At 49.2% G+C, this 57,671-nt stretch carries 49 protein-coding genes, 1 pseudogene and 3 other annotated features (1 of these 53 running past the window's edge); of the genes and pseudogenes, 10 read left to right on the top strand and 40 right to left on the bottom strand.

Annotation, left to right across the window (positions count from 1 at the left end; all coding sequences use genetic code 11):
- From G598_RS0108375 to argC, 8 genes are all read right to left on the bottom strand, one after another.
- Window positions 1–3,256: the 5' portion of an AAA domain-containing protein gene (locus G598_RS0108375; protein WP_080656988.1), read on the bottom strand. It extends 1,760 nt beyond the left edge of the window; the window shows 3,256 of its 5,016 coding nt (coding positions 1–3,256); its start codon is at window positions 3,254–3,256; the stop codon falls past the left edge of the window.
- Window positions 3,257–3,678: 422 nt separating this feature from the next.
- Window positions 3,679–5,097, bottom strand: a complete 1,419-nt coding sequence (gene argH, locus G598_RS0108370; RefSeq protein ID WP_026766589.1) for an argininosuccinate lyase — start codon at window positions 5,095–5,097, stop codon at window positions 3,679–3,681.
- Complete coding sequence (locus G598_RS0108365; protein WP_026766588.1) at window positions 5,094–6,308, bottom strand: argininosuccinate synthase; 1,215 nt, start codon at window positions 6,306–6,308, stop codon at window positions 5,094–5,096. The genes argH and G598_RS0108365 overlap by 4 nt, the downstream gene beginning before the upstream one ends.
- Before the next feature lie 38 nt (window positions 6,309–6,346).
- Entirely contained in the window at window positions 6,347–7,276 is a 930-nt protein-coding gene (gene argF / locus G598_RS0108360) for an ornithine carbamoyltransferase (RefSeq protein WP_026766587.1), read from the bottom strand.
- 11 nt (window positions 7,277–7,287) lie between these two features.
- Window positions 7,288–8,490 carry an acetylornithine transaminase gene (locus tag G598_RS0108355; protein ID WP_026766586.1) on the bottom strand — a complete coding sequence of 401 codons (1,203 nt, stop codon included), beginning with the start codon at window positions 8,488–8,490 and terminating at the stop codon, window positions 7,288–7,290.
- 171 nt (window positions 8,491–8,661) lie between these two features.
- The gene (gene argB / locus G598_RS0108350; RefSeq protein WP_026766585.1) at window positions 8,662–9,546 is read right to left on the bottom strand and encodes an acetylglutamate kinase; all 885 of its coding nucleotides are present in this window, start codon (window positions 9,544–9,546) and stop codon (window positions 8,662–8,664) included.
- 12 nt (window positions 9,547–9,558) lie between these two features.
- The gene (argJ, locus tag G598_RS0108345) at window positions 9,559–10,770 is read right to left on the bottom strand and encodes a bifunctional glutamate N-acetyltransferase/amino-acid acetyltransferase ArgJ (protein ID WP_026766584.1); all 1,212 of its coding nucleotides are present in this window, start codon (window positions 10,768–10,770) and stop codon (window positions 9,559–9,561) included.
- Window positions 10,771–10,805: 35 nt separating this feature from the next.
- Window positions 10,806–11,840 (bottom strand): N-acetyl-gamma-glutamyl-phosphate reductase, encoded by a 1,035-nt coding sequence (gene argC / locus G598_RS0108340; protein WP_026766583.1) that lies wholly within the window; start codon window positions 11,838–11,840, stop codon window positions 10,806–10,808.
- Window positions 11,841–12,026: 186 nt separating this feature from the next.
- Between argC and G598_RS17465 the strand changes: the two genes are divergently transcribed.
- Window positions 12,027–12,869, top strand: coding sequence for a transglycosylase domain-containing protein (locus G598_RS17465; protein WP_037363663.1), 843 nt, complete (start codon window positions 12,027–12,029; stop codon window positions 12,867–12,869).
- A gap of 55 nt (window positions 12,870–12,924) precedes the next feature.
- Here the strand turns inward: G598_RS17465 and G598_RS0108330 are convergent, their stop codons facing one another.
- The 4 genes from G598_RS0108330 to G598_RS0108315 form a co-directional block, all read right to left on the bottom strand.
- Window positions 12,925–13,491, bottom strand: coding sequence for a hypothetical protein (locus tag G598_RS0108330; protein WP_026766582.1), 567 nt, complete (start codon window positions 13,489–13,491; stop codon window positions 12,925–12,927).
- Between the two features lie 105 nt (window positions 13,492–13,596).
- A complete protein-coding gene (locus G598_RS0108325; protein ID WP_026766581.1) occupies window positions 13,597–14,475 on the bottom strand; it encodes a diacylglycerol/lipid kinase family protein in 879 nt (292 codons plus the stop codon).
- Window positions 14,476–14,478: 3 nt separating this feature from the next.
- On the bottom strand, window positions 14,479–16,155 hold the full coding sequence (locus G598_RS0108320) for a putative polysaccharide biosynthesis protein (RefSeq protein WP_026766580.1): 1,677 nt from the start codon (window positions 16,153–16,155) through the stop codon (window positions 14,479–14,481).
- A gap of 133 nt (window positions 16,156–16,288) precedes the next feature.
- Complete coding sequence (locus tag G598_RS0108315; protein ID WP_026766579.1) at window positions 16,289–16,549, bottom strand: hypothetical protein; 261 nt, start codon at window positions 16,547–16,549, stop codon at window positions 16,289–16,291.
- A 190-nt stretch (window positions 16,550–16,739) separates the two neighbouring features.
- Between G598_RS0108315 and G598_RS0108310 the strand changes: the two genes are divergently transcribed.
- A complete protein-coding gene (locus tag G598_RS0108310; RefSeq protein ID WP_026766578.1) occupies window positions 16,740–17,129 on the top strand; it encodes a hypothetical protein in 390 nt (129 codons plus the stop codon).
- A gap of 14 nt (window positions 17,130–17,143) precedes the next feature.
- Here the strand turns inward: G598_RS0108310 and G598_RS0108305 are convergent, their stop codons facing one another.
- From G598_RS0108305 to smc, 6 genes are all read right to left on the bottom strand, one after another.
- The gene (locus G598_RS0108305) at window positions 17,144–17,515 is read right to left on the bottom strand and encodes a VOC family protein (protein WP_473243926.1); all 372 of its coding nucleotides are present in this window, start codon (window positions 17,513–17,515) and stop codon (window positions 17,144–17,146) included.
- Window positions 17,516–17,532: 17 nt separating this feature from the next.
- On the bottom strand, window positions 17,533–18,531 hold the full coding sequence (locus tag G598_RS0108300; RefSeq protein ID WP_026766576.1) for a Gfo/Idh/MocA family protein: 999 nt from the start codon (window positions 18,529–18,531) through the stop codon (window positions 17,533–17,535).
- 194 nt (window positions 18,532–18,725) lie between these two features.
- On the bottom strand, window positions 18,726–19,568 hold the full coding sequence (locus G598_RS0108295) for a metal ABC transporter permease (RefSeq protein WP_026766575.1): 843 nt from the start codon (window positions 19,566–19,568) through the stop codon (window positions 18,726–18,728).
- Window positions 19,568–20,368, bottom strand: a complete 801-nt coding sequence (locus G598_RS0108290; protein WP_026766574.1) for a metal ABC transporter ATP-binding protein — start codon at window positions 20,366–20,368, stop codon at window positions 19,568–19,570. Before G598_RS0108290 ends, G598_RS0108295 begins: the two co-directional genes overlap by 1 nt.
- A gap of 27 nt (window positions 20,369–20,395) precedes the next feature.
- Complete coding sequence (gene ftsY / locus G598_RS0108285; RefSeq protein ID WP_026766573.1) at window positions 20,396–21,313, bottom strand: signal recognition particle-docking protein FtsY; 918 nt, start codon at window positions 21,311–21,313, stop codon at window positions 20,396–20,398.
- Between the two features lie 6 nt (window positions 21,314–21,319).
- Window positions 21,320–24,868: a chromosome segregation protein SMC gene (gene smc, locus G598_RS0108280; RefSeq protein WP_026766572.1), complete on the bottom strand. Its 3,549-nt coding sequence runs from the start codon at window positions 24,866–24,868 to the stop codon at window positions 21,320–21,322.
- A 125-nt stretch (window positions 24,869–24,993) separates the two neighbouring features.
- Here smc and G598_RS0108275 point away from each other — a divergent pair, with 125 nt between their 5' ends.
- Entirely contained in the window at window positions 24,994–25,614 is a 621-nt protein-coding gene (locus G598_RS0108275; RefSeq protein ID WP_026766571.1) for a flavin reductase, read from the top strand.
- Between the two features lie 463 nt (window positions 25,615–26,077).
- Here the strand turns inward: G598_RS0108275 and thrS are convergent, their stop codons facing one another.
- From thrS to G598_RS0108235, 7 genes are all read right to left on the bottom strand, one after another.
- Window positions 26,078–27,997 (bottom strand): threonine--tRNA ligase, encoded by a 1,920-nt coding sequence (thrS, locus tag G598_RS0108265; RefSeq protein WP_026766570.1) that lies wholly within the window; start codon window positions 27,995–27,997, stop codon window positions 26,078–26,080.
- A gap of 37 nt (window positions 27,998–28,034) precedes the next feature.
- Window positions 28,035–28,262: a binding site (T-box leader), on the bottom strand.
- Window positions 28,263–28,311: 49 nt separating this feature from the next.
- Complete coding sequence (locus G598_RS0108260) at window positions 28,312–29,208, bottom strand: prephenate dehydrogenase (RefSeq protein ID WP_026766569.1); 897 nt, start codon at window positions 29,206–29,208, stop codon at window positions 28,312–28,314.
- A 1-nt stretch (window position 29,209) separates the two neighbouring features.
- The gene (gene aroF / locus G598_RS0108255; RefSeq protein WP_026766568.1) at window positions 29,210–30,223 is read right to left on the bottom strand and encodes a 3-deoxy-7-phosphoheptulonate synthase; all 1,014 of its coding nucleotides are present in this window, start codon (window positions 30,221–30,223) and stop codon (window positions 29,210–29,212) included.
- Between the two features lie 60 nt (window positions 30,224–30,283).
- Window positions 30,284–30,527, bottom strand: a binding site (T-box leader).
- 93 nt (window positions 30,528–30,620) lie between these two features.
- On the bottom strand, window positions 30,621–31,073 hold the full coding sequence (locus tag G598_RS0108250; RefSeq protein ID WP_026766567.1) for an N-acetyltransferase: 453 nt from the start codon (window positions 31,071–31,073) through the stop codon (window positions 30,621–30,623).
- Window positions 31,074–31,094: 21 nt separating this feature from the next.
- Window positions 31,095–31,733, bottom strand: a complete 639-nt coding sequence (gene nth / locus G598_RS0108245; RefSeq protein WP_026766566.1) for an endonuclease III — start codon at window positions 31,731–31,733, stop codon at window positions 31,095–31,097.
- 48 nt (window positions 31,734–31,781) lie between these two features.
- Window positions 31,782–33,143, bottom strand: a complete 1,362-nt coding sequence (locus G598_RS0108240; RefSeq protein WP_026766565.1) for a PFL family protein — start codon at window positions 33,141–33,143, stop codon at window positions 31,782–31,784.
- Between the two features lie 30 nt (window positions 33,144–33,173).
- Entirely contained in the window at window positions 33,174–33,443 is a 270-nt protein-coding gene (locus tag G598_RS0108235) for an ACT domain-containing protein (RefSeq protein ID WP_014424149.1), read from the bottom strand.
- 429 nt (window positions 33,444–33,872) lie between these two features.
- On the opposite strand from G598_RS0108235, the gene G598_RS0108230 reads away from it, so the two are divergent.
- A complete protein-coding gene (locus G598_RS0108230) occupies window positions 33,873–35,261 on the top strand; it encodes a pyruvate carboxylase subunit B (RefSeq protein ID WP_026766564.1) in 1,389 nt (462 codons plus the stop codon).
- Window positions 35,262–35,414: 153 nt separating this feature from the next.
- On the top strand, window positions 35,415–36,650 hold the full coding sequence (locus tag G598_RS0108225; RefSeq protein WP_026766563.1) for an LL-diaminopimelate aminotransferase: 1,236 nt from the start codon (window positions 35,415–35,417) through the stop codon (window positions 36,648–36,650).
- Window positions 36,651–36,712: 62 nt separating this feature from the next.
- Here G598_RS0108225 and G598_RS0108220 read toward each other — a convergent pair whose 3' ends face one another.
- The 4 genes from G598_RS0108220 to pheS all read right to left on the bottom strand — a co-directional run bounded on the left by G598_RS0108220 (window position 36,713) and on the right by pheS (window position 42,282).
- A complete protein-coding gene (locus tag G598_RS0108220) occupies window positions 36,713–38,431 on the bottom strand; it encodes a methyl-accepting chemotaxis protein (RefSeq protein WP_026766562.1) in 1,719 nt (572 codons plus the stop codon).
- Window positions 38,432–38,537: 106 nt separating this feature from the next.
- The gene (locus tag G598_RS0108215) at window positions 38,538–38,801 is read right to left on the bottom strand and encodes a cell division protein ZapA (protein WP_026766561.1); all 264 of its coding nucleotides are present in this window, start codon (window positions 38,799–38,801) and stop codon (window positions 38,538–38,540) included.
- A 9-nt stretch (window positions 38,802–38,810) separates the two neighbouring features.
- A complete protein-coding gene (gene pheT / locus G598_RS0108210) occupies window positions 38,811–41,240 on the bottom strand; it encodes a phenylalanine--tRNA ligase subunit beta (protein WP_026766560.1) in 2,430 nt (809 codons plus the stop codon).
- A gap of 16 nt (window positions 41,241–41,256) precedes the next feature.
- The gene (gene pheS, locus G598_RS0108205; RefSeq protein ID WP_026766559.1) at window positions 41,257–42,282 is read right to left on the bottom strand and encodes a phenylalanine--tRNA ligase subunit alpha; all 1,026 of its coding nucleotides are present in this window, start codon (window positions 42,280–42,282) and stop codon (window positions 41,257–41,259) included.
- 63 nt (window positions 42,283–42,345) lie between these two features.
- Window positions 42,346–42,538, bottom strand: a binding site (T-box leader).
- 116 nt (window positions 42,539–42,654) lie between these two features.
- Between pheS and G598_RS0108200 the strand changes: the two genes are divergently transcribed.
- Entirely contained in the window at window positions 42,655–43,206 is a 552-nt protein-coding gene (locus G598_RS0108200) for a PadR family transcriptional regulator (protein WP_026766558.1), read from the top strand.
- A 7-nt stretch (window positions 43,207–43,213) separates the two neighbouring features.
- On the opposite strand, the gene G598_RS17460 is transcribed toward G598_RS0108200, so the two are convergent.
- On the bottom strand, window positions 43,214–43,603 hold the full coding sequence (locus G598_RS17460) for a cytochrome c3 family protein (protein ID WP_157833301.1): 390 nt from the start codon (window positions 43,601–43,603) through the stop codon (window positions 43,214–43,216).
- Here G598_RS17460 and G598_RS17455 point away from each other — a divergent pair.
- Window positions 43,581–44,519 carry an FAD-dependent oxidoreductase gene (locus G598_RS17455; RefSeq protein WP_051180090.1) on the top strand — a complete coding sequence of 313 codons (939 nt, stop codon included), beginning with the start codon at window positions 43,581–43,583 and terminating at the stop codon, window positions 44,517–44,519. The two genes, G598_RS17460 and G598_RS17455, sit on opposite strands and share 23 nt — an antisense overlap.
- A 49-nt stretch (window positions 44,520–44,568) precedes the next feature.
- Here the strand turns inward: G598_RS17455 and G598_RS0108185 are convergent, their stop codons facing one another.
- Entirely contained in the window at window positions 44,569–45,840 is a 1,272-nt protein-coding gene (locus G598_RS0108185) for a PucR family transcriptional regulator (RefSeq protein WP_026766557.1), read from the bottom strand.
- 214 nt (window positions 45,841–46,054) lie between these two features.
- Between G598_RS0108185 and G598_RS0108180 the strand changes: the two genes are divergently transcribed.
- The gene (locus G598_RS0108180) at window positions 46,055–48,004 is read left to right on the top strand and encodes a peptidase U32 family protein (protein ID WP_026766556.1); all 1,950 of its coding nucleotides are present in this window, start codon (window positions 46,055–46,057) and stop codon (window positions 48,002–48,004) included.
- 27 nt (window positions 48,005–48,031) lie between these two features.
- Window positions 48,032–49,330: an aspartate aminotransferase family protein gene (locus G598_RS0108175; protein WP_026766555.1), complete on the top strand. Its 1,299-nt coding sequence runs from the start codon at window positions 48,032–48,034 to the stop codon at window positions 49,328–49,330.
- A 132-nt stretch (window positions 49,331–49,462) separates the two neighbouring features.
- Here the strand turns inward: G598_RS0108175 and G598_RS0108170 are convergent, their stop codons facing one another.
- Window positions 49,463–49,729: a hypothetical protein gene (locus G598_RS0108170; RefSeq protein WP_051180088.1), complete on the bottom strand. Its 267-nt coding sequence runs from the start codon at window positions 49,727–49,729 to the stop codon at window positions 49,463–49,465.
- Window positions 49,730–49,795: 66 nt separating this feature from the next.
- The gene (locus G598_RS17450; RefSeq protein ID WP_051180086.1) at window positions 49,796–50,506 is read right to left on the bottom strand and encodes a hypothetical protein; all 711 of its coding nucleotides are present in this window, start codon (window positions 50,504–50,506) and stop codon (window positions 49,796–49,798) included.
- A 231-nt stretch (window positions 50,507–50,737) separates the two neighbouring features.
- Here G598_RS17450 and G598_RS0108160 point away from each other — a divergent pair, with 231 nt between their 5' ends.
- Window positions 50,738–50,944, top strand: coding sequence for a hypothetical protein (locus G598_RS0108160; protein ID WP_026766553.1), 207 nt, complete (start codon window positions 50,738–50,740; stop codon window positions 50,942–50,944).
- A 52-nt stretch (window positions 50,945–50,996) separates the two neighbouring features.
- Here G598_RS0108160 and G598_RS0108155 read toward each other — a convergent pair whose 3' ends face one another.
- The 7 genes and pseudogenes from G598_RS0108155 to G598_RS17445 all read right to left on the bottom strand — a co-directional run.
- Window positions 50,997–52,883 (bottom strand): type I glutamate--ammonia ligase, encoded by a 1,887-nt coding sequence (locus tag G598_RS0108155; RefSeq protein WP_026766552.1) that lies wholly within the window; start codon window positions 52,881–52,883, stop codon window positions 50,997–50,999.
- A 172-nt stretch (window positions 52,884–53,055) separates the two neighbouring features.
- The gene (locus G598_RS0108150) at window positions 53,056–54,186 is read right to left on the bottom strand and encodes a sodium ion-translocating decarboxylase subunit beta (protein ID WP_026766551.1); all 1,131 of its coding nucleotides are present in this window, start codon (window positions 54,184–54,186) and stop codon (window positions 53,056–53,058) included.
- Between the two features lie 21 nt (window positions 54,187–54,207).
- On the bottom strand, window positions 54,208–54,558 hold the full coding sequence (locus G598_RS0108145) for an OadG family protein (protein ID WP_026766550.1): 351 nt from the start codon (window positions 54,556–54,558) through the stop codon (window positions 54,208–54,210).
- A gap of 209 nt (window positions 54,559–54,767) precedes the next feature.
- Window positions 54,768–55,544, bottom strand: coding sequence for a sirohydrochlorin cobaltochelatase (locus G598_RS0108140; protein WP_026766549.1), 777 nt, complete (start codon window positions 55,542–55,544; stop codon window positions 54,768–54,770).
- A 1-nt stretch (window position 55,545) separates the two neighbouring features.
- Window positions 55,546–56,895, bottom strand: coding sequence for a phosphoglucosamine mutase (gene glmM / locus G598_RS0108135; RefSeq protein WP_026766548.1), 1,350 nt, complete (start codon window positions 56,893–56,895; stop codon window positions 55,546–55,548).
- 165 nt (window positions 56,896–57,060) lie between these two features.
- Complete coding sequence (locus G598_RS0108130) at window positions 57,061–57,330, bottom strand: hypothetical protein (protein ID WP_026766547.1); 270 nt, start codon at window positions 57,328–57,330, stop codon at window positions 57,061–57,063.
- Between the two features lie 77 nt (window positions 57,331–57,407).
- Window positions 57,408–57,671 (bottom strand): annotated as a pseudogene (locus G598_RS17445) (hypothetical protein); the annotation flags it as partial.

Below are 57,671 nucleotides of genomic sequence, written 5' to 3'. Positions count from 1 at the left end.
CTGCCTCTTGACATTTCTCCATCTTCTTTCTGGCTTCAACCTTAAACATAGGTGCTCTTTTTCCTTTTCCCTTGCCAATTCTTTTCACAGCCAAACACCATCCCTGTAGTGCCTGCTGCATATCCATATCTGCCTCTGTCTTCCGTAGCAAATGATACCAACCGGATTTCTCCGCATACTTAGCTGTAATTTCCCGATATGCTTTGCTCAATCTTCTGCTCTCTGCCTGATATTCACTAAGCGGAGTTGACGTAAGGTCTTCAATCAGCATAGATAACTGCCGCCACTTCCACGCCTCCATGATATCACTACGAACCACATCACTGCCATGTATCCCTTCATGTTTACTGATCGCTTCCGCCCAATCCGGCGCATAAGGTTGCAAGCGTTTGAGATACTCATTTCGCTTAAACATTACATTGTATTTGTCATAAACAGCTACCAACCGTCCCAGTGAGTCACAATAAAGTTCAGTATTCTTTGTCGCTACTGCACGATATATATCCTGCAGGATATTACTATTCACCCGTTTATCCTTAACAAGAATTTGTGAAAGCTTTTCCAACTGCTCCCGATAACTAGTTAGATTCAGGATATCCATGCACACATCACAACATAATGGAATAGACTCATGAATAGCTGTTAAGCGTTTACTAAGTGCCGTTTGTGCAGAATCCAACGCCGTAATACCACACACCTCAGCCTCAGGAAGGCCTGCACTCTTCAACAAATTACTAAAATCCATATAATCCGTAGCAGTCCAATTCAAAAATTTGCCTACAGAATGCGTATATTGGACAGCTGCTCGTTCCGGCTGCGGCCCTAGTGACTGAAATTCCGATACACCATGCGGCACCAGCAGTTCATTCCAAAAATTATTACATTTCCTACGCGCCTGTTGAAGTTCAATCGTCAGAATAGCCACCTCACAATCTTTACTGCAAGATGGTACGTTTCCAGACACCCGGACAGATTTCAAAGCTTTATCACAAGCCTTATGGAAAACAGAAAACATAAATGGCAATTTACCTTTATCCAGATATCCTTTAGCTTCCTTTAATGGTGCCAGTAAATCATCCACCAATATCCCTTCGGCAAAAGTAACCTCCATGCCCAGACCTATATCGGCCATTTTGGCACTCAAATCATTCGTAATTTCAACCTGTTCGATAAGACGTTCCCAGCGGGTTCTATACCCGCCTCCAGTCTCGCCATCGACCACAACGGCCTGCTGCCAAGGCAAAATTTCACCATATTTACTGCAATACTCTTTTAATGCTTTGATTGGCTCTTTTGCTGGATAACCAATTATAAATTCCCGACCAAACAACCTAAACTTGATGGTCTGACTTTCCGTGGACGCATCCACAGAAAGAAAACCTGCCTCACTAACAGAATTGATATGATGTTCCACCTCAGAATAATGCCGGCATAATTCTTCAAAATCAGTTACCCCTAGCAATTCATTCGGCGCAGGGAGGTCATAACTTAACTCAGCAGCATCCATATCCGTTATTATTTTATTGCTACGGTACAGCTCGACCAGTTCATCAAAAGTCAAAGGCAGCACAGCCTCCGCCTTAACTGTGCCAGGAATATAATCTAACTTTTCTTGATTGAAGGCAACATATTTAGCTGCATCTGTCGGTGTCAGACTTTCCCCTTGATATATAATCGATTCACATTCCTTTTGAATGCACATGAAAATTTTTTTCCTGACCTTTGCCAGACCAGCAATAATGCTTTTACGCTCTTCACCGATAGTTTCCATTTCTTTCTTCAGACTATTTGCGGAATGATGCGACATAAAGCTGGTAATGCCTTCAACAGACCTCTCCATATCCTTATTAGAGTCGTCCAGCAACGACACACAAAGGCTTTGCAGTCCTGGTGCTATTTTATCTTTTAGGACATCCAATGCTTTTGTTGTGTGACTGGTAACAAGGACACTTTTCCCCTGTGCAATAAAATGTCCTAACAAATTAGCAATAGTATGCGTCTTACCCGTACCAGGAGGCCCTTGAACCAGCACAGCATTATATTTCTCTATGCGATGCGCTATTTCCAACTGTTCACGATTAGCTTCCTTGCTCAGAAGAATATCTACACTCTCACCGCCAACCATGGCCAACTGTTCTTCAATGGAATATTCTCTATCAGCAGGTGAAACATCTGCTTTTCCTCCACTGACTAAATCTATCAGCGTTTTCGGGATTTCCATTCCCGCCCCAATCGCTTCATTGATTTTTTCTATGGCTCTTATCGTACCATCCTGCCGCTTACGAAGGATAAAACACGGATTATTATAAAGCAAAAAGCGGTTATTATGCTTCCAACCATCTGGTTCTCCATTATTTGAATAAACACTATCTGACGACAATTGACGAATTAAAACTTTTAGAAATTCGGGGGTATCATTTCTATCCAGCGGATGATAATCTTTTTCCACCAATTCATCCTGTAATGCATTGATTGTCTGCAGATTAACACCATTCAATATCTTTAATACATCAGAGTAAATCTCAGGCTCAGCATCAGTATCAAGAATATACATTGTGTTACTGACAGCATCAAAGTCCAACTTTACCCTACGTGTCAATATTGGATGACAAACAGATGTATTCCTTGCATCACAAAAAATACCATTTCCAACAACGACCTCCTCTGTTTCACTATCCCGTTTCAACGCATAGTATTCACTATATATTTTATCAAAAACATCACGATTCCCAGCAATTCTTTTTTGATTTTCCCTCCATTGTTCACGAAGGACAGACCAACGCTTCGATTCACAAACTCTGTTCGTATTCTCATCAAAAGATATTACTTTTTCAACTTCCTCCGCGGTATCAGGATCAATTTCCATAACAACTTTTTCATCATAATACTCTAGGTCGCAACGAAAATCATTCCAACCATCTTTCAACCAATCTAGTAGAATATTCTCAGGCGCCGGACACGGTTCAAAATCTTCCTTATGCACCTTAAGCAGTACATTATCCTGCTCATCATCCACTGACACATTCTCATCATCCGAAGTTCTATCTTGATAAAACAGCTTGATATTCTCCGGGTCATTTGGCAAATCAGAACACCATAGATGCCACCGATAATCTTTAACATTAAGAATCGTTTTCTGTTTCAGTTTATTCAATTCTTGAATAAACTGAAACAAAGATGATACACGATTATAAATTATAGACTGCGATTCTGTTTTATGATTTATTCTTTCATCATGCATTTTTATCACCGACATTTCTTTATAAGCTAATCCATAAATTGCTTATAATCATACACACGTTAAAATTAGCTCTCCACTGCATTTTCTTCATGGAGATTATTCGATACCACTCATGGAAAAACCTGCTACATTATTCGATAATTTCATATTATCACAACGTGTCGCCCGTCGGCGGTAGATAACAAGTTCATTGTGTTATTTCCGAAACGTATTCAGCTGGGGATTTACAGGAAAAATTCTTTACAGTTCCTATATTATGGAGTTGACATGTCATATTGTTTTCAATCCATTCTTTCAGTATCCGCTACGTGTATTTGTCAAGCTTCTTGAACTCCATGTACAAACCGAAAAACAGCCTTACAGAAAATCTTTCTTCTGCAAGGCTGTTTCGTTATGTTTGACAAGTCAATTTGACTTGTCAAATTTATGTTGACATGTCAGATTTGTTGACTCGTCAATGTCGTATTGGTCTTTTTTTCAGCGTCGATAAGTTCCTGTGCGGCGGTCAGCTGCAGTTTGACCTGCTCTGTTGACGTACCGCCCAAGGAAATGCGCTGGTTGACGCAGGTTTCCGGCTTCAAAGCCTCGGCGATGTCGGCCTCAAAGAGCGGCGAGAGTTCCTGCAATTCCGGCAGGGTCATATCGGCAAGATATTTGCCCTCGGCAATGCATTTGTGCACGGCCGTACCGGATACCGCATGTGCCTGACGGAAGGGCATGCCCTTCTTTACCAGGTAGTCGGCCAGGTCGGTTGCATTGGAGAAGTCCTCCTCCACCGCCTTGCGCATAACATCTTTCTTGACCTTCATGCCACGGATAAGCTGGGCATAGACACCCAGGCTGAATTTCACCGTGTCGATAGAGTCAAAGATACCTTCCTTATCCTCTTGCAAATCCTTGTTATAGGCCAACGGCAAACCTTTGACCGTGGTCAGCATAGCCATCAGGTGGCCGATTACCCGGCCCGTCTTGCCGCGCACGAGTTCGGAAACATCCGGATTCTTCTTCTGCGGCATCATGGACGAGCCCGTGCAATGGGCATCATCAAGTTCCACAAAGGAGAACTCACGGCTGCACCAGAGGATGGTTTCTTCCGACAAGCGGGAAAGATGTACCATCAAAATGCTGGCTGCCGACAGAAATTCCATGATGTAGTCACGGTCGCTGACCGCATCCAAACTATTGCTGTAAATCTGCTCGAAGTTCAGCTGCTTGGCCACAAGTTCCCGGTCAATCGGGAAGGTGGTTCCGGCAAGCGCGCCAGCGCCTAACGGCATGATATCCGCCCGCTGGTAGACGCCGCTGAACCGGGCATAATCACGGGAAAGCATACCGAAGTAAGCCATCAGGTGATGCGCAAAGAGAATCGGCTGTGCCCGCTGCAGATGCGTGTAACCAGGCATAATCACATCCTGATTTTTCTTCGCTGTTTCGAGCAGGGCTTCCTGCAAATTGATGATTTCTTTCTGCACGGCCACCACTTCCCGGCGGATGTACATGTGAGTATCGAGTGCCACCTGGTCATTGCGGCTGCGGGCGGTATGGAGCCGCCCGCCAGCTTCGCCAATGGCCTCGGTCAGCCGCTTTTCGATATTCATGTGGATATCTTCCAAATCCACCGAGAAGTCAAACTCCCCGGCTTCAATCTGCGCTTCGATATCCTTTAAGCCCTGCAGAATGGCACCGCAGTCATCATCGGAGATAATGCCGCATTTGGCCAGCATGATGGCATGGGCAATGGAACCGGCAATATCTTCGTGATACATGCGTTTGTCAAAGTTTATGGAGGCCTGGAATTCGTTGACCATTTCATCTACGGTCTTGGTGAAACGACCTCCCCACATGGCCTCACTCATTTACCCGTCTTCTCCTGCATCAGGGCACGAACTTTAAGCGGCAGGCCGAACAGGTTGATAAAGCCCGTAGCATCAGCCTGATTGTACACATCATCATGTTCGAAGGTTACAAATTCCTGGCTGTAGAGGGAATACGGAGACGTGGAACCAGCGGAAATGATATTGCCCTTGTAGAGTTTGAGCTTAACCTGACCGGTAACCGTCTGCTGTGTGCTGTTTACGAAAGCATCCAGTGCTTCACGCAGCTGGCAGAACCACATGCCATCATAGACGAGTTCAGCATAGCGGATGCCAACCTGCTGTTTGTAATGGTAGGTGCTGCGGTCAAGGCAGAGATATTCCAGTTCACGATGTGCATAATAGAGCAGTGCTCCGCCCGGATTCTCATACACGCCACGGGACTTCATGCCCACCAGACGGTTTTCGCAGATATCCACGATGCCCACACCATTGCGCGCACCGATTTCGTTGAGTTCGGTCAGCAGTTCTACAGCGCCGAGTTTCTTGCCGTTAACAGCAACCGGTTCGCCCTTTTCAAAGTCAATGGTCACATATTCCGGTTCGTCCGGAGCATCCTGCGGAGCCTTGGAAATCAGGAACATGCTGTCTTTCGGTTCATTGGCCGGGTCTTCAAGGTCAGCACCTTCATGGGACAGATGCCAGATGTTTCTATCCATGGAATAGGTCTTGTTATCCGTAGCAATGGGGATATCATGCTTCTTGGCATATTCGATTTCGGCAGAACGGGAATCGAGGTCCCATTCACGCCACGGAGCAATCAGCGTGATGTTCGGAGCCAGAGCCTTAACGGTCAGCTCAAAACGCACCTGGTCATTGCCCTTGCCGGTAGCGCCGTGAGCAATAGCATCCGCGCCTTCCTGCTTAGCGATTTCCACCAGCTTCTTGGCAATAATCGGACGGGCAAAGGACGTACCGAGCAGGTACTTATCTTCGTAAACAGCACCGGCTTTGAGCGTCGGCCATACATATTCCTTGAGGAATTCTTCCTTGAGGTCAGCGATATATACCTTGGAAGCACCGGATTTCAGCGCTTTGTCATGCACGGCATCCAGTTCATCGCCCTGCCCTACATCAGCGCAGCAGGCGATAACTTCGCAGCCATCATAATTTTCCTTGAGCCAGGGAATAATAACGGATGTATCGAGACCACCGGAGTAAGCCAGAACTACTTTTTTAATCTGTTTAGCCATAATAGAACTTCCTTTCCACTTCTAAATCTATACTCGCCTTAACCCATTGTCAGCGCCATAATGGCCTTTTGGGTATGGAGGCGGTTTTCTGCTTCATCAAAAATCACATGGGCATTGGCCTCTAAGACTTCCTCGGTGATTTCTTCACCGCGGTAAGCCGGCAGGCAGTGCATTACGATAGCCCGCTTGTCCGCATGAGCCATAAGTTCCTTGTTGACCTGATAGGGAGCGAAGATTTTCTTGCGCGCATCGTGTTCATCTTCCTGTCCCATGCTGGCCCAGGTATCCGTAACCACGATATCAGCGCCCTTGACCGCTTCTACCGGGTCGGTTACGAGCTCAATGCTGGCGCCCGTGAGTTTGGCATCTTCTTTTGCCTGCTTGGTCACCGTGGCATCCGGCTTATAATCTGCCGGTGTAGCAGCCACAAAGGTCATACCGGCCTTGGCACAGCCATACATGTAGGAGTTGGTCATATTGTTGCCGTCGCCCACATAAGCCATTTTGAGGCCCTTGAGGTTCTTGCCCTTATGCTCCTGAATGGTTAAGAGGTCAGTGAGCACCTGACAGGGATGGAGCAAATCCGTCAGCGCATTGATAACCGGAATATCGGCGTATTTGGCCAGTTCCTCCACGCGGTCATGGCCGTAGGTACGAATCATAATGCCATCCAGATAACGGGACAGCACGCGTGCCGTATCCTTAATGGGTTCGCCGCGGCCCAGCTGCAAATCGCGGTTCGAGAGGAACAGCGCCTGCCCGCCGAGCTGGTACATGCCAACTTCAAACGAAACTCTGGTTCGCGTGGAAGACTTTTCAAAAATCATGCCCAGGGTCTTGCCCTTTAAGAGATGATGTTCGATTCCCGCCTTCTGCTTGGCCTTGAGTTCATGGGCCAGTGCCAGAATCTCCTGTACTTCATCCACGGATAAATCGTGGATGGACAACATATCGCGTCCTTTTAACATCCAAAGCCCCCTTATTCGGCGTATTTGCCGATAACTTCGTCCATTACGGCAAATGCTTCATCAATCTGTGCTGTGGTGATGATGAGCGGCGGGATAAAGCGCAATACCTTGCCCGCCGTGCAGTTGATAATCAGCCCCTTGGCCAGACAGTCATTGACGATATCCCGGCCATGTTCGGCACCGGCAAGTTCAGCGCCGAGAATCAGACCCTCACCACGCACATCTACAATAAATTTTGGATATTTTTTCGCTAATTCCTGCAATTTATCCTTAAAATATTTGCCTACAGCCTGAATATTTTTCAAAAATTCATCTTTTGGTACCGTATCGAGTACCACATTGGCTGCCGCACAGGCCAGCGGATTGCCGCCAAAGGTCGTGCCATGGTCGCCAGGCTTAAAGGCTGCCGCTACCTTGTCGGTGACGATAAAGGCGCCGATGGGCACACCGCCCGCCAAACCTTTGGCCAGTGTTACGATATCCGGTTTGATGCCGTAATTCTCATAGGCGAAGAACTTGCCGCTGCGGCCGATACCTGCCTGTATTTCATCGAGAATCAGCAGGGCACCATGCTTATCGCAAAGGTCTCTAACCTGTTTGAGGTAATCGCCATCCGGTGTATGGACACCGCCCTCACCCTGAATGGTTTCGAGCATCACCGCCGCCGTCTTGTCGCTGATTTTGCTTTCCAGTTCGGCGATATCGTTGTAATGCACATAGGTGAAACCTGCGGGCAATGGCCCCAAACCTTCATGGTAATGCGTCTGTCCCGTAGCCGTCAGCGTAGCCAATGTACGGCCATGGAAGCTGTCCCAGGCGGATATGATTTCCGTCTTTTCGGGATTGATGCTGTATCCATACTTGCGGGCAATCTTGATGGCCCCTTCATTGGCTTCCGCGCCGGAGTTGGCGAAGAATGCCTTATCCAGACCGCTGAGCTTGACCAGTTTGGCCGCCGCATCAGCCTGTGGCTTGGTGTAGTAGAGATTGGAGCAGTGAATGAGTTTTCCTGCCTGCTCCGTCACCGCCTGTACCAAGGCCTTGTTGTTATGCCCCAGTACATTTACCGCAATGCCACCCAAGAAATCCAGATATTTCTTGCCGTTTATATCCCAAACCTCGGCGCCTTCGCCGTGGTCAAGGACGATTTTATAGCGGTTAAAAACCGGCAGATAGCTTTGCTGGTCCTCCGCAAAAATTTCCTGTTCCTGCATATTGTGCCCCCTTCGGAACTGTTACAAAATAAATCAGTCATATAGCTTGCCCAAATTTCCATAGGCGTTGTTGTCGTCGGTCGCCATAGCCCCCGCTATGACTCCCTCCTCCGCCTAGCCTATGAAAATTTGTTCTGCGCTCTATTGACAGATTTATTTCTGCACAGTTCCTTACCGCACCACCTGGGTGCCAATGCCCCGGGAGGTAAAGATTTCCAAGATAATGGAGTGTGCGAGCCGCCCGTCAATGATATGGGTCTTGCCTGCGCCCTGCTCCAAAGCCGTCAGGCAGGCTTCCACTTTGGGAATCATGCCGCCAGCGATAATGCCTTCTTTGATGTACTGCCTGGCCTCGGGCAGATGCAAGGTGGAGATGAAACTTGACTTGTCATTGAAGTCCTTGTAAATCCCCTCGATATCCGTCAAAAGCAGCAGTTTTTCTGCCTGCAAGGCACCGGCAATCTCTGCCGCCACATAATCGGCGTTGATATTGTAGCTCTCGCCGTTATCGCCTACACCAATGGGCGCGATAATGGGCACATAGCCCTGTTGCAGCAGGTCTTCGAGAATACCTGTGTCCACCTGCTCCACTTCGCCGACATAGCCGATATCCACCTTTTTGGTGTCCTCGCCTTCGTAAACCGTGGCCAGTTTCTTGCGGGCTTTGATCAGCCCAGCATCTTTACCGCTGAGCCCCACAGCCCTTACGCCGCGGCGGTTCAGGAGATTGACAATCTCGGAATTGACCTTGCCGTCGAGCACCATTTCCGCAATCTCAATGGTTTCTTCATCGGTGACTCTAAGCCCTGCCACAAAATCTGATTCCTTGCCGACCTTTTTGAGGAAGCCCGTGATATCCGGACCGCCGCCATGAACGATGACAGGACGGATACCAACGTATTTCATCAGGGCGATATCCTGCATAACTTTTTCTTTGAGATCATCGTTAATCATGGCATTGCCGCCGTATTTGATGACGATGGTCTTGCCATAGAACTGCTGGATATAGGGCAGGGCCTCCACCAAAATGGCGGCTTTATCTTCTGCTGTAAACATCAGCCTGCCTCCTTAGGTGTGGTATTCCCCGTTAATCTTCACATATTCATAGGAGAAGTCACAGCTCCAAATATCGGCTTTGGCATCGCCTTCACCCATATCGATACCGATAACGATATCATGGGCCTCCATGACCTTCCGCAGTTCTGCTTCATCATAATCTGCGCCTACACCATTGGCATAAACGGGAATATCACCGAACTTCACGACAGTCTTATTCGGGTCCATCGGTACGCCGGCATAACCCACAGCGCAGATTACGCGGCCCCAGTTGGGGTCTTCACCGAAGAACGCCGTCTTTACGAGCGGACTCTTGGCAACGCTCATGCCAATGGTCTTAGCTTCGGCAAAATTTCTTGCCCCCGTTACGGAAATAGTCAGGAACTTGGTAGCGCCTTCACCGTCAGCCGCAATCTTCTTGGACAGCTCCTGGCAGATATTCTGCAGCGTGGCCTTAAAGAGCTTGTAATCCTCATTTTCTTCGGTGATTTTCGCATTGCCTGCGGCACCGTTGGCCAGTACGATAACCATATCATTGGTGCTCATATCGCCGTCAATGGAAATCATATTGAAGGAAACCTCGACGATTTCCGACAGGGCCTTCTGCAGAAGCTTGCTGTCAATGGCCGCATCCGTCGTGATAAAGCAGAGCATAGTGGCCATATTGGGCTGAATCATGCCCGAACCCTTGGCGATAGCACCAAAGCGTACTTCCTTACCGCCGAGCGTAATTTCTGTAGCGCAGGACTTGGAATAGGTATCCGTGGTGATGATGGCCTTGCCGGCGTTCTCACTGCCTTCGGTGGACAGTTCCTTAACCGCCTGCTTGATACCATCTTCCATCTTGTCCATGGGCAGGTTCACACCGATAACGCCGGTGGAGGCAACCACTACATCGTCCGCCTTGCAGCCCAAAGCCGTGGCCGTGATATCCTGCATAGCCGCCGCATCTTTTTCGCCCTGTTCGCCCGTGCAGGCATTAGCGCAGCCGGCATTCGCCGTGATGGCATGTGCCATGCCCGTAGCTACAACTTTTTTAGACGCGCGTACCGGAGCCGATGCTACCGCATTCTGGGTAAAGGTACCGGCCACGGCCGCTTCCTGTTCCGTATAGATTACGGCAACATCGAGATTGCCGCTTTTCTTTATGCCGGCCTTGACACCGGCAGCCTGAAAGCCCTGCGGGTAAGTAACCCCGGCTTTTTTATGTGCATCACTAAACATATATCTTCCTCCTCAGAGTTGTTTTTCGTTTTTTATCAGGGATAAAGGGGGACGAAATCAAGTCCCATACGTTCTTCAAAACCGCAGGCGATATTGAAATTCTGTACTGCCTGCCCGGCAGCGCCCTTCACGAGATTATCAATGGCCGAGAGCACAATCACGCGGCCTGTTCGTTCATCCACATGCCAGGCGATATCGCAGAAGTTAGAACCGCGAACTTCCTTGGTGGAAGGATATGCACCTTCGCCCAATAAACGGATAAAGTATTCCTTGCCATAGAGCTTTGCAAAAGCGGCACTGACCAAATCCGCAGTTACGCCCTCTTTGAGGTTGGCATAGCAGGTGGAAAGAATCCCCCGCGACATCGGCACAAGATGCGGCGTGAAGTTCAAGAGAACCTTTCCCCCCGAAATATCGGCCAGTGCCTGCTCAATCTCCGGCGTATGTCGGTGCTTGGCTACATTGTAAGCCCGGAAGTTATCGTAAAGCTCCGGGAAATGATTGGCCTGCTTGGCACCGCGCCCTGCCCCAGATACACCGGACTTGGCATCGACGATAATCGTATTCACATCGATAAGATGCTGCTTGGCCAATGGCGCGAGTGCCAAAATGCTGGCAGTGGTAAAGCAGCCGGCATTGCCGATGATTTTGGCCCCCTTTATCTGCTCCCGATAAAGTTCAGCCAGACCATAAACACGTTCGGCATCCTGATGGGTATGCGGTACATGATACCATGCTTCATACACCGTTGTGTCGCTAAAACGATAGTCAGCGCCCAGGTCAATGATTCGCACCGGCATCCCCGCAAGCGCCCGACCCACTTCCATGGCATGACCATGCGGCAGACCGATAAAGACAAAATCGCTGTCTTTGCCGATACGCTCGATATCCTTCATGGACTCCAGTTCCATATCGTAAAGCCCCCGCAGATGCGGATAAAGGCTGGCAATCTTTTCACCGGTATGACTTTCCGAAGTGATATGCACCACTTCTGCCTGCGGATGCTGATAGAGCAGCCGCAGAAGTTCGGCTCCGGCATAACCGGTAGCACCAATAACGCTGACCTTCATAGAGAAATTCCTCCTCCGATACAAATTTGACCTGTCAACACGGATTTTTAATCCGTCAATTTTGATATGTCAACTGTATCCTGTAAACTTCATTTATAATTATACATCTATATTGCATAAAATTGCAACCCCTATTTATAAAAAATCGTGTTATAATGTAATTATAATTTTTTAAGGAGTACATTTATGAAAAAACATAAAAAACGTCGAATTTACCGACAATTTTTCCGATTAATCTTTTTTCTGATTCTGCTCTTCTTTATCACCTTCTTTTTAGCGGGCGGTTTTTACTTTTTCTCCCCTCGCACCTGGCAGCACGTTGGTGATTTTCTGCCCAAACTTGAGGCCGTTCTGCCTGCTAATCAGCAGACTGACCCCCCTAAGAAAATATCCACCACCGACCGTCTCAGTCGTATGCTCTTCATCAAAAGGGCTGTAGATGCCCGTATCGACCGGAACCATTATGTGAAACTCCGTGATATTCCCGAAGATATGCAAAATGCCATAATTGCTGTTGAAGACAACCGCTTCTACAGCCATTATGGTTTCGATGTGCAAGGTATCATGCGAGCAACACTTGTCAATCTCCAGTATGGAGAAGTCACCGAAGGCGCCAGCACCATCACCCAGCAGCTAGTCAAAAATCTCTTTCTCTCTCACGAGCAGTCTTTTGGCCGCAAAGCCGAAGAACTATTGCTCTCACTCGATATGGAAGCCAATTACAGCAAAAGTGAAATATTAGAGTTATACCTCAACACCATTTACTATGGTTCCAATTTCTATGGCATCGGTCCGGCTGCTGAAGGATACTTTAACAAAAGACCTCAGGATTTAAAACTTCCCGAAGCAGCTATGCTGGCCGGCACACCTAATGCCCCATCGCTCTATTCGCCTTATGTTGACTTTATGCTGGCCAAAAAGCGACAATTTATCGTAATCGATGCCATGGTACGTAACGGCTACATTGATGAAACCACCGCTGAATCGGCAAAAATCAAACCGTTGTATTTGGCTGAGCCTGCTGAATAAACAGATAAGAAAAGGAGACAGCCCCCCTTTTACAGGGAGCCTGTCTCCTTTATTTTTACTTCTTTTTGTTATTGCCTTTCAGCTGCTCATCAGCAGAACGGTCAAAATGTTTGTAGAACTGTTCACTGAGGTTGTTGAAGGTTGTTACCGTGTCGCCTTCACTTTTGTTTGCGCGAATCTCATACGTATAAAGCAATTCATTGGTACCAGCTTTGAACACATCAAAGAAAAAAGTCGTACGACTATTGTTTGCCACCGTCAACACTACATATGCATCGGCATAATTAGCTACGTTTTCCTTGTAAATCTTAGCAGCCTGACGGCGGTCAAGTGCTTTGATGTCCACATTGGTAGCCGTCTTAATCCCTTCAGCTACAGCATCATAGGAAATAACATAGCCACGGGATACGCGGCTGGCATCCGATACAATCTGCGTCAACATTTCTTTGTTCGGAGCCTTATCATCAACAGGCGTATAGAGCGGCGCAGCCACAGCAATACGCTTTACAGCCGTAATATCGGCACCTTCCTGAATCGTTACATTGTCATAATTGGCAAAAGCTACCTGAGCACTAAATACCACCATGCATACAACGAGTAACATTTGAACAAATTTTTTCATGGATTGTTTCCCTCCACCTTATAAAATTCGCGAAAAATCGCGCCTTCTTTATTGTACACCATTTTAAGCTATTCCGCTAGTGCTTAATCGTGTTTTCCCTTAAACTTAGCAATAAATCGCAATAGCTTGAGGAACTGTTTCTATCGCCAGCGGCAGGGACGGTCCGATTTCACCATCCAAATCGCTCTGCAGTTCCCCTTGCGTCTCAATACGGAAATTCTGTGCCTGCAGATGGAGTACACAATCCTTTTCCGATACAGGATTTCCCGCCACCAAATCAGCCGTAACCGCCATCAACTTATGGACACCACATTTTTTGATAGCCAATAGGTCCAACTTGCCATCATCTACAGCAAGCCCAGAAGCTACATTTTTCATACTGCCCACCACGCCACTGTTGATAACCACGAACAGAAACGCTTCCAATTCATGTTTTACACCATCAGCCGTAATGACGAGTGGCACAGCCCGGAACTTGGGAATCTCACCAATGCCTTTAAGATAATACGCCATCTTGCCCAGTGCATTTTTCAAACGTCTGTCCACTTCATGGGCAATACAGGTCATCATGCCAGCACTAGCAACATTGATGAAGTATTTGTCACCGACCTTGCCGACATCCATACGCCGGATACTTCCTGCCGCAATCTTATCAAAATAGGCTTCCATATCCTCATTTATCTTGAGATATGTGGCAAAATCATTCGAAGTACCGCTGCCAATAATCCCCAAAGGTAAGTCCAAGTGATTTTTTACCAACAGATTGACGCATTCATGTACAGTGCCATCACCACCGGCAGCTAAAACGCCATCTGGCTTTACTTCTTGTAAAAAATCTACAAAATCTTCATTGCCCTCTTTTTTTGTGCGGTAGAGAATCAATAACATTTCCCGCCGCTGAAAAGCTTCTACAATCCAATCCAGCTTATTCTTAAAGGCTGCATGTCCCGATACCGGGTTATAAAACAGCACCAGCTTCTGCAAAGTTTACGCCTCCTGTTTTTCCTCCGCCTTGAAAACGCCTATTTTCCGCAGAAATTTAATCCCAATCCGGCCAATCATCGGCATACGCTCCAAATCATCCTCTTTAAGGCCACCGATTACGAGCATAACCGCGATATACACAGCACAGCCAAAGAAGACCGCACCAAAAGTAGAAACAGCCCCCATCTGCCACCAGGCCATGGTGAAATCATAGAAGAAATACACGGCTGCAGCCATGATTGCAGAGGCCACTATTGTTTTAAGCAACTGCGGGATTTCCATGCGATAGCCGATAAACTTGTAAATAAAAATCAGATTGATAATGGCGGCAACGCCCATATCCGCTGCCGTCGCCCAGGCAGCACCCATGATGCCCAGCCAGGGAATAGCCGTAAGTTCCCAGTTCAGAATAACTTTGGCTACAGCTGCCAAAATCATATTTACCATCGGAATAGTCGGATGGCCCAGGCCCTGCAAAATGCCTGTAGACACCTGATGAAGCCCCAATAGAATTATGCTGACTGCCGAAATCATTACCGCAGGGCCAGCGCCCGGTGCATTGTAGATAAGCGATGCAATAGGCGTAGCCAGTACAAAGACAATGACAAAAGCCGGGAAGCAAACGAAATTTGAAATACGCACAGAAGCTGCCGTCTGATTATATACACGCTTCATATCCTTCAGCGCTCTGGCCTCAGAAATAGCCGGCACAATGCTCATGGCCATGGAAGCCGTAATGATACAGGATAAGTTTACCAAGGGAACCGCCATACCGGTCAGATAACCGAAAAGCTCCGTTGCCTCATTGACACTATAGCCTGCCACTTCCAAACGCTGCGGCACAATCATCAAATCCAGATTGGACACGACTGGCAGCATAATGCTGGCCGCCGACACCGGCAAAGACAGCTTAAAAATCCGCTTGATAATCGACCAGGCAGGCTCAGCTTCCGTCCCCGGCAGGGGCTGCAGATCATGCCCGTAATCCCGCTCGATATCCTTTTCCAATTTCCAATGGAAGTACACGAGTACCATAAGCCCGGTTACGGCACCAGCCAAAGCACCTAAAGATGCACCGGCAGATGCATAATCAAGCCCCCACGGGAGCAAGAGTTCTGCCAGCAGAATCATGGTGATAACCCGGAAAATCTGCTCCACAATCTGCGAAACCGCCGTCGGCGTCATCCGCTGCCAGCCCTGCAAATAACCGCGGGAGCTGGCCAAAAAGGTGACGAAAAACACCGTAGGCGCCAGTACAACAATCGACTTATACGCACGGGCATCGCGGACAAACTGCCATTCAATGAGCCAGTCCGCCGCAAAATAGGTCATAAACGAGAAAAAGAGGCCCGTTACGAGCATCAACGCCATGGAAATATGGAATACCCGCTTAGCGCCATAAATATCTTTCAAGGCCACACGTTCCGCCGTGATGATGGAGATAGCCACTGGCACACCAGCCTGAGAGACCGTCATGGCAAAGAAATAGATAGGAAAGGCCATCTGGTAAAGACCGATACCTTCACCGCCTAAGATTCGGGAAACAAAAATCCAGTTCAACGAACCGATGACCTTGACCACAAAACCAGCCACGGTCAGGATAAAGGTTCCTTTAAGGAAAGACTCTCCCTTACTGGATTTATTTTCCGTTGTAACTTCCTGCTTACTAATGAGAAACACCGCCTATATATGACGAGTACATTTCCGTACCCCAAATAATCTGCCGCACTGCCTGTATAGAAAAGGCACGCAACGTATGAATTATACCACACATTGCGCGCCTTATCCATAGTAAAGCTAAACGAAAAATGAATTAAGCGTGTGCCAGCTCGTCGTTTTCATCGTAAACCGGCAGCTGATCATCTGCCATTTCGCTGAAATCGAAATGAAGTGCTTTGCCTTCATCCAGCGTGCGAATCTTGCCAGCAACTTCCGCATCGGCTACGAACGGACGGCACTTATAAAGGCTGTCTTCCATGCCAGCAGTCTCCGGCACATAGAAGCCCAGACGGTCAGCCACCGTCTTAAAAGCATAGAAACGCTCAGCTAAATCGCACCATTCAAGATTTTTCATTGTCAAAAACTCTCCTTCTAATCCCAAAACCTTACAGAAAAAAATTATACTTAGTATCCCGACTCACTTTCCTCCCACAGAAAATGAGATGTCTGTAATCATAACAGTTTTCTTTCGAATTGTCAAATTCTCGTATTTTGCCCTAAGCTGTGTTAAACTAGCATTGAGAAAAATTAACGAGGTGTTTGCCATGAATTACGTTTTAATCCTGCTGATAGCACTGCTATCCATCATTTTCCTATTGGAAATGCGCCACTCTATGCGCCGTTCCAATGCCAACAGCCGCCTGATTGAAAAATACCGCGATGACCTGCAAAATAAAGAACTGCTGGCAGAAATCTATGCTTTCTGCCAGCAGGATTACAAACTGCGCCGTATCGTAAAGAAACACAACCTTACACTTGATGACATGGAAATAATCTACCAAAAACTATTGCTTTGGGGTAATTTCCATAAAGGCCGTCGTTTCGTGCCTATCACATCATTCCTTTATGTCTATACACTGGATTACCTGTGCCAGCATAAAGATGGTGACGCCAAAGAGTTAACGATGCGCTGCATGAACTTTTTACATATATAATCAAACTTTATAAATCAAACTTCAACCACTGGCGGCAGGATTTCTACCCAATAGCCATCCGGGTCAACGATGAAATAAATCCCCATAGCCTCATTTTCAAAGCAGATACAACCCATTTCCTTATGCTTGGCATGAGCTGCCGCAAAATCGTCTGTCCGCAACGCTAAATGAAATTCGTTATCTCCCAGGTTATACGGCTCTTTACGGTCTTTCAGCCATGTCAGTTCCAATACATGCTGACTCCCCGCTTCATCCCCCATAAATACGATGGTAAAGTCCTCGCCATTTATGCGGCGTACTTCCTTGAGTCCGAGCGCCTTCTGATAAAAGTTCATGCTTTTTTCCAAATCCAGCACATTAATATTATTATGGTCAAATTTAAACATAATTTTTCCTCCATTTCTTACTGCTTATCGCAGCCAAATACAATTCCTGCGGCTTTACGCGCTTTTTCAGCGGTTTTCATCACCGCCACGGACACGTTAAGTCCTTTTTCCATGCCGGTATAATCACCTTCCTGATACATTTTGGCAAACGCCTGAAGTTCATGTACCATACGATGGCTATAGCGGTTTAATTCATAGCGGGTTGTCGTTTTGGAACCATGCAGGGATACTTCAAAGGCTTTTAGTTCATTTGGAGCACCTACGGTGCGCAGCCAGCCCTTCTCGCCCTGCACAGTGGCAAAACAGGGACTTTCCGAATCCTTTGCGCCCAAAGCTGTAGCGGTAAATCCCGGATATTGGAGCATGAGTATTCCGGAGGTATCAATGCCGTTAAAACCGATATTCGGCATATAAACCGCATCTTCCGGTTCACCAAATAAGCCAATAATCAGATTGAGGTTATAAATATTGATGTCATACAAGGCTCCGCCGGAAAGTTCCGGGTCAAAGGCCGGCTGAACCACACCGGCCAAATACTTGTCATAGCGACTGGAATACTGAGAATAATTTGCCTGTACGGCCTTTATTTTTCCCAGTTTTGGCAAAGCTTCCCGGATTGCCTGGAAATTCGGCGTATGCAAAAGGGTTACTGCCTCAAACATATACAGATGGTGTGCAAGAGCCAAATCACGCAGTTCTTCCACCTCAGCCACTGTAGAGGCAAACGGTTTCTCCATGATGATATGCTTACCAGCCATAAGGGCTTTTTTGGCATATTCATAGTGGACACTGTTGGTCAGTCCCACATAGACAAAATCCACATCTGCGTTAGACAGCAGTTCATCATAGTCCGTATAAACCTGAGGAATAGCATATTTTACGGCCAGTTCCTCCGCTTTTTCCTTGCTGCGCGGGCGGGCAAATAGCGCCGTTACTTCAATCTCCGGCACACTCTGCAAGGCAGGCAGAGCGCCCTCATGAACAATAAAGCCGGTTCCCAAAATTGCCAGTTTCATAAAATATGCCTCCTCAAACAAAATTTTTAATAAAAAAGGATTTTTACGCATACAACGCGAATAATATACCTAGGTTACCAATCAACGTGCGTTTATGCGCTGGTCTCCCCCTTTATGCAGTTAGACCAGTGCAGACGCAAGCGTTCCCCTTCTGCAAGCGATGTGGCTCTGCCACATCGCCTTTTTTATGCCGTTTACCGGACAAAACGCGATTTTAAAAGCAAAGTCACAAAGAAAATAATCGCCGACAAGACCACAATGGTTGCTCCCGCAGCCATATTGAAGTAATAAGCCAGCAAAAGTCCGGCTATGCCCGCTGTCAGGGCAATAGCTACGGATAACAGCTGATAGCTCTTGACATTGTTGGTTACATTGCGGGCGGCAGCGGCAGGCAGCACCAGCAGGGCGTTGATAATCAGAATCCCCACCCACTGAATGCTGATGGAAACCACCACCGCCAGCATGGCGGCAAACATGCTCTCCACCCAAAACGTACTGATGCCACGGCTGCGGGCAAAAGCCGAATTGATGGAAAGCACGAGCAGCCGGTTAAAGAGCACCGCCCAGCCAACTAATACCAGCAGTACCACAAAGACAAGTGCCTGCAAATCCTCCACTGTAATACTGAGCACATCACCAATCAGGAAAGAGGAAAACTTGTTAAAGCCGCCGCCCCGGCTCATGATCATCAAGCCCAGGGCAATGGCCGTTGACGAAAACACACCGATAATGGTATCGGTCGAAGCCGTACTCTTGTTCTTGATATAGGTGATAAACACCGCAAAGGCAATTGAAAAGACAATCAACGACAATAACGGCGATACCGCCCCCAGCAGCACGCCTATGGCAATACCGGTAAACGCCCCATGTCCCAAAGAATCCGAGAAAAAGGCCATGCGGTTGGAAACCACCATCGTACTGAGCAGGCCGAAAAGCGGCGTAATGCAGAGGATAGCCAAAAAGGCGTGTTTCATAAACGTGTAATGCGCCCAATCAAAGGGCAGCAGGATATCGAGCAGGATGTAAAGTTCATTCATCAGGCATTACCTCCCTGCGTTTCTTCCTGGCTTTCCCCCGTCAGCAGGCCGAATATCTGCCTTGTCCGCTTATCGGCAAAGACTTCTTCCGGGGTGCCGCTGGTTACTACCGCCTTATTCAGCAGGACCACCTGATCTGCATGGCGGGCAACCATGTTCAAATCATGGGAAATCAGCAGAATGGACATATCCTCCTGCTCCCGCAAATCCGCCAAAATCTCATAAAAGAGCTCCAGCCCATTTTGGTCAACGCCTGATACCGGTTCATCCAAAAGCAGTAAATCCGGCAAAGGTTCTAACGCAAGCGCCAATAACACACGCTGCAATTCACCGCCCGATAAAGCCCCCAGGCGCCGGTCAATCAAGTGTTCGGCATGAACCCTGGCAAGATTCTTCAGAATGCGGGGCCGCATTTTCCGGCCGGAAGTCAACCATACCGGCTTTTCGGTCAGACAGGCCAAAAAGATATCCATCACGCTGATGGGCGCGCTGACATCAAAGCGAAGGTACTGCGGAACATAGCCGATAATCGGCTGTCCCTTGCGCCGCCCGTCAGCCGCCGTATACTGCAGGCTGCCCGTGTGCGCAACCTCACCCAAAATGGCTTTTAAGAGCGTGCTCTTGCCCGCCCCATTGGGGCCAATCAGCGCCGTCAGCTGTCCGCAATGCAAATGCAGGTTCACATCTTCAAAAATGGTCAGATTGCCAATTTTGACACGAAAATCTTCGATTTTTGTACAACACAATTTGGCACAATCACTACAGGATGATGCCCTATGGTGCATAATATTCTTAAACAATATTCCCGCTCCATATCCAAACGATTCTTATTCCTTGGCAAAAAGTGCCTTGGCAAAGTCTTCCGCCACAAAGGGACGCAAATCCTCAATGCCCTCGCCTACGCCAATCCATTTGACCGGCATGGAAAGCTGGCTCTTGATGCCAATGACCACGCCGCCTTTGGCCGTGCCGTCCAATTTTGTCAGCACCACGCCGGAAATCGGTGCTGCCTTGGTGAAGAGTTCCGCCTGACTGATGGCATTCTGTCCCGTGGTGGCATCGAGCACCAGCAGGGTTTCATGGGGCGCACCGGGGATTTCGCGGCCAATGACACGGTTGATTTTCTCCAGTTCCTGCATAAGGTTGGACTTGTTCTGCAGGCGGCCGGCGGTATCGATAAGCAGAATATCAATTTTGCGGGCCACGGCCGCTTTTACAGCATCATAAGCTACGGCCGCGGGGTCAGAACCCTCCTCGTGCTTGATAAACTGTGCGCCGCTGCGCTGCGCCCAGACTTCGAGCTGGTCAATTGCTGCCGCGCGGAAGGTATCCGCCGCCGCCAGCATAACCGTCTTGCCCTGTGCCTTGTAATAGGCAGCCAGCTTGCCAATGGTCGTGGTCTTGCCTGCGCCATTTACGCCGATAACCAGATGCACCGTCGGGCCATTTTCCGCCGTGCGGGTGGTATCCTCACCGGCATTCAGGATTTCGGCGATTTCCTTTTCCAAAAAGGGCTTCAAATCTTCCGGACTGTTGATTTCCTTTTTCTTAATGCCCTTGCGCACAGCCGTCATGAGCTTTTCCGTGGTCTGCACGCCCACATCGGCCATAATCAGCGTTTCCTCGAGTTCATCGAGGAACTCATCATCAATATCGGCATAACCGATAACCAACTTTTCAATCTTATTGGTCAGATTTTCGCGGGTCTTGTTCAGACCCTTTTTCAATTTGTCAAAAAATCCCATGTTCTACTACTCCTCAATTTCGTCTAGTTTTACAGATAATATCTTCGATACACCAGCGTCTTCAATCGTGACGCCGTATAAAGTATCCACAGCCTCCATCGTGCCTTTGCGATGGGTAACCACAATAAACTGGGTGTTATCAGCAAATTCCTTCAGGAAGGAACCAAAGCGCACCACATTGGCCTCATCCAGCGGCGCATCAATTTCATCCAGTACCGAGAACGGCGACGGACGATAGCGCAGGAAGGAAAAAAGCAGGGCGATAACCGTAAGCGCCCTCTCACCGCCGGACAACGCCGAGAGGTTCTGCCGTTTCTTCTGCGGCAGAGTCACGAGGATATCCACACCGGAGTTAAGCACATCCTCTTCGTCCAGTAGTTTCAATTCCGCCTTGCCGCCGCCAAAGAGGCGAATAAAGATATCGGCAAAATACACCTGAATCTGCGCAAAAGCCTCCTTGAACTGCTTGGTCATGGCCTCGTCCATATCCGCTAAGATGCGCTCCAAATCCTCCTTGGCCGTGGTCAAATCGCCTGCCTGCTTAGCCATAAAATCGTGGCGTTTGGAAAGTTCCTCGTATTCTTCCAGCGCGTTTGGGTTTACCGGCCCCAGTTCTTTTAACTTGCGCTCCAGACTCTGCATCTGACTGCGGATTTCAGCTGGTTCGCCTTCCATGGCCTCTTCAGCCGCCCGCTCCGGTGTCAGCCCGTAATCGGCCAGAATCTCCTCCTGCAGCTGTTCCAAATGCATCTGCAGCTTGTTATCCGTCAATTCATGTTTTTGAATCGTTTCCTGCAGGCGGTTGCGCTTTTGGGCGGCCTCATGGGCTTTCTTATCCGCCACCTGGCTGGCCTCCAACTTGTCCATGCGCTCTTTATAAATATCACCATGCTTGACCTGACCTTCGTCATAGACATCCTGCCAGGCCCGCTGCTGGCCCTCCAGCACCTTCAGCCGGTCCACGCTGTCGGCCAGGCTGCTGTCCAAATCCCGTTCTTCCCGTTCATTGTCCCGCAGGGCGTTTTCACTATTGGCTTTAGCCTGCTGACGAAGTTCCAAAAACTGCCGGTTGCCCATAGCCTCCTGTTCCAAGGTTGCCCGCTTGACTTCCCGTTCATGGATAAACTGCGCCAAGGCATCAGCATCCTGCTCGATATCGGCCATAGCACTGTGAATGCGTTCTTCTTCCTGTGCCAGTTCCTTGTACTTTGCCTCCGCAGCAGTTGCGGCCCGTTTGGCAAAGATTTTTTTCTCCTGCAGCTTGGCAAAGGATTTCTCCATCGCCGCCATCGCCTGTTCCAAATCGGCAATCAAACGGTTTTGCTCGGTCAGGTTCTCCGCCAAACGCTCCAAATTGGTACTTAGCTCTGCTCGGCGAATATGGGCCGCCTGTAAAGTGTGCTGCAATTCCTGCTGCTTGGCCTCAGCCTCTGCTACAGCCTTTTCCCTGTCCTGTCGGCTGCTGGTCAGCTCCTGTTGTTTGGCGGTAAGCTTACCCAGTTTCGCCTTCAATTCATCAATTTCGCCGCTGCGGTTCAAAAAGCTTGCCTCCGCATGCTGACGGCTGCCACCGGATAATGAGCCGCCCGGATTTAAGAGTTCACCAGACAAGGTGACAATCCGCAGGCGCTGTTCATGATTTTTGGCAATCTGTAATGCATTGTCGAGGGTATCGACAACCAGCGTTCTCGACAGGAGAAAATCCACAGCCTTTTGGTACTGGTTGTCAACCTTGACCAAGCCATTAGCCCAGCCGATAACACCATCGGCGCGGCCCTCCTTAATGCTCTGCGGCTGGCGAACCACCAAAGTAGACAAGGGCAAGAACGTAACACGTCCCTGCCGCTCCCGCTTCAAGTAAGCAATAGCGGCTTTAGCCGTATCCGTATCCTTAGTGACCACATTCTGCAGATTGCCACCCAAGGCCACTTCAATCGCCGTAATGTAATCCTTCGGTACATCAATGAGTTCCGCCACGGCACCAGCCACGCCGCTGCGCCAGCCTTCCTGCACCTTGAGCACCGCCTTGACCGCCTTGCCGAAGCCCTCATAAGCCTGCTGCATCTTCTGCAGGAATTGCAGTTTGCTCTCCCCACTCTTTAACTGTTGGATACAGTCGTTTAACTGGCGGACTGCCTGCTGCTGTGCACTTACCGCAGCCGTTTTTTCCTCAGCCGCCGCCTGGCTTTGCGCCTGCAGCTGTTGAATCTTGTCTTTCTCTTGCTGTAACCGAGCTGCAAGTTTATCCTGCAAATCCTCTAATTCAGCCAATTTATCCTTGGCCTGTTCAAGCTCTCTTTCGCGGTCTTCCTGACCATCCGTACCGTTTTGCAAATCCCGCTCCGCCAGAGCATATTCCTGCTGTTTGGCATTCCAGATGGTTTGCTGTTCCTCGCGTTGCTTTTGCAAAGCACGAGCCTTGTCTTCTTCTTCGTGAATCCGCTTGGCTAGTTTCTTTTCCTTTGCCCGCTCCGTCTGCAGCAGTTCGTCCAATAACGCTAAATCCTGCTTATGGTGACTGGCCTGTTCTGTAAGGCGGGCAATGTCGGCCACAGCCTTAGCAATCTCATGGTTGAGTTCCTGCCGCCGGTCCAAAATCTTTTGGCGGGCACCATCGCTCTGGTCCTGGCGCTCGTGCAGTTTCGCCAGTTCCTGCGCCGCGCCTTCCATCTTTTGCCGCAGGTTCTCATTTTTTTCCGCCTGCTCCTGCAAGGCCCGCTCCAAATCAATGATTTCCTTATTGAGCCGCTCTTTCTCTGCTGCCACCGCCTGCACCAGCGTATCGGCCCCCACGGCCTCATCGCGCAAAGCAGCCAGCTTTTCATCGTTTTCCTGCTTCTTGGCTGCTTCCTGCGCATAATCATTAGCCAGTTTGCTGAGCTTACAGCGCCGGAATTCTTCCTGCAGGCCATTGTAAATCCGCGTCTTTTCCGCATGACGGGCCAACGGTTCGAGCTGATTTTCAATCTCGTGGATAATATCCTGTACACGCACGAGGTTGTTTTCCGTATCCGTAAGCTTTCTAACCGATTCGCGCTTGCGGTTGCGGTACTTCGTAATCCCCGCCGTTTCCTCAAAGAAGGCCCTGCGGTCTTCAGGACGGCTGTTTAAGATATCGTCAATGCGATTCTGACCGATAATGCTCATGCCGTCATGGCCGATACCCGTATCCGCAAAGAGATTATAGATATCCTTCAAGCGGCAACGGGAACGGTTGATGTAAAACTCACTTTCCCCACTGCGATAAAGGCGGCGGGTCACGACCACTTCACGGAAGTCCACCGGCAGGGTGCCATCATTGGCAAAGAACAGGGAAACCTCGGCCACGCCCAAAGCCTTGCGGGACGCCGAACCGGTGAAAATAATGTCCTCCGCCTTGGTACCGCGCAGGTTGCGGACATTCTGCTCCCCGAGCACCCAGCGGATAGCATCAGTGATGTTGCTCTTGCCGCTGCCGTTTGGCCCCACAATGGCAGTTATTCCCTGGTCAAAATCTATGGTTATCTTATCTGCAAAGGACTTAAATCCATAAGCCTCCAAGCGTTTTAACTGCAAAATTTTACACCTCATTCACGATTCACACATATCATATATCATAACATATTTACGCCCTTTGCGAAACCGTGTATAATAGATGGCAGATATATCTGAATTTTCATCTATGCAGAGGAGGATAGCGTATGAATCCCAACACCTTGTTCAACATTTCCTATGGACTTTACGTCCTCACCGCCAATCTGGATGGCAAGGACAACGGCTGCATCATCAATACCGTAACGCAAGTGGCCATTGACCCCAATCAAATCTCCATTGCCGTCAACAAAAAGAATCATACCCGCGACATGATTGCCGCCAGCAAAAAATTCACCGCCTCCATCATCAGCCAGGATGCAACTTTTGAGCTGTTCAAGCGCTTTGGCTTCCAGTCGGGACGCGATGTAGATAAATTTGCCGGCTTCACCGCCACACAACGGGCAGCCAGCGGGGCACTGATTATCAACGAAGGAACCAATGGCTATATCTCCGGCTATGTCACACAGGAAATCGATCTGGGTACGCACAGTCTCTTTATCGCCAGCGTCACCGATATGGACATTCTAAGCAGTACTCCCTCTGCAACCTATACTTACTATCACCAGAACATCAAACCAAAACCACAGGCGCCAGCCCCCAGCAAAACCGGAAAAACCATTTGGCGCTGCAAGATTTGCGGCTACGAATACGAAGGCGATGAACTCCCCGCCGATTTCATCTGCCCCCTCTGTAAACATCCGGCATCGGATTTTGAAAAAGTGAATTAATCTGTTATGACAAAAAACCTTCTGTTGTGAGCAGAAGGCAAACATGATATACTGTTACTGGTGCTACCTAAACGGTCGGCGGTTGCCCTTCTCCGAAGGGACTGTGCCCCTTCGATGACATAGAAATCCCACAGGGAAATATGTACTGAGGGGGAATGCTTATGGCATTAGAGTTTGCCATGGCCTTATTGGCCTTTGGCATCGCCTGCTTTAGCCTCGGCTATACGCTTGGCAAAGACTTGAATAAACAGAAATAACCGCCCAGCCTGAGAAACTTAGCGGTTATTCTATAACTACTTATCTTGGGGCAACCGTCAACCGGCAGCACCTTTTTATGTTTCTATACTATCATATTTATCTGAAAAAATCAATATATGAGAGAAGACGGCGCATAGTATTGCGCCGTCTTCTCTCATAGGGTTTAACTTTATATACGCTATAGAAACATCCGGTGTTAGCAAAATTAGAATTCTTCACTCTTGCTGGCGATTTTTTCCTGAACATATTTAATGAAATCGTCAACCTTCATCACTTCGCTGTCCTTCACGCCACGTTTGCGGACAGCTGCCGTACCGTCAGCCATTTCCTGGTCGCCGACAACCAGCGTGTACGGCGTCTTCTTTACCTGGCTTTCACGGATTTTGTAGCCCGTCTTTTCGTTGCGGTCATCCACTTCAACACGCAGGCCGAGGTCAAACATTTTCTTCTTGAGCTCATAAGCATAATCGGCATGTTTGTCCGTAATCGGCAGGATGCGTACTTGTACCGGAGCCAGCCACGTTGGGAATGCACCGGCATAATTTTCAATCAGGATACCGATAAAGCGTTCAATGGAGCCGTAAACCACGCGATGCAGCATAACCGGACGATGCTTTTCGCCATCTTCGCCTACATAAGTCAGGTCGAATTTTTCCGGCATCAGCATATCGAGCTGAATCGTACCGCACTGCCACGTACGGCCGATGGAATCACGCAGATGGAAGTCAATCTTCGGGCCGTAGAACGCGCCGTCACCTTCGTTGATGACATACTTGAGGCCGCGGTGTTCCAAAGCATTGCGCAGGGCATTCGTAGCATTTTCCCAAATTTCGTCAGAACCCATGGAATCCTCCGGACGCGTGGAGAGTTCTGCCGTGTACTTCAGACCAAACGTGCTGTACACTTCATCGAAGAGGTCAATCGTGTGCTGGATTTCGTCCTCAATCTGTGCCGGCGTGATGAAGAGATGCGCATCGTCCTGCGTGAAGTTGCGGACACGGAACAGACCGTGGAGCGCACCGGAGAGCTCATGACGGTGTACAAGGCCAAGCTCGCCCATACGCAGCGGCAGGTCACGATAGCTGTGCTGATGGGATTTATACACCAGCATACCACCCGGGCAGTTCATGGGTTTTACGGCATAATCTTCATCGTCAATCTTCGTGAAGTACATGTTTTCTTTGTAATGATCCCAATGACCGGAAGTCTCCCAAAGCTTGCGGTTCATAATCATCGGCGTCTTGATTTCCTGATAGCCATAACGGCGATGTACTTCACGCCAGTAGTTGATGAGTTCATTGCGGACAACCATGCCGTTCGGATGGAAGAACGGGAAGCCCGGACCTTCTTCGTGCAGGCTGAACAGGTCAAGTTCCTTGCCCAGTTTGCGGTGGTCGCGCTTCGCTGCTTCTTCGAGCATGTGCAGGTATTCATCAAGGTCAGCCTGTTTTTCAAAAGCCGTGCCATAGATGCGCTGCAACATCTTGTTCTTCTCGCTGCCACGCCAGTAAGCACCAGCTACACTCTGCAGCTTGAGCGCCTTAACCTTGCCCGTGGATAATACATGGGGGCCGGCGCAGAGATCGGTGAATTCGCCCTGCGTATAGAGCGTAATCAGCGCATCTTCCGGCAGGTCGTTGATAAGTTCCACCTTGTAGCTTTCGCCCATTTCCTCAAACATCTTGAGGGCATCGGCACGGCTGACCTCTTTGCGTTCGAGCTTGAGGTTTTCCTTGACGATTTTCTTCATTTCCTTTTCGATATCCTTGAGGTCAGCTTCGCTGAGCTGGCGGTCCATATCGATATCGTAGTAGAAACCATTGTCAATAGCCGGGCCAATAGCCAGTTTTACATTTTCTTCCTTGTAGAGACGTTTTACAGCCTGTGCCAGAATATGGGATGCCGTGTGACGCAGTGCCCAACGGCCGTCTGCTTCTTCAAACGTCAGAAATTCTACAGCGCAGTCCTTATCGAGAACCGTCGTGAGGTCTTTCGTTTCGCCATCAATCTTCGCAGCCAAAACTTTCTTAGCCAGGCTGTTGCTGACCTGTTTTACAAAATCCAAAACGCTGACGCCCGCTTCTACTTCGCGAACAGAACCGTCTTTCAACGTAATCTTTAACATACAATTCCCTCCTAAAATCAAAAAAGCTCCGTCCCTAAATAGGGACGAAGCTATAGCATCGTGGTTCCACCCTGATTGCCGCCAAAATCAGCGGCCACTCAAGCTCTCGTAACGTAAGAGTACCCGTCCAGCAATACTAGCCAAAAGCGTTCCTGCCGGCAGCTCCAAAGTGGTAATCGCAACAACTAGCCCGAAACCATTTCACCAAACAGATTCCTCTCTAAGAGCCGTTCCCTTGCCATCGTGTCTTTGTCTTTGCCTTTAACTGATAGGCCTATTATAGGCTTCTCCCTGCCCGCTGTCAAGAAGAAAAATCAATTTGTATCAAATTTATGTGCAGCATCTTCGAGCAAAGCATCGCGGCGCTGCTTACTGGCAGCAAAGTAATCGTGAATGGTCTGTCTGTCCTGATTTTCGCAGGCGGTAATCACCGTGCCGATAATCTCCTGCAAGGTTTTGAGATTTGCCGCAATGGCCTTGCCATTGGTCATACAGATATCCGCCCACATATCCGCATTGGATGATGCGATACGGGTGGTATCCTTAAAGCCACCGCCAATAAGCTTGATGCAGGATTCCATATCCCCGCCGGACTGGTTGAGGAGTGTTACGAGCGCTGCCGCCGCCACATGGGGCACATGGCTGATAACGGAAGCACAGCGGTCATGCTTGGCAATATCGAGCGTCGTAAAATTTGCACCGGTATGCTGCAACACGCTCATGAGTTTATCATGCGCTTCCTGCGGTGCACCTGTATCCTCTACAATCACATAAGCCTTGCCAACAAACAAGTCTTTTTTCGCCGCCGTCACACCGCTCTTTTCCCGTCCCGTCATGGGATGGCCGGCGATATAGTAGATATCCGGCGGCAGAATCTTTTGCAGATGCTCCCAGATATACTGCTTGGTACTGCCCGCATCGGTGATAATGGCGCCCTTTTTAAGATAGGGCAAAATCTTTTCCACCATGGGCACAATCTGCAAAACCGGCGGACTTAAAAAGACGATATCGGCGTTACCTACCACTTTGGCAATATCGTTCGTGGCCAAATCCACCGCCCCTAGCTCCATGGCTTTATCCATGGAGGCTTGCGTACGGCATAGACCGGTGATGTAGATATCGTCGCCCAGTTTATCTTTGAGGCAAAGCCCCAGAGAACCGCCGATAAGACCTACACCGATTATGGCCAGCGTTAATTTCTCCTGTTTCATATTACACCGTGCGCTCCATGACTTCCGCAATCCTGCCCAGTTCATCCATCAGCAGGTTAAAATTCTTCGGCGTCAAACTCTGGTCACCATCGGAAAGTGCCACTTCCGGATGCGGATGCACTTCGATGATAAGGCCATCACAGCCGGCAGCCACGGCCGCTCTGGCCATGGGCTTCACCATCTGCCAGCGGCCCGTGCCATGGCTCGGGTCAACGATGATGGGCAGGTGGGAAAGTTCCTTGACCGCTGCTACCGCACTAAGGTCAAGCGTGTTGCGGGTAAAAGTTTCATAAGTACGGATACCGCGCTCGCAGAGAATGACCTGCTCATTGCCGCCCGCCATAATGTACTCGGCAGCATTGAGCCATTCGCTGATGGTAGCGGACAGGCCGCGCTTGAGCATAACCGGCTTATTGGCCTTGCCCAAAGCCTTCAAGAGCTGGAAGTTCTGCATGTTGCGGGCGCCGACCTGATAGAGGTCGGCATATTTACCCACCAGTTCCAAATCGTCCTTGTCCACGATTTCCGTAACAACTTTGAGGCCTTCTTCGTCTGCTACTTGACGCAGCATCTTGAGGCCGTCTTCAGCAAGTCCCTGAAAATCATAGGGGCTGGTGCGGGGCTTGAAGGCACCGCCGCGCAGGAACTGCGCACCGCCTGCCTTTACTGCCTTAGCAGCTTCCCGAAGCTGTTCAATGCTTTCCACCGAACATGGCCCTGCCATAACCACAATCTGCTTGCCGCCGACTTTCACGCCGTCCACATCCACAATGGTATCTTCCGGGTGAAAATTACGGCTGACCAATTTATATTTTTCCGTGATGCGGACAGTCTTTTCCACGCCCTCCATCATATTCATTTCCAAATTTGCGATTTTCTTCTGATCGCCGATTACACCTACGATTGTTACTTCCTCGCCTTCCGATATATGGGTTCTAAGTCCAGCGGATTCCACTTTTTTGATGACTTTTTCTAAATTTTCTTTTGTCGCACTGGGGCTCATTACGATAATCATGTTCATTCCTCCATAATAACATAATCAAGTCAAAGTTCAAATAGAAAAAGCCCGCCCCCTCACAGGGACGAGCTGTTATACCCGTGGTACCACCCTGCTTGCTGATGCAAGCCTCTCTATTCGGATACATACATATCCTAGCCTATGATAACGGTGGCATTCCGGCGCGGCCTACTAATCTGTACATCAGCTGTTCAACCGGCTGCTCAGGAGTGTATTTCAAAGGTTCCATCTGCGACGTTACACCAGCCCGCCGCTCTCTGTAAAACTTCTGCCTCTTACTTCTCTCCGTCTTTGCATTTATTCTCGTTGTTTGATACTATATCAGTTTATCCGCATAATGTCAACTACCAAATGTAAAAATGTACAGTTTTTCCACCACAGAAAAACTTTTATTTCAAACTTTTACCATAGCGATTTCATCACAGTTGGGGAACTTAGGGCAGTCAATGCATTCCTTCCACACCTTATGCGGCAGTTCTTCTTTATTGATGACCACAAAGCCTAAGGACTTGAAAAACTCCGGCTGATAGGTCAGCGTGAAATATTTTTCAATTCCCAACTGTTCACCATCTTCCAGCAGACGTTTGACGATTTCGGCACCAATGCCACGGCGGCGCTTGTCCGGTGATACCGCCATAGTCCGCACTTCGGCCAGTTTGTCCCAAATCACATGCAGACCGCCGACACCGGCCAATGTTCCATCATCATCAATGGCTACCACCATATCCCGCAAGGTTTCATACAAGGTATTACGCGAACGCGCCAGCATTACACCCTGCTCTGCGTAATCAGCCACCAACTCATATATTGCTTCCACATCAGCAAAAGTTGCTTTTCGATAAATCATGCTCTCATCTCACTTCTATGCTCATGCCAGCGGTTCACAACTTGGACATACTTCTGCCAGAGGACACGCATTGCATAACGGCTTGCGCGCCTTGCAGACATTCCGCCCATGCCAAATAAGCCAATGATGGGCCGCTGACCATTTATCTTTTGGGATTGCCTTCATAAGTCCCTGTTCCACAGCCAGTGGCGTATCACCTACAGCCAGTTTTAGACGATTGCTTACACGAAACACATGCGTATCCACCGCAATCGCCGGGACATCAAAGCCCACACTCATGACCACATTGGCGGTCTTGCGCCCCACACCGGGAAGTTCCTGCAGTTTTTCAAAATCTGCGGGAACTTCACCGCCATACGCCTCGCAGAGGATCTGACAGGTTGCCATAATGTTCTTAGCCTTGTTGCGAAACAATCCGCAGTCACGAATTTCCTCTTCTAAAGACGCCAGCCCCAGAGAGAGGATTTCCTCTGGGGTGGCCGCTTTCTGAAACAACCGGGCCGTAGTCACATTCACGCGCTTATCGGTACATTGGGCCGACAGGATTACCGCAATCAAGAGTTCAAAGGGGTTGCGAAATATCAAGGCTGGCTTTGTATCTTTATAGACTTCCCCTAAAATGCGTATCTGTTCTTCCTTAATCTTCTTCGTAACACGCATAATATTCTCCTAAATATAAACCTTCCCCAAAGGGGAAGGCATAATCTATTAGTTTGTCAAACTCCGAATTGGAGCCGGAATCCGGCCGCCGCGGGCAATGAATGCCGCAGAGCTGTACTGATTGCGCACAGGCACAATGGGACAGTACCCCAGAAGGCCACCGAATTCCACCATGTCGCCCACCTTCTTGCCCGGAACCGGAATAACACGGACAGCCGTGGTCTTGTTGTTAATCATACCGATGGCTGCTTCGTCCGCAATAATGCCAGAAATCGTAGCCGCGCTCGTATCGCCCTCAATGGCAATCATATCAAGACCAACGGAGCAGACACAGGTCATGGCTTCGAGTTTTTCCAAGGACAGGCTGCCGGTCTTAATGGCATTAATCATGCCTTCGTCCTCACTTACCGGAATGAACGCACCGGACAGGCCGCCAACATGGGAAGAAGCCATCAGTCCGCCCTTTTTCACGGCATCGTTGAGGAGCGCCAGTGCCGCTGTCGTACCTGGAGCACCGCAGCTCTCAATCCCCATTTCTTCAATGATACGCGCCACGCTGTCACCCACTGCCGGCGTCGGTGCCAGAGACAGGTCTATGATACCAAAGGGCACCCCCAGACGCTTGGACGCTTCACGAGCAACCAACTGGCCTACGCGGGTAATCTTAAACGCCGTCTTTTTGATGGTTTCGGCAACTTCGGTAAAATCTGCGCCTTTCTTGGCTTCTAGCGCATGCTTTACCACGCCTGGGCCGCTGACACCGACGCTGACCACCTTATCCGCTTCGCTGACACCATGGAATGCGCCCGCCATAAAGGGATTATCTCCAGGAGCATTGCAGAATACAACCAACTTGGCACAGCCCAAAGCATCATTATCACGGGTAAGTTCCGCCGTACGCTTGATGACCTCGCCCATTTCGCGAACACAATCCATATTGATACCGGTTTTCGTCGAACCAAGATTTACGGATGAACAAACCACATCCGTCGTTGCTAATGCCTGCGGAATGGAGTTAATCAAAATGCGATCACCATTGGTAAAACCTTTTTCGACCAATGCCGAAAAACCACCAATAAAATTCACACCGATTTCCTTGGCAGCTCGATCCATAGCCTCAGCCACCGGCACATAGGTATCCGTCTTGCAGGCATCAGCGGCAATGGCAATCGGCGTTACCGATACACGCTTATGAATGATGGGAATACCGTACTCCGCTTCGATATCCTCACCAGTCTTCACGAGAAATTCTGCGGATTTCGTAATTTTGTCGTATACATTACGGCAGAACTGTTCCATATTGGGGTGAGCACAATCCCGCAGGGAAATCCCCATGGTAATGGTACGCACATCCAATTTGTTCTCCGTAATCATCTCATTTGTTTCAATGATATCGTCTATGCTAATCAAGAATATATCCTCCTAGAAGTCAACGTCACATCAGATATTATGCATTACATTGAAGATATCGGCATGCTGTGCCTTGATATCCACATTGATTTCCTGACCGCTTTCCTTGAGTTTCTTCTGCAAATCCACCAGCTTAATCTTGCTGCTGCTGATTTCCGCAATCAGAATCATGTTGAAATAGCCGTCAAGGATATTCTGATTGATAGACAAAATGTTGACATTGTTCTCGGCCAAAATCTGGCTAACCATGGCGATAATGCCTACACGGTCTTTGCCTACGACTGTTACTACAAGTTTCATTTACACATTTCTCCTTACAATTCCAAATTTACCTGCACATTGTGTAAACATAGAACAATGTGTCAACACAAAGTAGCTTATTAACCACACAATCATTATACCAATGTATGCATAAAAAACCAATAGTTCATAAAAAAAACTTTCTGCCTGTTTGTGATAATTTACACCATACCTAAATTGTATACATTTTACAATAATCTCTATCTATCATTCCAATTAGTTATAGATTGAGAAAAAAATCACATTTTACATTGACAAAGCCATAATTAGCACCTATACTATGCTTGTGATGTTAATGATTTTATAGCTCCAAAAACCTAGTATTTACGCCATGTATGGCGGCTTTATTCTATTGTTTTTTCAGCTTATCACGAATTAATACGCATAACTTATAATTATGCGTTAATAATTTAGAGGAGAGTGTTAGTTATGGCAAAGAAACCTGTCAAAATCATGGAAACCGTACTGCGTGACGGCCATCAGTCTCTGTGTGCTACTCGTATGCGCATCGAGGATATGCTCCCACAGCTCAAAGCTTTGGATTCCGTAGGCTACAAGGCTTTGGAAGCATGGGGCGGAGCTACCTTCGATACTTGCCTGCGTTTCTTGGGTGAGGACCCTTGGGAACGTTTGGATACCTTAAAGGCTAACCTCAATACACCGATTCAGATGTTGCTCCGTGGTCAGAATCTGCTTGGCTATAACCACTACTCCAATGACGTCGTTGAAAAATTTGTCCGTCATGCATCTGCTCATGGCGTTGGTGTATTCCGTATCTTCGATGCCCTCAACGATGTGCGCAACCTGAAAGTGGCTATTGAAGCTGCATTGGCTTGCCCGGAAAAACCGGAAGTACAGGGCTGTCTCGTATATACCATCAGCCCGGTGCATACCAACGAAAAGTTCGTTGAGCTGGCTAAGGAACTTCAGGACATGGGCTGCAACTCCGTCTGCATCAAGGATATGTCCGGCCTCTTGAAGCCCTATGTTGCTGAAGATTTGGTTAAGAAACTGAAAGCTGCTTTGGATATTCCTGTCGAACTGCATACGCACTGCACCTCCGGTTTTGGTCATGCTACCTATCTCAAAGCCGTTGAAGCTGGTGTCGATATCATTGATACGGCTTTGGCACCCTTCTCCTCGGATACGTCTCAGCCCTGCACGGAAACCATGGTTCGTGCGCTTGAAGGCACGCCATACGACACGGGCATTGACGTACAGAAACTCACGCCGATTTCCAAGCACTTCCTCGAAGTCAAGAAACGCGTAATCAACGAATTCAACCTCAAAGGTTATTTCGATATCAACCCCAACGTACTGGACTTCCAGATTCCGGGCGGTATGCTCTCTAATCTGGCCAACCAGCTCAAAGAAGCCGGCATGGAAGACAAATATCAGGAACTGCTGGACGAAATGCCGCGCGTGCGCAAAGATCTTGGCTATCCTCCTCTCGTTACCCCGTCTTCCCAGATTGTGGGCACCATGGCTACCTTCAATGTCATGAGCGGCGAACGCTATAAGATGGTACCGAAAGAATTCAAGGATTTGGCTCGTGGTAAGTTCGGCCGTACGCCGGTTGCTATCGACAGAGACTTCCTTACCAAGACACTGGGCATTGCTCCGGAAGACATCATCGAAGATTGCTCTGTAGAAGATGCAAAGGCCAAGACGTTTGCTGAATTCGAAGCAGAACTCAAGGAAAAAGGCTTCCTCAATCCTTCTGAAGAAGATGTTCTCTCCTATGCTCTGTTCCCGCAGGTTGCTGAAGAATTCTTCCAGAAACACTATCAGAAAGTTACGGCTTACAAACGTTCCTAAACTGAACACCCACCTGTATATCACTAAGTCAAAGATGACTGCGCTTCGCTGTGCGCAGTCATCTTTTTCTTGCATTTACCTATTGATTTGTTATAGAAACATGATATAATATACCCAAAAGTTATATTGAGAACAATTCTATTGGAGGTTTATATGGCTACAATCAACGACAATTATCTGAAACTCCCCGGCAGTTATCTCTTTGCGGAAATCGCCCGCCGGGTAGCAGCCTTTAAGGAAGCTAATCCCGAAGCAGACATCATCCGTCTGGGCATTGGTGATGTTACCCAGCCCCTGCCCCCTGCCTGCATCGAAGCTATGCATAAGGCTGTCGATGAACTGGCAAATGCCGATACCTTCCGCGGCTATGGTCCGGAACAGGGTTACAGTTTCCTCACGGATGCCATTATCGAACACAACTACAAAGCCCGGGGTATTGAAATTGCAAGCGATGAAATCTTCATCAGCGATGGCTCCAAGAGCGACTGCGGCAATATTCAGGAAATCTTTGGTACGGATAATCATGTAGCCATTACCGACCCGGTATATCCGGTATATTTAGACACCAATGTTATGGCAGGGCGTACCGGCACATTAAATGAAGATGGTCACTTTGCCGGCGTTACCTATCTGCCCTGTGATGCCAGCAACGATTTTGCTCCGGCACTGCCTAAAGAGCGTGTAGATATGATTTACCTCTGCTGCCCCAACAACCCCACGGGCACTACCCTTTCCCGCGCAGAACTGAAGAAATGGGTGGATTATGCCCGTGAAAATGAATCGGTAATTCTGTTTGACGCGGCTTATGCTGCCTATATCACCGAAGACGATGTTCCCCGCTCCATCTATGAAATCGAAGGAGCAAAAGACGTTGCTATTGAATTCCGTTCCTTCTCCAAAACCGCCGGCTTTACAGGTACCCGTTGTGGTTATACCATTATCCCCAAGACCGTCAAAGGCCGCGCTGCCGATGGCAGCCTTGTCGAATTCAACAAGCTTTGGAACCGCCGCCACACCACCAAATTCAACGGCACTGCATACATCGTTCAGCGAGGTGCTGCGGCCATCTACACGGAAGAAGGCCAGAAACAGGTCAAGGAAACCATTGGCTACTACATGGAAAATGCCCGCATCATCCGCGAAGGTCTGCAGGCTGCCGGCATAAAGGCTTATGGCGGTGTCAACGCGCCTTATATCTGGCTCAAAACGCCGGACAACATGCCCTCCTGGGATTTCTTCGATAAGCTCCTGACTGAAGTCCATATCGTGGGCACGCCAGGCGCCGGTTTCGGCCCCTGTGGTGAAGGTTATTTCCGTCTTACCGCCTTTGGCAACCGCGAAAATACCGTCCGCGCTGTGGAACGCATCAAGAATCAATTGCATATCTGATTTAAGCACACGAAAAAGTGGGAGCCTCAAAAGGTTCCCACTTTTTTAGCATAAATTCAACTTTAGAACTTAAACTTCTGCAGGGAGTTCTGCAGATTCTGCGCCAGATTAGCCAGGGACGAGCTGGCATCGGCAATTTCCGAAGCAGATGCCGACTGTTCTTCAGAAGCAGCAGATACGCTTTCCATTTCCGAAGCTACCATACCGCCTTTTTGCAAAATCTCCCCAGATTTTTCCTTGATATTCTGGGTATCCTGCTCAACAACATGCAGTTCTCTAGTCATTTCTTCAGCCTGTTTAGCTACGCCCAAAGCGGCATCATAAATGCTCTTAAAGGTATCGCGAAGCTGTTCAACGGATGCCGTACCTTCTTTAACAGCAGCACTGCCCTTTTGCATGGAGGAAACGGCTGCTGCGGTTTCCGACTGAATCCCGCTGATAAGACCGGTAATCTGCTTGGCAGCTTCCTGCGATGCTTCAGCCAGTTTACGCACTTCATCGGCAACAACCGCAAAACCGCGGCCATGTTCACCGGCACGAGCAGCCTCGATAGCCGCGTTAAGTGCCAGAAGGTTAGTCTGCTCCGCAATGGAAGATATCGTCTCGACAATCTGACCGATTTCCTGTGAACTCTGTCCCAGCTTATCTACGGTTTCCGCAGAGCTGTTGACAATCTGCGCTACACTGTTAATCTGGTTGACGGCCTGTTTAACTGCCTCATTGCCTTCTACAGCTGCCTTATTGCTGGTGTTCGCATGCTCGGAAACCCGATTGGCTGTCCTGCTTAGGCGTTCAATGGCCTGTACTGCGTTTTCAATGGACTCCATCGCATCATTAACATCCACCTGCTGTTCAGCTACCGCACCAGCAGCATTGGTAACGGACTGCGCAACCTGCTCCGATGCCTGTGCCGACTGATGGGAGCTGGCCGTAAGTTCTTCCGAGGATGCTGCGAGTTGTTCGGCAGTCGTGCTGGAACTGCGCATGAGCTTGTTCAGCGTCATGCGAACCTCAGCCAATTTGTCTGCCATTTCACCGAACTCATCACCGCGCACAATGGTACGGGCATGGTCGCTAAAGTCACCGCCGCGCAGACGTTCCAACGAACGCATCATCGCCTGAACAGGATTAACGACTTCGCGGGTAATCCACATCGCTACGGCAACCATAATAATCAACCCTACAAGGATCTGAATAATCATATTGCGAATAGCCGTTTCCGTATCTTCATCGTTTTGCTTATTGAGTTCTTCGGCATGGCTGTTTTCCAGTTCCGTCATCTTATTGATATGCGGCCGCATCTGATCCAGCAATTTGGCACCTTCGCGGTTATAAAGCGCCATACCTTCTTCCTGCTTGCCTGCCTGACAAAGTTTTACGACCTCGGTCATGTTTTTCTGCAAAGCTGCCCAAATGGATTTATACGCTTCTAATTCCTGCTTAACTGCATCTGTTTTCCCGGGAACAGCTTCATACTGCTTAATCCCATCTTCAACGAATTTCAGACCTTCCTGGAATTTCTTGTCTAAATTCTGCATGCGCTGTGGGTCATCCTTTACCGTAGTCATGATAATCATCATGCCCTGGGCATAGCGTGTGCCATAGCGCATATCGCTAAGATAGCCGATGGATTTCACCGAGCTGGAATTATCATCCATGTCTATCTGAGCTTTTTTTGCTGTCGAATATCCCTGATAGCCAATAATCAGCATACCGATTACAGCAAACGCTGCTAATATCAGCATTTTATAGGCCACCCGCAAATTTTTAATAAACCCCATATTTTACCCACTCCTTAAAAAAAAATATAACCCGTAAAGTAATGCCTTTTATCTTTACTTTACGGATTATATTCGTGAGCAAGAGAAAAATTCCTGCTATATTTTGTTATTTTTCATCAAGAAGTTCAATCAGCTCATCATAATCTTTCTTGAGCTGATAATATTCCTCTGCAATCTGCAGGGCGGTTAATACAGCAATTTTACGGTCATCAAAACTGCGCACAGCCCGGGACATCGCTTTCATTTTCTTATCCACAGCAGCTGCCAGTTTTTTCATCTCCTGCGGATTATCGGTTTTCAGCGGATAACTGTTGCCGTAAATCTCCACAACCACCCGTTCAGACGGCCGGTTAGTTTTTTCTTCTGCCATGCTATCACCTTATGCCCGCAGCTCAGCACCAAATTGTTTTTCCACAGCCTTGAGAATATTATTGAAGGCCGTATCTGCTTCCTCATCGGTCAGCGTCTTATCCTTGGACTGGAACTGGAGGTTAAACGCCAAGCTCTTCTTGCCCTCAGCTACATGTTCACCAGTGTACACATCAAAGAGCGTTACAGACTTGAAGTGTTTGCCGCCGTTCTTCGTGATGACCTGCTCAATCTTGCCAGCTTCGGCGTCCGTGTCCACCACAATCGCCAAGTCGCGGGAAGTTGCCGGGAACTTGGGCAGGCTGTCAAAATGGAAGTTCTTGGCCGTGTACTTCATGAGTACTTCCACATCCATCTCAAAGAGATATACCTTCTGCTTGATGCCGAAGTTTTCTGCGGCCTGCGGATGCAGTTCGCCCAGGGTGGCAATGACTTCGCGGCCCTTCTTAAAGAGTGCGGTCTTACCCGGATGCAGGGCGAAGTGTTCACCGGCTTCTACGGTGTACTTGGAAATGGAGAGGCTGCTGAGCAGTTCTTCGACCAGGCCCTTCATATCGTAGAAGTCAATCATGTCATTTGTCTGGTTCCAGCCCACGGTATTGCGGCGGCCCGTCATCAGACCAACGAGTTTTACGACTTCTTCGGGCTGTTCCGTTACGGGCAGCTGTTTTGGGAAGAATACAGGCGCTACATCAAAGAGACGCAGATCCATATTCTTGCGGGAGAAGTTGCGCACAGCGTTTTCCATGATGGAGGTCAACAGGCTCGTGCGCACGAGCGGATAATCATCCGTCAGCGGGTTCATAATGGGCACAGCCTTGCGCAGTTCGCTGTCAGCCGGCACCAGCATCTTGTCCAGCAAGTCGGTATTCGTGAAGCTGAAGGACAGTTCCTCCGTCATGCCCAGACCAACGAGGATTTCCTTAATCTTGTCGATGAAATCCTGACGCGGGCTCTGCTTACCCTGCATCACAGCACCCCAGGGCAGGGTCGGAGCAATATTGTCAAAGCCGTAGATGCGGGAGATTTCCTCGGAGAGGTCTTCCATGCAGGTGCAGTCATTGCGCCATGTGGGAACCTTGGCCACAAAGCCTTCGCCTTCCGTCTGTACGGCAAAACCCAGGCTCGTGAGGATTTCCATCATCTTGCTGGCACTGAGCTGCGTACCCAGACGGGCGTTAATCTGTTCAGCTGTATAATGGATTTCCGTCTGCTCTTTCTGCTTTGGATATACATCCACCATGCCCTGCGTTACCGTGCAGGCACCCATTTCCTGCAGAAGCTGGCAGGCACGGTCAAGAGCGCGGGGAATAGCCGTCACATCCACGCCGCGTTCAAAACGCCCCGAAGCCTCGGAGTGCAAACCGCAGGCACGGGAAGTACGGCGGATGCTGGCCCCGTTGAAGGAAGCTGCTTCGAGCACGATGGTCGTAGTCTTCTCCGTTACTTCTGATTCGAGACCGCCCATTACACCGGCAAGGCCTGCCGGCTTTTCGCTGTCGGCAATGACGAGTTCCGTGCCCTTGGCAATGCGGGAGCTATCGTCCAAAGTATGGAGGTTTTCACCTTCTTTAGCCAGGCGGGCCGTCAGGCTGTGTCCGGCAATTTCATCATAGTCATAGGCATGCATGGGCTGGCCCAGTTCCACCATGACAAAGTTGGTCACATCGACCACGTTGTTGATGGCACGGATGCCCGCGCCTTCGAGGCGCTGCTGCATCCATTCCGGAGAGGGGCCAACCTTGACATTCTTAATCACACGGGCGGCAAAACGGTCGCAGAGGTCACTTTCAATGCCAATTTTAATCATATCGGCAGCCTTGGCTTCATCATCTTCCTTAACGGAGATTTCCGGATAGTGCGGCTCATTGCCTGTGAGCACAGCGGCTTCACGCACAAGACCGACAACACTGAAGCAATCGGCACGGTTAGCCGTCAGTTCAAATTCGAGCACGACATCATCAAGGCCGAGTACATCCTTAGCGGGCACACCGACCGGCGTATCAGCAGGCAGAATGTAGATGCCGTTCTTTTCTTCTTCCGTCAGCTTGGTGAGGTCCATCTTGAGTTCTTCTGCGGAGCACAGCATACCATTGGACGGCAGGCCACGCAGCTTGCCCTTCTTGATATGGAGGCCGTTGGGCAGATGCGCACCGACCATAGCTACCGGCACAACCTGGCCTTCGGACACATTCTGCGCCCCCGTGATAATCTGAATGAGTTCCGGCTCGCCCACATTCATCTGGCAAATCTGCAGATGGTCGGAATCCGGATGAGCTTCGAGCTTTTCGATACGGCCCGTTACCACTTTATCGAGTCCTTCGTCCGCACGGATAACATTTTCCACGGGAACGCCGGACATCGTGTATTTGTCGGCCAGTTCTTCAGCCGTTTCGTTGAACTTTATATAATCGTTTAACCATTTAATGGAAACCTGCATGTTGTAACCTCCCTAATCAGAACTGCTGCAAGAAACGCACGTCATTGTCGTAGAACAGACGCAGGTCGTCAATGCCATAGGACAGCATGGCGATACGTTCCACGCCCAGACCGAAAGCAAAGCCGCTGACCACCTTCGGGTCGTAGCCACTCATTTCCAGCACATGGGGATGAACCATGCCGGCGCCCAGAATTTCGAGCCAGCCCGTGCCCTTGCAGACCTTACAGCCTTCGCCGTGGCACATCACGCAGGAGATATCCACTTCAGCAGAAGGTTCCGTGAAGGGGAAGAAGCTCGGACGGAAACGCACGCCTACATTTTCGTTGAAAATCTGATGCAGGAAGAGTTCGAGCGTCCCCTTGAGGTCAGCAAAGCTGATGCCCTTGTCGATAACCAGGCCTTCCACCTGCGTGAACATCGGCGAATGCGTCGCATCGTATTCATCACGGCGATAAACACGGCCCGGCGCAATCATGCGAATCGGCTTGTTCGGCTCGTTAGCCTGCATCGTGCGGGCCTGTACCGGCGAAGTCTGGGAACGCATGAGAATTTCGTCCGTGATGTAGAAGGAATCCTGCATGTCGCGGGCCGGATGGTCTTTCGGCAGGTTCAATGCTTCAAAGTTGAAGTAATCCCGCTCAATTTCCGGGCCTTCTTCCACGCTGAAGCCCATATGTACGAAAATATCCTTGATGCGCTGCATCGTCAGCGTCAGCGGATGCAGATGACCCTGCGGCACATTGCGGCCCGGCAGGGTAACGTCAATCTTTTCACTGGCCAGGCGTGCGGAAAGTTCTTTCGCTTTAAGCTCACCAGCCTGCACATTGATGGCTTCTTCCACTTCTGCTTTGGCTACATTGACAATCTTGCCGACTTTCGGACGTTCCTCAGCGGACAGGCTGCCCATACCACGCAGGATAGAGGTGAACTCACCCTTCTTGCCCAAATACTTCACACGGATATCATTAAGCGCCGTCATATCGCTTGCGGCTTTGACTTCAGCTACGGCAGCTGCCTTCAGCTCCGAAATCTTTTCTTCCATTTATTTACCTCCTGCCTTATGAAAAGCAAACTATAAAAGCCCTCGCCCCCGCACAACATGTGCACGAGGGGCGAAGGCTGAATTTCGCGGTACCACCCTGATTTTTCACTCGATAACTTTAACGCAGTCATACGTCCGGCATTTCCTCCGAAAGACTCCCAAGCGAACGTTCGACCTCCGGCTTTATCTCCTTCCCACCAACAGAGACTCTCTAGAAAAGCCTGCGAGATTTACTCTTCTTGTTCATCGCCACAATACATAGAATTGTAGCATAAAGCCCAGGCGAATGCAATGCAATATTCGTAAAAATATATGTCAGTCTCGCCCACCTATGCTATACTAAAACGAGCAAAACAAGGAGAAGTGATGACAATGGCACAAAAGAACGTACTAAAATACATTATTCTGGGGCTACTGGCGCATCGCGAACTGGCCGGCTATGATATCAAAAAACTCTTTGAAGAAGAATTAGGCGATTTTTGGTATTCCAACCATAGCCAGATATATCCCGAACTACGCCATATGGAAGATGACGGCTTGATCAGTTCCCGCACAGAACTTGTCGGCAAAAAACTCGAAAAAAAATTCTATCAGATTACAAAAAGCGGACAGCAACTGCTGTCCGCCTGGATGCATGAACCACTGAGCCAGCCTGTGCCAACCCGGGACGACTTTACCATGAAGCTTTACCTGTTGGATTCGGCCGCTGACCCATTGACACGCCAACTCTTTCAAGAGGAAATCGCCCGCCATGAGGAAAAATATCAATACCTCCAAGCCCGCTGGCAGCTACTATTTGCCGACGAAGAAGCACGCCAGAAACATTTTGGCCACCGCTGCATACTCCAGCAGGCCATCCTGCGGGAAAAACAGCGGCTTGACTGGCTTCGCCAGGAATTAAAGAACCTCCCAGTCCAGCAATAACCAACCCTTACTTGGTTTTCTTTGCTTCTTTATCCCAGTCTGCCGGCAAATTCTGCAGGAACTCAAAGTTATGGCAGTCCGCACATTTTGCATGGGATTGATTATGCATCTTATGGCAGTCGGAGCATACCAAATCGCCTAAATGGGAATTATGCGGATTGGCTTCGCCAAAGTCCGTTTTCGCCACGATGGCGTCAATATCACTGTGACATTTCGTGCACATTTCATTCGGGAAAGCCCGTTTGTATGGCGGGTCATCAAAATCATCCGTCACATACCAAACGGTTTCCTGGATTTTATCCTCGATGCCGTTTTCATGGCAGTCAATACAATTTACATTGGCCTGCGCATGGGCATGAGACAACAGTTCACTATTGTCGCATGCAGGCCGCGTCACCGGTGTAATCGCTCAGAATGAAAATAAGTCCTACATCAAGTTCAATGCCAAAAAAGCCGTTATTCTCTGCGCCGGCGATTATGGCCATGATGAGGAAATGTTGAACTACTACATTCCCAGTGCAAAAACCATCAACAAGATTTCTTACCCCGGCACCTTCAACACCGGTGACGGCCAGAAGATGGGCCTCTGGATTGGTGCAGACATTGACGAATGGCCGCATACAGCCATGTACTTTGACAAGGCCTTTGTCGATAATCCCAAGGAAAATCCCGATGCCCTGACCCGTCAGCCATGGCTGGGCGTCAATCTCAAAGGCGAGCGCTTCGGCAACGAGGATTTGACCTTTGGGTACCTTTCCAACCAGGTACGCCAGCAGCCCGGCCAATGCAAATGGAACATTTGGGATTCCAAATGGCCGCAGGAAGCCCCTGCTTTCCATCAGACTGCCTGCAAGGAAATGAAATTCCATCACAATCCGGAAGATGTGGAACGCTACATCAAAGAAGGCTTGGTCAAAAAAGCCGACACCATTGAAGATTTGGCCAAACAGTGCGAGCTGCCTTATGAAACCCTCAAAGCCACGATTGACCGCTACAACGAACTGGCCCGCAAAGGTGTAGATGAGGACTTCCACAAAAAGCCCCTCTTTATGACCACGATTGAAAAGGCCCCCTTCTTCGCCTGCAAGATGGGAACTTCCATGTTGGTAACGCTCGGCGGCCTGCGTATTAACGAGAACATGCAGGTTCTCGACAAAGAGAAAAACGTCATTCCCGGACTCTATGCCGCCGGCAACAACTCCGGCTCCTTCTATGGCAATGACTACCCCACCTGCATTCCCGGCAACAGCCATGGCCGTGCCCAAACCTTTGGCTATACGGCCGGCAAGAATGCCGCAAAAGAATCTGTATAAAAAAATCCCTGCTGACCGCAAAATCAGCAGGGATTTTTTTGCAAAGTTCTTAAAACATCGTTTGTGTACCATGACTGCCGTTATTCTTGTGACTGCCAAAATTCCCCACATAACCGGGCTGCAGGAGATTAAGCGCCTTTAGCACATCCCCTACCCGAATAGCCGCATAGAGATTAAAGCGGGTATCCGGATGATTGATGTCGATATCCAATAGCTGGGCAATTTTCTCACAGCGATAACGCACCGTGTTCACATGCACAAAGAGTTTTTCTGCCGTCAGCTTATAGTTGAAATTCGTATCCAGCAGCGTACGCAAGGTTATCTGTAAGCCTGCGTCACAGTCATGGTCATAGGCCAGCAGCTTATCCAAAGTCTGACGACAGAATTCCACAATTCGCGACTTTTCACAGGTAAAGAGTTCCTTGAATACGCCCATGCCGGAAAACTCCTGCACAAAGCCCTGTTCGCCTTTAATCTGCCGAAACATTAGGGCAATGCGTGCTTCCTGATAGCTGCGATGCAGCTCAGCCAGCGGATAGTCACCACCTACACCAATAGATACCGCCACCTTATAGACCTCTGAGAACAGCTGCTGCCATGTGGCAAATAATTCCTGCCTTTTTTTCAAAGAAAGCATCCCTAATTCCTGCTGAACGTAAAGTCCCGACAAAATCACCAGATAAATGCCGTTCCATTCCAAAGGATAAATGAGCTCCATCTGATGACGCTGACTGAACTGCAATAATTTAGCCCGAAAATCGGCAGGCGGAATAAGCGGCATATCTGTCCCCATATCCATTAGCATAACCGCATATTTACGGTCACGATGCACTTCAATGCCCTGTTCAGTCAGCAGGGATTCTACGCTGATGTTATGCTTGATAAAAACCCCTTCGAAAAAAGCCGCCCGCTGCTCATGCAGCCGCTTGGCAAAAGCCCTATGCCCCCGCAGATACCATTTCAGGGCCAGGCGGGCAGATTCTTGCATAGCGGAAAGCGGCGCAATGTCCTCGCTTTTTGCCTGCTGCCAAAAGATAAACAGGACACTGTCCGGCACATCATCCAAAATCACCTTAAAAACCAGCATTTGCTGATTTTTGGCATAATAATATTGATTCTCATCAAAATCCGGCATTGCTGCCAGCATATCCAGCACAGCCTGTGAGGCGATAACACCGGATTTTGGGTGATGTTCGATTCCCTGCCGTCCTGTGATAATCAGCTCTTTTCCGCCCTGTCGCTGCATTTTCTGCGCCAAAGCCCCAATGCCCTTGCCAGCCATCAATTCCAGCCAGTCAAGTGCTGCATTTTTTTCTTCCATTGTCTCTAGACCTCTCCCACAACCATAACAATCGTTTTTGTACAATCCTACAAACGAACCGGTCATTTGTCGTATTTACCATTATTCGGTACTTATTGTTGTAACACAATCCACTTTAGAATGCAATGTATTATTGATAGCCCCCGCATTCTCTGTTATACTTATTAATTGGAACTATTAAGATAAAACCTATCCAAAAAGGAGTTTTTATTCGATGCTGTTAAATCGTAAATCCGTAGAACTGCTGGCACCTGCCGGTACCTGGGATGCCCTGGTGGCCGGTGTGGAAGCTGGTGCTGATGCTTGCTACCTCGGAGGCAAGCATTTTAATATGCGCATGCACGAAGGTGATTTCAACTTTGATGATGAAATACTCAAAAAGGCCATCGCCTACACCCATGAGCATGGCGTGAAGCTTTACATCACCCTCAACAACCTGATCAGCGATGAGGAAATCCCCGCACTGCGTGAATACCTCACCTACCTTAATGAAATCCGCCCGGATGCTATTTTGGTGCAGGACTTTGCTGTCCTCGAACTCATTCACGAAATGGGCATCAAGATTCCTGTGCACACCTCCGTTATGATGAATACCCATAACGAGCACGCCATCGAAAAGCTCAAAGAATACGGCATTACCCGCGTCGTTGTGGGCCGTGAGATGACGCTCTCCGAGCTCTCCCTGTTCCGTGAGCGCACAGGCATTGAAGTGGAATACTTCATGCACGGCGATATGTGCATCAGCGAAAGCGGCCAGTGCATTCACTCCGGCGTGGTCTTTGGCCAGAGCGGCAACCGTGGCCGCTGCCTGAAACCCTGCCGCTGGGCCTATCAGCTGATTGACGAAAAGACGGGCGAAGTGCTCGACAAGGACAGCGAGGGTGCCTATAAGCTGGCGCTCAAGGACATGTGCATGTACCGCCATATCCCCCAGCTCATTCAGGCTGGCGTGTTCTCCTTCAAAATCGAAGGCCGTATGCGCCCTGCCCCCTTTATCCGCCGCATTGTCAGCACCTACCGCAAGGCCATTGATGCCTATATTGCTGACCCGATGGGCTGGCAGCCGGATGAAGAAGGCTGGAAGAGCCTGTACGAGAACCGTGCCCGCGACTTTACGACCACCTTTGCCTTCGGTTCCCCGGATAAAAAGGATATCGGCTTTGACGGCACGCGTGAACCGCGCTTCTTCAGCGATGCGGTGAAGGAAGCAGGTTTCCAGGACGAAATCCTGAAACAGGAACGCGATATTGACAAGTCAAATCCTGACCACCGTACATTAAGTGTCCGCGTAAACACCGTTGGTGCAGCCTGCGCTGTTATTGACAACGGTGCCGATATCGTCTATGTCGGCGGCGAAACCTTCCGCCCCAACAAGCCTTGGAGTCTCAAAGATTTTGCCGAAGTTATCGCCTACAACAAGGGCCGCGCCAAAATCATCATCAACACGCCGCGCACGACCATGCGCCGGGAATGCGGCGAACTGGAACAGTTCTTCACTGCTCTGAGACAGCGTGAACTCAAAGCCGACGGCATAATGGTCAGCAACCTTGGCTCGTTGAAGCTGGCCAAGCGCCTGACGGATTTGCCAGTACAGGCTGATGTGTCCTTCAACCTCTTTAACCATCTGGCCGCCAAGTTCCTTAAGGAAAATGGCCTGACCATGGGCACGGCTTCCTACGAGCTTTCGTTTGAGCAGCTGCGCGAAATCGTCGAAAGCTCCGAGCTGCCCATCGAAGTTGTTGTCCACGGCTCCTATGAGTCCATGATTTGTGACCACAATATTCCGGGCATGAGCCTGCCGTTCTTCAATGAACTCAACAATCCCGAAGTGCTCGACCGCCGCTATGCCCTGCTCGACAAGGCTGGTGAAAAGCATTCCCTGCGCGTTGACCAGTTTGGCCGCAACCATATCTACTTTGCCAAGGACCTCTGCCTCTATCCGTACCTTGCGAAGTTTAACGGCTTAGGCGCTTACCGCATTGAGGCACAGGACTATGCCCCGGAATTTGCCGGCATGGTCACCCGCATTTACCGCACAGCTTTGGATAATCTTACGGCAGGCAAAGAGGCCTTCCACGCCGACGACCTCGAAACGCTCAAAAAAGGCCCGCGCGAACTGGGGCTTGGCACCTACCGTTTCCGCCGGAGCCGCAACTCCATCTAACCTATTTATTTTTTAGGAGAGGGAAATATGGAAAGCAAAAAATTTATCGGCCCTGAGGCCATTATCGAAAAAAAGAAAAAATACATCATGCCCTGCTTAGGTCATTTCTACAAGGAACCTGCCCAAATGGTCAAAGGTTCCATGCAGTACCTCTGGGACAGCACAGGCAAGAAATATCTGGATATGTACGCAGGCGTGTCCGTTATGAACTGCGGCCACTGCAATCCGGAAATCCTCACGAAGATGAAAGCCCAGATTGATGAGCTGCAGCATGTCTGCAACATCTACCTCACAGAAAACTTCGTGAATCTTGCCGAAAAACTCGCCGAGGTTACGCCAGGCGACCTGCAGAAGTCTTTCTTCTGCTCCACGGGCTCCGAAGCTACGGAAGGTGCCTTCCTGCTGGCTTCTGTCTACACGGGCAACAGCGAAATCATCGCCCTGCGCCACGGCCTGCATGGCCGCACGAAGCTCGGCATGAGCGTAACAGGCCTTACTATGTGGCGCACCGACCCCAATCCCGTTGGCGGCATTCACTTTGCCCCCAACCCGAACTGCTATCGCTGCCCCATGAACAAGAAGTTCCCGGACTGCGATTACGCCTGCGCCAATGCCATTGAGGATTTGATCAAATCCTCCACCTCCGGCCATCCCGGCGCCTTCATCGCCGAGACCATTCAGGGCAATGCTGGCTGCGTAGTGCCCCCCAAGGGCTACTTCAAACGCGTCAAGGAAATCCTTGACCAGTACAACACCCTGCTGATTATCGACGAAGTACAGACAGGCTTTGCCCGCAGCGGCAAGATGTTTGCCATCGAAAATTACGATGTTGTTCCCGATATCATGTGCATGGCGAAAGCTCTAGGCAACGGCGCCCCGATTTCCGCCTTTATCTCCACGGCCAAAATTGCTGATACCTACACCCGCCCCGGCGCTTCGACGCTTGGTGGCAATCCGGTATCCTCCACCACAGCTATGGCGGTTCTCGACTATATCGAGGAACACAAGCTTATGGAAAATGCTCAGGCACGTGGCGAGCAGCTTAGAAATGGCCTGCGTGAGCTCCAAAAGAAACATCCCGTTATCGGCGATGTGCGCGGCCTCGGCCTGATGGATGGCGCAGAATTCATCCACACGGACGGCAGCCCGGCTCCGGAAATCCTTGACGATGTACTCGAAGTCCTCAAAGACCGCGGTTTTATCATCGGCAAGAACGGCGTAGACCGCAACGTCATGGCCTTCCAGCCACCTTTGGTGATTACGGAAGAAAATGTCAACGACGTACTAAACGCCCTGGACATGGTCTTAACCGAAAAGAATCTCTAACCTAAAGCCATGAAACCATAAAATCATAAGCATAACTAAGCCCGCCCCGTCGGGAATATCTTTCTGCAGCGTTTGACAAGCCTGTCTAAGCGTAAGAAAGATATTCCCGACGGGGCGGGCGTCTTTTAGATACTATTTTATTGGTGCATTGATTTCCTTGACGATTTTCGCTTCTTCCCGGCCCATACACCAACCCAAAGTCTTAATCTCCGAATAGAGCATAACCCGCTGCTCCCGATTGTCCACATCAGCCCGCATCAACTGTTGATACTGGCCGATGGCCTGATAGTAGCGGGCAGAGATTGCCTGTATGGTACGCGGCTTTTCCGGACGTTTTTCCTTATGACGGCGAATCAAATCCTCAGCGGCGTTTACTGTTTCGTTATCGGTAATAATCATAATGGTCTCCCCTTCTGCAAGATGCTTATAGGGAAATATTCGCCTTGCGGGTGGAAAAATCCTTTATTATTTTTCTTCCGGCATCTCACCACCATCCGGCGGGCCGCCCTGCGGACCATGTCCTGGGAACTTTCCTTTTTCCATATTCGGACGCAGGGCCGACCGATCTACACCGAGCTGTTCAGCTACATCGCCCCAGCGGTTATTGATTTTCTTCATATCCAGAACGGTCTGAATATCCTTGTTGCTGAGTTTAGCCAGCTTAGCGGCCACGCTGACATCCATCGGCCGATAGCCTTTATTTAACAAGGACAGTGCCTGGTCTTTGTCAATATTGCCGCGCTGTGCTATGCGCTCGGCACTCAGTTCATTCATCTGGGCACGTATCTGTTCCGGCTTAATCCCCAGCTCCTTCGTGATTTCCGGCCAACGCTTGTCCTTTGTCTTCATTGCCAGCACATCTTTAAAGGACTTACCACTGATTTTTGCCAGCATGGCTGCCTGACCGATATCGCGAAAATCGCGTTTTTCATTGAAGGCAGCCTTCACTTCATCTTCACTGACCCCAAAAGTCTTATTCAGGTGCTTGGCTGCTTCATCCGGATTCATCTTCACGTGGCGCTCTCCACTCTGATGACCACGCATCACAGGCGGCTTATCCGGCCGCCCATTTTGAGCAGCCATCTCGGCGGCTTGAGCCTGTCCACTCAACATACCAAAACCCGCACCTGCCATGAGTACACCAGCCACAAATCCTGCTAACATTTTCTTACGCATAATATTCACCCTCCATTCAAGTGATTAACTATCTTGACTATGCTTATAATATACACCGTCATTCTTATAGTTGCTTTAGACTACCATTAATTTTCCGTAAAAATTCGCTGAAAATAGGCTGAAATCCTCCCTGCAATAAATATTTTTTATTTTCTTCAGCAAAAAAGAGGAAAAAACACTTCAAATGTAGTATTATATCTTATGTGATAAATATGGAAAGAGGTGTATTCGATGACAGATCAGGAAATCGAGAAACTTGTCCAGGATAAACTCAACGAGGCTTATCAGGCAGAAGAACATCCCAAAAAGTTCTTCATCACGGAAAACGGACGCGGTGTCTGCGATGGCGGCGACCTTTACAACGCTCTCCTCGGTGACATGATGCGCATTTCCCAGAAAGCCTTGACGGCTATTCTCAAAGAAGCGCTGAAAAAATAAGCGACGTCAAAAAATCCCCAGCAGTGAAATCGCTGCTGGGGATTTTTATTCATCAAATCATGTTTTTAACGTAGCTGTCGTAGAGGGCTTTCAGTTCTTCAACCTTGTCGTACATCTCTACCTGCAGGCCGGAAGCTGCTGCATAGTCACCTTCGTTCAAGGCATTAATCAGCAGGGTGAACAGCGATTTTTCATCAATGCTGTCCTTAGCCAGGTAAGCACGAATGCCGTTAATTTTATTCCAGTTATAGGAATCCAAATCCGTTACGAAATCCGATTTGATTTCCTTAGCTGCACGGACAATATCGCGGTTTTCCGGAATGATGCGGGCGATCAGCTCCGTCTTCCAACGCAGGAGCGCGCCGGCACGGAAAGCGTTGATAATCGTGTCGTTGAGGGCGCCGCCAGCCGTGATAACAGCTTTTTTATCGGTGTAGTTATCGAAGTTCTGCATATTTTCCCAAACCGTTGCGGGAGGAGCACCGAACAGGCGGTCGCGTTCTTCATCCGTATAGTCTTCAAAGACATCGTTTTCACTGCGATAAGCACGGTCTTTTTCCAGATAGAAGCCTTCTTCGCCTGCCTCCTTGGAAAGTTCCGTCAGCAATTCTGCCGTAGTATGGGTAACCGCCGTCTTGATACCATCGAGACAAGCAGAGTAAATCGCAGCCAAAACCAAATACGTATTAGTATACGGGTTGCAGGCACGCAGTTCGAAACGCGTAGCATACGGATTACCCAGGTCACGGATAAGGCCGGCCAGAATCGTACGGTTACGGGACGGCTGGTCCGGACGGTGGCCCAGAGACGTAACGATACATACCGGAGCTTCAAAACCGGGTTTCAGACGGTTCAGGGAGTCATTCGTAGCCGATACAAACGGATTGATGGCTTCGTAGTTCTTGAGCATGCCCATGAGTGCACCATAGCCCACAGCGCTCATGAAGTCCTTATACTGGTCATCTGCTGTAAAGAGGTTGTGCGTCTTGCCGTCGCTGGTGACAGCTGCCATGCCGATATGGGTGTGTTCACCGTTACCAGCCAGGCCAATCATCGGTTTAGCCTTGAAGCTTACCTCGAGACCAATGGAACGGAAGGTTTCCTTGACTACCGTACGCACGAAGATTTCGTTGTCAGCAGCCTGCAGGGCATCGGCAAACTTCCAGTCGATTTCCAGCTGTTCGCAAACATGAGTCATGTTACCGCTGCCGTCAATCTGTGCTTTAAGGCCACCAACTTCCTTATGGCCCATTTCTACCTTGAAGCCATATTTATCGAGCTCAAGCAGGCAGTTTTCCATTGCCGTGCGCACAGCACCATGCGTACGTTCCCAATACTGCTCCTGCATAACCTGGGAGGCAGACATTTCTTCAATCGCAGCTTCTTCAAGCGGCGTCTTTACCCAGAATTCCAATTCCGTAGCCGAGGTGAACTGAATATCGACAACATCATTGCCATCAATGCTTTCAAGGCCGGAAATCTTGGGGTGTTTCTTGAACGTAGCGAGCAGTTCTTCTTTCACATAGTTCAGCGTATCTGCCAGCACTGCACGAGAGTCAACGCGCTTGCCTTCATGCACGAGGAAGGACGGAATACGCAGGGTACCTACCGGCTTGCCCGTTTCTTCATCGTAGAATTCCATATTGTAATCGACGAACCAGTTAACAGTCGGGTCAATGGGCATATCGACCTTGGCGTTATTCAGGGTGGCAATCCCCGTCAGTACAACGGAAGAACCATCGGTCTGCACAGCAGTACCAGCATAGAAATCATCCATATCTTTCAGGAAAATACCTACGGGAATCTTTTCATCCGTATCATTGCCGGCCATATCCACACCTACGAGGGATACGAATTTAATCTCCGGATGCGCTTTAAGCTGCTCAATAATATCCTCTTTTTTCGAATTCGCCGGAATCACATACAGTAAATTTTCCACGTAAAACCACCCTTTCAATGATATAAATACGAAAAAACCATGCAAACACACCCCAAACGGGGAATTATGTCTGCATGGCTCCATTGCCAAAAGCTATTCTTCTTTACAAAAAAGATATTACCATATCAAAGACCTCTTGTAAAGGCTTTTTCTATGTATTTTTATGTATACTTTACTTGAGCATAGCCAGCATCGTACCAGCAGCAACTGCCGTACCGATTACACCAGCCACATTCGGGCCCATAGCATGCATCAGCAGGTAGTTGCCCGGTTTTGCCTTCATGCCCACCATCTGGCTTACACGTGCAGCCATCGGCACAGCGGAAACACCAGCCGAACCAATCAGCGGGTTAATCTTCCAACCGGACAGACGGCACATAAGCTTGCCAAAGAGCACACCACCAGCCGTACCGGACATAAAGGCCAAGAGACCAAGGCCGATGATGAGCAGAGTTGCCGGCTGCAGGAAGTCGTCTGCATTCATGGTCATGCCTGTACCGGTTGCCAGGAAAATCGTCACGATATTGCACAGGGAATTCTGCGCCGTATCGGAAAGACGGTCCATAACACCGGATTCACGGAACAGGTTGCCCAGCATCAGACAGCCCAGCAGAGCCGCAATCGGCGGCAGAAGCAGGCTGATGATGATAGCCGCTACAATCGGGAAGCAGACACGCTCGAACTTCGTCACGGGGCGGAGCTGTTCCATCGCCACTTCACGCTCTTTCTGCGTGGTCAAAAGCTTCATAATCGGCGGCTGAATCAGCGGCACAAGCGACATGTAGGAGTACGCTGCTACGGCGATAGCCCCCAGAAGATGCGGTGCCATCTGAATGGACAGATAGATGGCCGTTGGGCCGTCAGCACCACCGATGATGCCGATAGCACCAGCTTCCTGTACATTAAAGCCCAAGAGCATAGCGCCAACCAAGGCCACGAACACGCCAATCTGGGCAGCAGCTCCCAGAAGCAGGGTAACCGGACGCGCCAGCAGCGGGCCAAAGTCCGTCATCGCACCAATGCCTAAGAAAATGAGTGGCGGGAAGATTTCATTGGCAATACCATAATGGATGGCCTGCATGAGTCCCGGTTCCTCTAAAAATCCCGTACGCGGAAAGTTGGCCAGGATACAGCCAAAGGCAATCGGGCCTAAGAGCAACGGCTCAAATTCCTTGACAATAGCCATATAAAGAAGCACCAGACCAACGAGAATCATAATGCCATTGCCCATGGTGAACGCGGAAAAACCACTGTCTAACCAAACGGCCTGCAGGGAAACGGCAAATGCTTGTAATAATTCCATGATAATTCCTCCTTCCCTGCTTTAACCCCGGCTCTGAATTGCGTTACGGCCGGAATTTTTCCAGTTGTTGCGTTCGATTGGACGAATGGCTTTCACCGTACCCGCACAGCCCATGCTGGCGACCGCCGCAGCAATAACGGCAACCACCTCAGGAGAAATCCCCTCTTCCACAGGTGCAGCTGCTGCAGGCTCTGGCTCTGATACGGTTTCCGGCTTAGCCGGTGCCGCTTCTTCGGGCGCAGCTTTCGGCTTCGTGGGGTCAATATAATGAATCAAATTGATGACCACACCTAAGGCGATTAGCACCAAGAACACAACGGTCATGTTGATTAACATAATAATCAACGGATTGGTTGTTACTGGATGTGACATATACTCACCTCATTCATTTTTTAGGCATCCCTTACCTAATCCTGCCTAAATTCAATTATACCAGTGTACGGTCTCGTTCACATTCAACGATTACTTACGCCATATTATGAACCAAGCAGTACACTAAGTTATTATAACTCATATTTATAAAAATAGAAATACCCTTTATATGAATACTGCTTATAGCTGAAAGTTATGCAAGCGTTGCCTTAAAAATCCCATTCCTGCAAACGCTTGACGTATAACTTCTGAAATGCCGGATATTCGCCCAAACCTTTTAGGCTGACCTTAACCGAAAAACCTGCCGCCTGCAAACGGCTTAACCAGGATTCTGCTTCTGCACCAGCAATATCTTCATTGACATGAGCCCCGCCAGAAAGGAGCAATGGCGCCAACAGAATATTTTTCGCGCCCTTTGCCTGCAGCCTTGCCAACACCGCCGCAAAATCCGGCGTATCCGTCGGCTCAATCACACCGATATGAGCCGGGAACCCGGCCTTATCGGCATCTGCCTGCAGATTTTCATAAGCCGGGTTATGCTGATGCGGGGAACCATGTCCCACAAGCACCAAATCCTCACCGGCTTCCAGCGGGAAAATTTCCTGCAAAACAGCCAGCATATCGGCTCCATCAGCAGGACACTCCATCAAGGGACGGGAAATCAGCAGACGGTCAAACTTCTGCCGATAAGGTTCTATAACCTGCAGAACTTTCTTCTCGTATTCCTCACCTGCAGTAAGATATCCCGGCTGAATGATGACTTCCGTAAAACCATCAGCCACCAAGCCATCCAAGGCTTCCGACAGGGAATCCATATGGGTCCCCTGCTCAGCTAATTTTTTGCGAATAAATACCGAGGTATAAGCCTGCCGGAGCGTAAACTCCGGAAAGGCCGCCTCTATCTGCCTTGCAGCGGCATCAATACAATTTTTGCGCGCCTGCTCATTAATCACACCAAAGCTGGCAAATAAAATGGCTTTTTTCATATCAGCCCTGCTCTTTTTTGACCACATCGGCAATCTCGTTGCAGATCCGGTCAAGCTGTGCCTGGTCCGGGCCTTCTGCCATTACGCGGATAAGCGGTTCCGTACCGGACGGACGCACGAGGATGCGGCCATCATTGCCCAGCTCAGCTTCGCCTTTGGCAATTGCTGCGGAGATAGCTTCGTTCTTCTCCCAGCCTTCCTTCGTAGCTACGCGCACGTTAACCAGAAGCTGCGGATAAGTCGTCATGAGCGCCGTCAGTTCCGAAGCCTTGCGGCCACTGCGTTTCAGAGAAGACAGAACCTGCAAAGCCGTGATGGGGCCGTCACCCGTGGTGCTGTAATCCGTGAAGATGATATGACCGGACTGCTCACCGCCGATTTTGTAGCCGCTCTTGAGCATGTTTTCGAGTACATAACGGTCACCAACCTGCGTTACTTCAACGCGGCCGCCAGCTTCCTTGATGGCCTTATGGAAACCGATGTTGGCCATAACCGTGGAAACAACCGTCTTATGCGGCAGAGTGCCCTTTTTAATCATATCCTGTGCGCACATTACGAGAATGTGGTCGCCATCGATAATCTGTCCCTTTTCATCCACGCAGAGACAGCGGTCAGCATCACCATCATGGGCAATACCAAAGTCTGCGTTATTTTCCACAACAGCCTTCTGCAGGGATTCCATATGCGTGGAACCGCAGTTGTCGTTGATGTTTACACCGTTGGGCAGCGCATGGATAACCTTGACTTTGGCACCCAGTTCACGCAGAACCTTGGGCATAACCTCATAAGCGGCACCATTGGAGCAGTCCAGCACAATCTTCATGCCGTCAAAACGTTCCGAGCAGGTGCTGATGACGAATTCGATGTACTGATTGAGCAGATCCGTACGGTACTCGATATGACCGATTTTCTCCCCCGTCGGACGAGCCAGATTGTCGTCATTTTCGAGCTGATGCACGATTTCTTCGAGCTCATCTTCCACCGCATCCGGCAGTTTGTAGCCGTCACCACCGAAGAACTTAATTCCATTGTCATGGAACGGATTGTGGGAAGCGGAAATCACGATACCAGCCTTAGCCTTATGACGGCGTGCCAGATATGCAATTGCCGGGGTCGGAATGACACCAGCCAGCATAGCACGGCCACCGGCAGAGCAGATACCAGCCGTCAGGGCTGCTTCAAACATTTCACCGGACAGACGCGTGTCACGGCCAATGAGAATCAGCGGCTGTTCCTCGCTGTCGCGGCCAAAATAAATCGTAGCCGCACGGCCCAAACGATAAGCCAATTCCGGCGTTAGGTTCACATTAGCCTCGCCGCGCACACCATCTGTACCAAATAATCTTGCCATAATCAAAAAATCCCCCTATAATAGCGGCTTTTGCCACCTTTATTTACATATACCTGATTATCTTATCATATTTTTTTCAGAAAATCCACGCCACGAGCAATAAAAAGCGGGGGCTTTCTCCCCCCTTGCATCAAATGCAGGAGAAAACAGCCCCCATTATTTGTATTATGACGTTTTAACATATTTCAAACTTTCAATCGCTTTTTGTACCTGATGTTCAGCTTCTATGTCTCCGGTATCATAGAGGAAGGTAAAAAACCAACCTGAATTTCTTCTCGATAATGCCGCAACCTCAACTTCGACATCATAGCCATCCAGCTGACCAATAAAATGGAACCTTCTCAGAGGAATATGATTAACCAGTTCACTTTTCTGACTTGTCAGTTCAACATTCTGTACTTTATACTTATCGATTATTTTTTGAACCTCCCCCACTTATAGAAGTGGGGGATTCTTGAGAAGTTTGATACACGGACTAACGCCCGACAGACATATCCCAAAGGAGTTAGCTGTCAGGATACCCTTATTCTCAATGGGCTGTCCAAAAGCCCTCTACACAGTTCTTCGAAATCGAAGTTCTGCTTACTTTTGCGAAGTATGTTTGCCGCCCCGTTGACATCGGCATTTGCAGTTCTGCCATCGGCAAACCGATACAGTCCACGCTGGACACGCTTGCCACTGAATATACCAGTATACGGATTTTCGGCATTGTAGACAGGAATATCGTCCAGGTCAAGGCAGCTTGCCTTTGAAGTATAGGATTCTTCCTGCTCTAT

The organism is Selenomonas ruminantium subsp. ruminantium ATCC 12561, assembly GCF_000424065.1.
In the GTDB taxonomy this organism is placed as follows: domain Bacteria; phylum Bacillota; class Negativicutes; order Selenomonadales; family Selenomonadaceae; genus Selenomonas_A; species Selenomonas_A ruminantium.
Note: the sequence above shows the minus strand (reverse complement) of the source record. Positions and strands in the feature narration are given on the sequence as shown.

Bases quoted from the DNA above. Each gene is read 5' to 3' on its own strand.
- argH (WP_026766589.1), bottom strand. From the start codon at position 5,097: ATGAGTGAGGCCATGTGGGGAGGTCGTTTCACCAAGACCGTAGATGAA.
- G598_RS0108365 (WP_026766588.1), bottom strand. From the start codon at position 6,308: ATGGCTAAACAGATTAAAAAAGTAGTTCTGGCTTACTCCGGTGGTCTC.
- argF (WP_026766587.1), bottom strand. From the start codon at position 7,276: ATGTTAAAAGGACGCGATATGTTGTCCATCCACGATTTATCCGTGGAT.
- G598_RS0108355 (WP_026766586.1), bottom strand. From the start codon at position 8,490: ATGCAGGAACAGGAAATTTTTGCGGAGGACCAGCAAAGCTATCTGCCG.
- argB (WP_026766585.1), bottom strand. From the start codon at position 9,546: ATGTTTACAGCAGAAGATAAAGCCGCCATTTTGGTGGAGGCCCTGCCC.
- argJ (WP_026766584.1), bottom strand. From the start codon at position 10,770: ATGTTTAGTGATGCACATAAAAAAGCCGGGGTTACTTACCCGCAGGGC.
- argC (WP_026766583.1), bottom strand. From the start codon at position 11,840: ATGAAGGTCAGCGTTATTGGTGCTACCGGTTATGCCGGAGCCGAACTT.
- G598_RS17465 (WP_037363663.1), top strand. From the start codon at position 12,027: ATGAAAAAACATAAAAAACGTCGAATTTACCGACAATTTTTCCGATTA.
- G598_RS0108330 (WP_026766582.1), bottom strand. From the start codon at position 13,491: ATGAAAAAATTTGTTCAAATGTTACTCGTTGTATGCATGGTGGTATTT.
- G598_RS0108315 (WP_026766579.1), bottom strand. From the start codon at position 16,549: ATGAAAAATCTTGAATGGTGCGATTTAGCTGAGCGTTTCTATGCTTTT.
- G598_RS0108310 (WP_026766578.1), top strand. From the start codon at position 16,740: ATGAATTACGTTTTAATCCTGCTGATAGCACTGCTATCCATCATTTTC.
- G598_RS0108305 (WP_473243926.1), bottom strand. From the start codon at position 17,515: ATGTTTAAATTTGACCATAATAATATTAATGTGCTGGATTTGGAAAAA.
- G598_RS0108300 (WP_026766576.1), bottom strand. From the start codon at position 18,531: ATGAAACTGGCAATTTTGGGAACCGGCTTTATTGTTCATGAGGGCGCT.
- G598_RS0108295 (WP_026766575.1), bottom strand. From the start codon at position 19,568: ATGAATGAACTTTACATCCTGCTCGATATCCTGCTGCCCTTTGATTGG.
- ftsY (WP_026766573.1), bottom strand. From the start codon at position 21,313: ATGGGATTTTTTGACAAATTGAAAAAGGGTCTGAACAAGACCCGCGAA.
- G598_RS0108275 (WP_026766571.1), top strand. From the start codon at position 24,994: ATGAATCCCAACACCTTGTTCAACATTTCCTATGGACTTTACGTCCTC.
- thrS (WP_026766570.1), bottom strand. From the start codon at position 27,997: ATGTTAAAGATTACGTTGAAAGACGGTTCTGTTCGCGAAGTAGAAGCG.
- G598_RS0108260 (WP_026766569.1), bottom strand. From the start codon at position 29,208: ATGAAACAGGAGAAATTAACGCTGGCCATAATCGGTGTAGGTCTTATC.
- aroF (WP_026766568.1), bottom strand. From the start codon at position 30,223: ATGATTATCGTAATGAGCCCCAGTGCGACAAAAGAAAATTTAGAAAAA.
- G598_RS0108250 (WP_026766567.1), bottom strand. From the start codon at position 31,073: ATGATTTATCGAAAAGCAACTTTTGCTGATGTGGAAGCAATATATGAG.
- nth (WP_026766566.1), bottom strand. From the start codon at position 31,733: ATGCGTGTTACGAAGAAGATTAAGGAAGAACAGATACGCATTTTAGGG.
- G598_RS0108235 (WP_014424149.1), bottom strand. From the start codon at position 33,443: ATGAAACTTGTAGTAACAGTCGTAGGCAAAGACCGTGTAGGCATTATC.
- G598_RS0108230 (WP_026766564.1), top strand. From the start codon at position 33,873: ATGGCAAAGAAACCTGTCAAAATCATGGAAACCGTACTGCGTGACGGC.
- G598_RS0108225 (WP_026766563.1), top strand. From the start codon at position 35,415: ATGGCTACAATCAACGACAATTATCTGAAACTCCCCGGCAGTTATCTC.
- G598_RS0108220 (WP_026766562.1), bottom strand. From the start codon at position 38,431: ATGGGGTTTATTAAAAATTTGCGGGTGGCCTATAAAATGCTGATATTA.
- G598_RS0108215 (WP_026766561.1), bottom strand. From the start codon at position 38,801: ATGGCAGAAGAAAAAACTAACCGGCCGTCTGAACGGGTGGTTGTGGAG.
- pheT (WP_026766560.1), bottom strand. From the start codon at position 41,240: ATGCAGGTTTCCATTAAATGGTTAAACGATTATATAAAGTTCAACGAA.
- pheS (WP_026766559.1), bottom strand. From the start codon at position 42,282: ATGGAAGAAAAGATTTCGGAGCTGAAGGCAGCTGCCGTAGCTGAAGTC.
- G598_RS0108200 (WP_026766558.1), top strand. From the start codon at position 42,655: ATGGCACAAAAGAACGTACTAAAATACATTATTCTGGGGCTACTGGCG.
- G598_RS0108185 (WP_026766557.1), bottom strand. From the start codon at position 45,840: ATGGAAGAAAAAAATGCAGCACTTGACTGGCTGGAATTGATGGCTGGC.
- G598_RS0108180 (WP_026766556.1), top strand. From the start codon at position 46,055: ATGCTGTTAAATCGTAAATCCGTAGAACTGCTGGCACCTGCCGGTACC.
- G598_RS0108175 (WP_026766555.1), top strand. From the start codon at position 48,032: ATGGAAAGCAAAAAATTTATCGGCCCTGAGGCCATTATCGAAAAAAAG.
- G598_RS0108170 (WP_051180088.1), bottom strand. From the start codon at position 49,729: ATGATTATTACCGATAACGAAACAGTAAACGCCGCTGAGGATTTGATT.
- G598_RS17450 (WP_051180086.1), bottom strand. From the start codon at position 50,506: ATGCGTAAGAAAATGTTAGCAGGATTTGTGGCTGGTGTACTCATGGCA.
- G598_RS0108160 (WP_026766553.1), top strand. From the start codon at position 50,738: ATGACAGATCAGGAAATCGAGAAACTTGTCCAGGATAAACTCAACGAG.
- G598_RS0108150 (WP_026766551.1), bottom strand. From the start codon at position 54,186: ATGGAATTATTACAAGCATTTGCCGTTTCCCTGCAGGCCGTTTGGTTA.
- G598_RS0108145 (WP_026766550.1), bottom strand. From the start codon at position 54,558: ATGTCACATCCAGTAACAACCAATCCGTTGATTATTATGTTAATCAAC.
- G598_RS0108140 (WP_026766549.1), bottom strand. From the start codon at position 55,544: ATGAAAAAAGCCATTTTATTTGCCAGCTTTGGTGTGATTAATGAGCAG.
- glmM (WP_026766548.1), bottom strand. From the start codon at position 56,895: ATGGCAAGATTATTTGGTACAGATGGTGTGCGCGGCGAGGCTAATGTG.